This window comes from Streptomyces sp. NPDC059850 (genome assembly GCF_042731515.1).
In the GTDB taxonomy this organism is placed as follows: Bacteria; Actinomycetota; Actinomycetes; order Streptomycetales; family Streptomycetaceae; genus Streptomyces.
Genome location: NZ_JBHWJI010000010.1, coordinates 56,103 through 113,773, shown reverse-complemented (window position 1 = coordinate 113,773; position 57,671 = coordinate 56,103). Strand labels below are relative to the sequence as shown.

The following is a 57,671-nucleotide window of genomic DNA, read 5'->3' as shown; positions in this document are numbered from 1 at the left end:
TGTCGGCCGCCGCCGGGTACGCCCTCGCCAAGTTCCGCTTTCCCGGGCGGGAGGGGATCTTCAACGTCATCCTGGCCGGGGTCCTCATCCCCGGCACCGCGCTGGCCCTCCCCCTCTACCTCCTCTTCAGCCGCATCGGCCTGGCCAACACCTACTGGGCCGTCCTCATCCCCAGCGTGGTCAGCCCCTTCGGGGTGTACCTGTGCCGGATCTACGCGGCGGCCGCCGTGCCCGACTCGCTGATGGAGGCGGCGCGGATCGACGGCGCGGGTGAGGCGCGGATCTTCTCCACGCTGGGGCTGCGGCTGATGACCCCGGCCCTGGTCACCGTCTTCCTGTTCCAGTTCGTGCACATCTGGAACAACTTCTTCCTGCCGCTGGTCATGCTCTCCGACTCCGACCTCTATCCGATCCAGCTCGGCCTGACCTCCTGGACGGGGTACGCGGACCGGCAGCCGGAGCTGTACCAGTACACGGTCGGGGGCGCTTTCCTGTCCGTGCTGCCGCTGATGGTGCTGATGGGCGTCCTCCAGCGGTACTGGCGTACGGGGCTGACGGAGGGGAGCGTGAAGGCATGACGTGGGCGTGACAGTATCGCTGTCATGACTACTCCTGACGGTACGACCGCCACCAACGAAGCCCCCGCCAAGAAGGCCCCCGCCAAGGACCCGTGGGACCTCCCGGACGTCTCCGGCCTGGTCGTCGGCGTGCTCGGCGGCACCGGTGACCAGGGCCGAGGCCTCGCCTACCGGCTGGCCCGGGCCGGTCAGAAGGTGATCATCGGCTCGCGCGCGGCGGAGCGGGCGCAGACCGCGGCCGAGGAGCTGGGCGGCGCGGACCTGGGCATCGAGGGCGCGGACAACGCCGAGTGCTCGCGGCGCAGTGACATCGTGATCGTCGCGGTGCCGTGGGAGGGCCACGGCAAGACGCTGGAGTCGCTGCGGGAGGAGCTGAGCGGCAAGCTCGTCATCGACTGCGTCAACCCGCTGGGCTTCGACAAGAAGGGCGCGTACGCACTCAAGCCGGAGGAGGGCAGCGCCGCCGAGCAGGCCGCGGCCCTGCTCCCGGACTCCCGGGTCACCGCCGCCTTCCACCATCTGTCGGCCGTGCTGCTCCAGGACCCGGAGATCGCGGAGATCGACACGGATGTGATGGTGCTGGGCGAGTCCCGCGCGGACACCGATGTGGTGCAGGCCCTGGCCGCCCGCATCCCCGGTATGCGGGGCGTCTTCGCGGGGCGGCTGCGCAACGCCCACCAGGTCGAGTCCCTGGTGGCCAACCTGATCTCGGTCAACCGCCGCTACAAGGCCCACGCGGGCCTGCGCATCACCGACGTCTGAGGACATCGTCAGGGCGACCCGTACGCCCCGGCGGGGCATGGGCGACAATGTCGGAAGCGCGTCACCCCCGACAGGACCCCACAGGAGCCACCCCCATGCCCCGCCTCGCCGTCTACGCCCTCCTCGTCTGCGCCCTCACCGTCGCGGCGGCCGTCGTCTCGTTCGCGCGGGGCAGCTGGCTCGGCGTCGTCTGGGTGCTGCTCGCCGGGATCTCGTCCAACATGGCCTGGTTCTACGTCCACAGGGCGAAGGCCGAGCGGGAGGCGGAGCGCGAGGCGGCGGGCGCCCCGGGCGCTACGAGCTGATCCCGGGCAACTGCGGCTGGCCCTGCCAGAAGCGGAAGAACTCCTGGCCGAAGTAGGTCTCGAACGGTGTCACCCCGAGCCCCCGCATGATCGCGTCGACCGCGTCGAAGAAGACCTGGTTGACCTCGGGTATCCACAGGATGCCGAAGACCGCGAGCAGCCCGAACGGCGCGTACGGCTCGACCTGCCGCCGGACGCGGTGGGACAGCCACGGCTCGATCACCCCGTACCCGTCCAGCCCCGGAACCGGCAGCGAGTTCAGGATCGCGGCGGTGACCTGGAGCAGCGCCAGGAACGCCAGCGCGAAGCGGAAGACCACCGGTATCTGGTCGGCGGTGCCGAGCCAGAACGGGGCGGTGAGCGCGGCGGCGAACAGCACGTTCGTCAGCGGCCCCGCGGCCGAGATCAGACTGTGCCGCCAGCGGCCCTGGATCCGGTGCCGCTCGATGAAGACCGCCCCGCCCGGCAGCCCGATCCCGCCCATGATCACGAAGATCAGCGGCAGCACGATGCTCAGCGCCACATGCGTGTACTTCAGCGGGTTGAGGGTCAGATAGCCCTTCGCGCCGATCGACAGATCACCGCCGTGCAGCGCGGTGCGGGCGTGCGCGTACTCGTGCAGACACAGCGAGACGACCCAGCCGGAGACCACGAAGAGGAAGACGGCGAAGCCGGGGCTGGCCGAGTAGTCCGTCCACACCGCCCACGCGGACACGAGCATGATCGCGACCAGGCCGAGAAAAACAGGACTGATCCGCCGCTCACGGCGGCTGATGGCGGTGGTCATGCGCGAGGTTTCTCCGTCCGGTACCTGATCATGGTGCGTCGTACGGTGCCCCGCTCGACTCCCGGGAAACGTCGGACAGGGGGCCGGGAGTTCCGGACACCGCGACCGTCCGGTAAGCGGACGGGCACGCTCCGGGAGCGGATGAACGGTGAGGTGTGACCGTCGACAACAATGGGGCCGTGCGCTACGCCATCCTCGGCACCACCCAGGCCCACCACGACGACGGCACCCCCGTCGACCTCGGGGGCGCGCGGCTGCGTGCGCTGCTGACCGCGCTCGCCCTGGCGCCGGGGCGGCTGCGGACGAACGGGGCGCTCATCGCTGAGGTCTGGGACACCGACCCGCCCGCCGACGAGAACGGCGCGCTGCAGGCCCTCGTCGGGCGGCTGCGGCGGGCCGTCGGCAAGGCGGCCATCGCGTCCGGGCCCGGCGGCTACCGGCTGTGCGCCGAGCCCGACGACGTCGATCTGCACCGCTTCGTACGGCTCGCGGAAGAGGGCGCCCGCGCGCTCGCCGACGGCGACCCGGCCAAGGCCGCCGCCCGCTACGACGACGCCCTCGCCCTGTGGCGCGGCCCGGCGCTCACCGACCTGCCCGACGGGATGGCCTCGGCCGCCCGCGCCGAGGCCCAGCGGCTGGACGCGCGGCGCGGCCGGATCGCCGCCGGGCTCGCCCTCGGCGACGCCGCCCGGACCCTGCCCGCGCTCGCCGAGCTGTGCGACGCCCACCCCCTGGACGAGCCGCTGCACGCGCTGCGCATCCGCGCCCTGCGGGACACCGGCCGCCCCGCGGAGGCGCTGGCCGCGTACGAGGCGATCCGGGCGGAGATCGCCGACCGGCTGGGCGCGGACCCGGGCCCCGAGCTGCGCGCCCTGTACGGAGAGCTGCTGACCCCCGAGCGGTCCGAGCAGCCGCAGCAGCCCAAGCCGACCAAGCCGCCCAAGGCCCCGGTGCCGCAGCGGGGCGGGCGCCGCGGTGGCAATCTGCGGGCCCGGCTCACCAGCTTCGTCGGCCGGGAGGCCGACCTCGCGGTGCTGCGCACCGATCTGGCCGCGCACCGGCTGGTCACCCTCCTGGGGCCCGGCGGCGCCGGGAAGACCCGGCTGTCCCAGGAGGCCGCCGAGTCGGTCGCCGACGCCTGGCCGGACGGGGTGTGGCTGGCCGAACTCGCCCCCGTGGACGACCCGAAGACCGTGCCCGAGACGGTGCTGACCGCGCTCGGCGCGCGCGAGACCGTCATCCGGGGCAGCGCCGCCGAGGGGCTGCGCGCCGCCGCCGACCCGGCCGCCCACGATCCGCTCACCCGGCTCGTGGAGCACTGCGAACCGCGCCGGATGCTGATCGTGCTCGACAACTGCGAGCATCTGGTCGAGGCCGCCGCCCGGCTCGCCGACTCCCTGCTGGCCCGCTGCCCCGGCGTCACCGTCCTGGCCACCAGCCGCGAACCGCTCGCCGTCCCGGGCGAGTTGGTGCGCCCGGTGGAGCCGCTGCCGGATCCGGTCGCGCTGCGGCTGTTCCAGGAGCGCGGCGCGGCGGCCCGCCCCGGCTTCCGCACCGACGACGACCCGGCCGCGTGCGCCGAGATCTGCCGCCGCCTCGACGGTCTGCCGCTGGCCGTCGAACTGGCCGCCGCCCGGCTGCGGCTGCTCACACCCCGGCAGATCGCCGACCGCCTCGACGACCGCTTCCGCCTGCTGACCAGCGGCAGCCGTACCGTGCTGCCCCGCCAGCAGACGCTGCGCGCCGTCGTGGACTGGTCCTGGGACCTGCTCGACGCCCGCGAGCGCACCGTCCTCGCCCGCCTCTCGGTCTTCGCGGGCGGCTGCGACCTCCCGGCGGCCGAGGCGGTCTGCGGCGATCCGGGGGACCGGACCCCGGTGGACCCCCGGGACGTGGCCGCGCTGCTCGGCTCCCTGGTCGACCGGTCGCTGGTGGTGGCCGCGCCGGGAGCGGACGGCGCCGACGGCGAGATGCGCTACCGGCTGCTGGAGACCGTCGCCGAGTACGCGGCCGAGCGGCTGGACGAGACGGGGGAGCGGGCGGTGGTCGAACGGCGGCACCTGGTCGCGTACCGGGAGCTGGCCCGTACCGCCGACCCCCTGCTGCGCGGCCGCGAGCAGCGCGTCTGGCTGGCCCGGCTGGAGACCGAGCACGAGAACCTGCGCACCGCGCTGCGCCGGGCCGTCGCGGCGGGCGACGAGCAGGAGGCGCTGTGTCTGGTGCTGTCGCTCGGCTGGTTCTGGAATCTGCGCGGCCACCGCGGCGACGGACGCCACTGGGCGACGGCCGCGGCGCGGCTGGGCCCCAACCCGTTCGCGCCGCCCGTCGCCCCCGCGCCCCCGCTGTACACGAGCTGTACGGCCGCCCCGCCGCCGATGGAGCCCGAGATGCTGGAGGAGGCCCGGCGCGGGGTGCGGCTGTTCGCGCTGGCCAACCTCGAAGGCAACATGAAGGCGATGGACGACGACGAGACCCGGCAGGAGATGCGGGGCATCGCCGCCGCCTACCGCCCGGGGCTGCCGCAGAACTGCCGGGTACCCGGCGTCATGTGGTTCTTCGCGGTGCTGCTGACGGGCGACCTCGCCCTGATGCGGGAGGTCGTGGACCAGGCGGTGCGCACCAGCCGGAAGCTGGGCTACAGCTGGGAGCTGGCCTTCACCCTCCAGATGCGGGCCAAGGTGATGACCCAGCGCACCGGCGGCGATCCCGGGGAGCAGGCGCGCAGGGACGCCGACGAGAGCCTGGAGCTGTTCATCCAGCTCGGGGACGCCTGGGGCGTGGCCGAGGCGCTGTCCGGGCGCGGCGAGACCCTGGAGCTGATCGGCGACGGCCGGGCCGCGGCCGACGACTACCGCGCGGCGATCCGCTACGCCGAGGAGCTGGACGCGCACGCCCAAGTGGTGCTGCTCAGGGCCCGGCTGGCGGGGCTGCACGTCGAGCACGGGGACGAGACGGAAGCGGCGGAGGGCGAGCGGGTCCTGCGCGAGCTGCTGACGGAGTCCGCGCAGGCGGATGCCGAGGCCGCGGCGTACGTCCGGATGCATCTGGCCCACCGGTACGGCGTCACGGGCCGGGTGGCCGAGGCCCGGGAGCTTCTGGCGGTGCTGCACGAGGAGTTCGCCAACCGGGCGCTCGATCTGTTCCAGGGCCTGGTCGAGGGGATGGTGGCCTGGCTGGACCTGATCGACGGACAGCCCGGAGAGGCGCTCACCCGGATCAGGCGGGCGCTCGTGAAGACCAGTGACCTCATGGCCCAGGTGGTCGCCCCGCAGGTGCCGGTGGTCCAGCTGATGACCGCCGCGCGGGTGCTGGCCGCCCTCGGCGGCGCGGAGCGGGCCGCGCTCGCGGCCCGGCTGCTCGGCGCGTACGACGCGCTGCGGCCCGGCATCCAGCGGATCCCCGCCAGCGAGCGGGAGGACCGGGCGGCGGGCGAGGCGGCGGTGCGGGTCTGGCTGGAGGACGGGAGTTACGAGCGGGCGTACGCGGAGGGCGGCGGCCTCACCGTGCAGGAGGCCGCCGCCCTCGTCTGAACCACCGCGTACCGCCGCTCAGGTCTTGGTGCGGAACTTCCGCACCGCCAGCGGCGCCGTGATCACCGTGATGGCCACCGCCCACACCAGGGCGACGGTCACCGGATGGGCGAGCGGGCCGTGGCCGCTGGTGAGCGACCGCGCGGCGTCGGCGAGCTGGGAGAGCGGGTTGTACTTGGTGAAGGTCTGCAGCCAGCCCGGCATGGTGCTGGTCGGCGCGAAGATCGACGAGCCGAACTGCAGCGGCATGATCACCAGGAAGCCGATGCCCTGCACCGCCTGCGGCGTCTTCAGCGACAGCCCCAGCAGCATGAAGATCCAGGTCAGCGAGGACCCGAAGGCCAGGGCCAGGGCCACCGCGAGCGCCAGCTCGGCCGGGCCGGTCTTCAGCTCGAAGCCCATGATGAAGCCCATGATGAGCAGGATGAGGGTGGACACCAGCATCCGCCCGGTCTCCACGATCAGCTTGGCGACCAGCACCGAGGAGCGGGCTATCGGCATCGTGCGGAAGCGGTCCATCACCCCCTTGCGGAAGTCGTCGTTGACGCCCGTGCCGACCGACATCGCGATGTTCAGCCCGCCCATCGCCATCATCCCGGGGATGAAGTAGTTGACGTACTCACCGCGGTCGCCGCCCGATACCGCGCCACCGAAGACGTAGGTGAACAGCAGCGAGAAGACGATCGGCATCATCAGCGCGTCGAACATCGACTCCGGGTCCTGCTTGATCTGCAGGGCGTTACGGCGCACCAGTGCGCCGATGTGCCGGAGATTGGCGCGCAGCCCGATCCGACCCTCGTCGGGCAGGCCTTGGGCGGACGCGGTCATCGTTGCCGCACTCATGCCGCAACCTCCTCAAGGGCCTTGTCGCTGCTGTCGGTCTTGGTGTCCTCGGGGGTCGAGGTCTTCTGGCCGGTGATGGCCAGGAACACCTCGTCCAGGCTGGGCAGATGGGTGTCGATCCCGGCGATCGCGAAGCCGCGCTCGCCGAGCAGCCCGATCACCGCGGTCAGCTGCTCGTCGCTGACGATCGGCACGTTGACCAGGCCCTCTTCCACGTCGGCGGTCGCGCCGCCGACACCGTCGAGCCCGGCCTGCGCTATGGCCCCGACCATCCGGTTCAGCTCACCGGGGTCGGAGGGGCGGATCTGCAGGGTGCGCCCGCCGACCTTGGCCTTCAGCTCGTTCACCCGGCCCTCGGCGATGATCTTGCCGCGGTCGATGACGGTGAGGTCGTGCGCCAGCTGCTCGGCCTCCTCCATGTACTGGGTGGTCAGCAGCACCGTGGAGCCCTCGGCGACCATGCGCTTGACCTCGTCCCACACCTCGTTGCGGGTGCGGGGGTCAAGGCCGGTCGTCGGCTCGTCCAGATAGAGCACCGCGGGCCGCCCGATCATGGAGGCGGCCAGGTCGAGACGGCGCCGCATACCGCCGGAGTAGGTGGCCGCGGCCCGCTTCGCGGCGTCCGTCAGCGAGAACCGCTCCAGCATGGCGTCCGCGCGCGCCCTGGCCTCCTTGCGGGAGAGATCGAGCAGCCGCCCGATCATGTACAGGTTCTCCCAGCCGGAGAGCTTCTCGTCGACCGAGGCGTACTGCCCGGTCAGACCGATCGTGCGGCGCAGCTGCCGGGGCTGCCGCACCACGTCGTACCCCGCCACGACGGCGGTGCCCGCGTCCGGCACCAGCAGGGTGGACAGACAGCGGACGAGGGTGGTCTTCCCGGCGCCGTTGGGGCCGAGCACACCGAGGACGGTGCCTTCCGGCACGTCCAGATCCACCCCGTCGACCGCCTTGGTGTCGCCGAAGTGCTTGACCAGCCCCCGTACTTCGACGGCGTTGCCGTCCCTGATCTTGTGTTCCTGTCGCGTCATGTAGTAAGCGTGACACCCCCCGCCGACAGATCACCGACAAGCAGCAGACAGCCCGCCGACGGGGGACGGTCGGCGGGCTGTCGATGTACCGCGATGGTCTCGGTGTGCCTACTCGGTGCGCCTAGTGGAACGAGTGCTCCTCGGCCGGGTACGCCCCGCCGACGACATCCTCGGCGAACGCGCGCGCCGCGTCGCCCAGTACCTCCCGCATCCGGGCGTACTGCTTGACGAAGCGCGGCACCCGGCCGCCGGTCAGGCCCGCCATGTCCGTCCACACCAGCACCTGGGCGTCGCACCCGGCGCCCGCGCCGATGCCGACCGTCGCGATCTGCAGCGAGCGGGTGACCTCGGCGGCCAGTTCGGCCGGGACCAGCTCCAGGACCACGGCGAAGGCGCCCGCGTCCTGCACGGCCTTGGCGTCGCGCAGCAGCTGCTGCGCGGCCTCCTCGCCGCGGCCCTGCACCGGGTAGCCGCCGTACGCGTTGACGGACTGCGGGGTGAGGCCGATGTGCGCCATGACGGGGATGCCGGACTGGACGAGCAGTTCGATCTGGTGGGCGGAGCGCTCGCCGCCCTCCAGCTTGACCGCGCCCACCCCGGCCTCCTTGACCAGCCGGGTGGCGTTGCGCAGCGCCTGGACCGCGCCCTCCTGGTACGAGCCGAAGGGCAGGTCGCCCACGACGAGGGCGCGCTTGGTGCCGCGTACGACGGCGGCGGACAGCAGGGCGACCTCGTCCATCGTGACGGGCACGGTGGACTCGTAGCCCAGATGGCAGTTGCCCATCGAGTCGCCGACCAGCATGACGGGGATGCCCGCCTCGTCGAAGACGGAGGCGGTCATCGCGTCATAGGCGGTGAGCATGGGCCACTTCTCGCCGCGCTCCTTGGCGGCGGCGATGTCGCGGACGGTGACCCGGCGGGACCCCGTCCCCCCGTACAGCGCCTTCGACGGCCGCTTTTCCGGATTTTGTGGCTTTTGCGCAGGGCTGACGTGCGTCATTACGACGGCTCCTGTTCGTCATCTCGAGGCGCCCTGACGGCGTCCCCGGACCACCCCCATGCTGGCACGCCTCCCGGCGCTCCGAAAGTAGGGACATTCGAGTACGGATGGACATTCGATGGACAAAGGCTCGCAAAGTCTTGCCCATACGAGACGGGACCGTATCGAAACGGTCTTAGCCTGGGCCGCATGGCAGCAGCACCCTCCGCCGAGGCGATCCACCGCAGACGCTGGGCGATCCTGGTCGTCCTCATGGTCAGCGTCCTGGTCGTCGTCCTGGACAACTCGATACTCAACGTGGCGATGAAGACCATCTCCACCCCGGAGCCCACCGGTCTCGGCGCCACCCAGAGCCAGCTGGAGTGGGCCATCAACGCCTACACGCTGGTCTTCGCGGGGCTGCTGTTCACCGCCGGGCTCCTCGGCGACCGGCTCGGCCGCAAGAAGGTGCTGCTCGGCGGCATGGCCGTGTTCGGCATCGGCTCGGTGCTCGCCGCCTTCTCCTCCTCGCCCGGCGAGCTGATCGGCTTCCGGGCGCTGATGGGCCTGGGCGCGGCCTTCGTGATGCCCGCCACCCTGGCCATCCTGGTCAACGTCTTCGAGCGCGACGAGCAGGCGAAGGCCATCGGCATCTGGGTCGCCGCCGTCGGCCTGGCCATCGCCATCGGGCCGATCACCGGTGGTCTGCTGCTGGAACACTTCTGGTGGGGCTCGGTCTTCTTCGTCAACGTCCCCGTCGTGGCCGCCGGGATCACCGCGATGGTGCTGCTCGTCCCCGACTCCCGGGACCCGGCGCCCGGCCGCCTCGACCCGCTGGGCGTGCTGCTGTCCGTCGTGGGCCTGGTGCTGCTGGTGTACGGCATCATCAAGGGCGGCCAGCTCGCCGACTTCACCGACGCCCAGGTGCTGGCCACGATCGGCGCCGGGCTTCTCGTCCTGGGCCTGTTCGTCTGGCACGAGAAGCGCAGCGACCATCCGGCCATCGATGTCAATTACTTCCGGAACCCGGCCTTCTCGGCCGCCATCGCCGCCGTCGCGCTGGTCTTCTTCGCGCTCATGGGCGTGACCTTCTTCATGGTCTTCTACATCCAGAGCGTGCGCGGCTTCAGCGCCCTGGACTCCGGGCTGCTGCTCCTGCCGCTGGCCGCCGCGCAGCTGCTGTTCGCGCCGCGCGCCCGGCTGGTGGTGGAGCGGTTCGGCGCCCGCGTCGTGTGCACGGGCGGGATGCTGCTGGTGGCCGCCACCATGGCCGGGTTCCTGCTGCTGGACACCGATTCGCCGCTGTGGGTGCTGGAGGTGCTGTTCTTCTTCCAGGGCGCGGGGATGGCGCACATCATGCCGCCGGTCACCACCGCGATCATGCAGGCGCTGCCGCGCGAGAAGGCCGGTTCCGGCTCGGCCCTCAACAACACGTTCCGGCAGGTCGGCGGCGCGCTCGGGGTGGCTGTCCTCGGCTCGGTGCTCTCCGCCACGTACCGCGAGGGCATCCAGGGCACCCTCGCCGCCGTCCCCGGTCTTTCCCCCTCCGCACGGCACTCGGCGGGCGAGTCCATCGAGGCCACCGTCGGCCTCGCCGAGCGGCTGGGGCCCGCGGGGCACGCGCTGCTGGGGCCCGCGCACGACTCCTTCGTCCACGCGATGCACCTCACCGCGCTCGGCTCGTCCGGTGTCGCCCTCTTCGGCGCGCTGGTCGTGGCGGCCTTCCTGCCCGGCAAGGACGCGGACGACGGCCCCGGCAGCGGGCAGCCACGGGAGCAGGCCGGGGCGGGGGCCGACCGATGACCGCGCCCCCGGCGCACGGACTCCCGCTGCGCGGGCGGCCGCGCAACGCCGCCACCGACGCCGCGATCATCGAGGCCGTGCTGCGGCTGCTGGAGGAGGGCTCATCCGTCGGCGCGCTGTCTATCGAGGGGATCGCGCGCGCGGCGGGTGTGGGCAAGGCCACCGTCTACCGCCGCTGGTCCGGCAAGGACGCGCTGATGCTGGACGTCCTGCGGTCGCTGGAGGAGCCGGGTCCGGAACCGGCCGGGGTCTCGGTCCGCGACGACCTCGTCACCGTCCTGGAGTTCATGCGGCGGCGCGGGCTGGCCAAGCGCAACTCCCTCGTACTGCGCGGCATCCTGGCCCAGATGCACGCCGACCGGAAGCTGTGGCGGGCGTACGACGAGAACGTCATCGAGGTCCGCCGGGAGCTGCTGCGGTCGGTGCTGCGGCGGGGCGTCGCGAACGGTGAGATCCGGGCGGACACCGATCCCGAGCTGCTGGCCGACCTGTTCACCGGGCCGATGCTGTCGCGCGCGATCCTGCACGAGTGGCGGGAGCTGCCGGAGGGGCTGGCCGAGCGGATCGTGGACACCGTTCTGGAGGGGGTCTCGGCGCGCGGCTGAGAGCGCGTATGCGAGCGTAGGACGGACGGCGCGTCCCGATGCCTTTGTGCCTGTTGCGTCACAACCGCCCCTGGTGCCGCGGGATGCGGAACCTGGGCATACCGGTTGGGCGTCCACCGGGCAGGGACGCCCGGTGGGGGCGTCGGGAATGCCCTGGTCATCGCCTAGGGTCTTGACCGATAGGCGGGCGAGCGGCAAGTGAGGGACGGACAGCGCATGGTGCAGGCGTACACGCGGGAGACCGGACAGTCCGGGGGCGCACCCCAGCCGGCCGGCTCCGGGTTCGGTCGCCTGCGCGACCGGCTCCGGCACAGCCGCGGAATCTGGCGGCGCGGCCTGGTGCTCGCGGCGTTCGCGGTCCTGCTCACGCTGATCATGGTCTTCCACGCCGACATCCCCAACCGCGTCGGCAACCTGGGCAGCCTGCTGGAGACCTTCCTGCCGTGGCTGGGCGTGTTCCTCCCGGTGCTGCTGGTGCTCGGCCTGGTGCGGCGGTCGGCGAGCGCGCTGGTGGCGCTGGTGCTGCCGGTCACCGTCTGGCTGAACCTCTTCGGCGGGCTGATGTTCTCCGACAAGTCCGGCGGCGACGGCGACCTGACCGTCGTCACCCACAACGTCAACGCCGACAACTCCGACCCGGTCGCCACCGCGAAGGACGTGGCCGCCTCGGGCGCCCAGGTGGTGGCGCTGGAGGAGCTGACCGACAGGGCCGTGCCGACGTACCAGAAGGCGCTCGCGGGCGAGTACCGCTACCACGCCGTGCAGGGCACGGTCGGGGTGTGGAGCAAGTACCCGCTGTCCGGGACCAAGCCGGTCGACATCAAGATGGGCTGGACCCGGGCGCTGCGCACCACGGTCACCACGCCGGAGGGCGAGGTCGCCGTGTACGTCGCCCATCTCCCCTCGGTGCGGGTGAAGTTCAACGCGGGCTTCACCGCCGGGCAGCGCGACGCGAGCGCCGAGGCGCTGGGCGAGGCCATCCGTGACGAGCCGCAGGACAAGGTGATCCTGCTCGGCGACCTGAACGGCACGATGAACGACCGTTCGCTGGCCCCGGTCACCTCGCAGATGCGCTCCGCGCAGGGCGCGGCGGGCGACGGCTTCGGCTTCAGCTGGCCCGCCTCGTTCCCGATGGCCCGCATCGACCAGATCATGGTGCGCGGGGTGAGCCCGGTCTCTGCCTGGGCTCTGCAGCAGACGGGCAGCGATCACCTTCCGCTGGCGGCGTCCGTTACCCTCTGAGCCTGCCAATCGAAGATCTAACAAGCTGTTCACCTTGAGGATGGTGCTCCGGAAATAAAGCGCGTGAGAGACTTTGTTCCGGTAGAGAACATACGCGCGATCTCCTCTTCCTCACCGCTTGTGAAAGGTCTCTCATGCCCCTGGCACTGCTCGCCTTGGCGATCTCTGCCTTCGGTATCGGCACCACAGAGTTCGTGATGATGGGCCTGCTGCCCAACGTCGCCGACGATCTGAGCACCTCGGTGCCGACCGCTGGCTATCTCGTCTCCGCCTATGCCATCGGCGTCGTCATCGGCGCCCCGCTGCTCACCGCCCTCGGCGCGCGCATCCCGCGCAAACGCATGCTCGTGCTGCTGATGGGGCTCTTCACGGTCGGCAACCTCGCCTCCGCCCTCGCCCCCTCGTTCGGGCTGCTGCTCGCCGGGCGGGTGCTCGCCGGACTGCCGCACGGCGCGTTCTTCGGCGTCGGCGCGGTGGTCGCCTCCCGGCTGGTGAGCGAGGAGAAGCAGGCCCGCGCGGTCGCCACCATGTTCCTGGGGCTGACGATCGCCAACATCGTCGGCGTGCCGGTGGGCACGGCGCTCGGCCAGGGTCTTGGCTGGCGCGCCACCTTCCTCGTCGTGACCGGCATCGGCCTGGTGGCCATGGCCGCGCTCGCCCGGCTCGTGCCGCAGGTGCCGCGGGACCAGCACGGCGGCCTCGGCCACGAGCTGCGCGCCCTCGGCAACCGTCAGGTGCTGCTCGGGCTGCTCACCGCGGTCTTCGGCTTCGCCGGTGTCTTCGCCGTCTACAGCTACCTGGCCTCGATGGTGACCGAGGTCACCGGCTTCGCCGAGTCCTCCGTCACGATCGTGCTCGCCCTCTTCGGCATCGGCATGACCCTGGGCGCGCTGGTCGCGGGCCCGCTCACCGACCGCGCGCTGCGGCCCACGCTGTACGGGTCTCTGGCGGCGCTGGCCGTGATGCTGGTGGTGTTCAACTTCACCGTGCACATCAAGTGGGCGGCGCTGGTCTCGGTCGTCCTGCTCGGCGCGGTGGGCTTCATGACCACCACCCCGCTGCAGATGCTCGTCATGAACAAGGCGAAGCACGCCCCGACCCTCGCCTCCGCCTCCAACCACTCCGCGTTCAACCTCGCCAACGCGGGCGGCGCCTGGATCGGCGGCGTCGCCATCGCGGCGGGCTGGGGCTGGACGTCCCCGACCCTGGTCGGCGCGGCGCTCGCGGTGGTCGGCCTGGCGATAGCGGTGATCGCGGGGCTGCTGGACCGAGGCTCCTCGGAGAAGTCCCGCGTCGTGGCGGGCAGTGAATCGGTCCCCACGCTGTCCGAGGTGCGCTGACCCTTTCTGTTACGAACGCGCCCCCGCCGCACGGCGGGGGCGCGTCTGTCTACGGCACCGTCAGCACGATCTTCCCCCGGACGCGGCCGGTGGCGCTCAGCTCATGGGCCTTCGCCGCGTCCGCCAGCGGGAACACCTCGTGCAGCGGCACCCGGAACCGGCCCTCTTCGGCCAGCGCCGCCGCCACCGCGAGCCCGTCGTTGCCGGGCGCGTCCCCGCTGCCCGCCCAGGTCAGGTGGACGCCGTGGTCCTGCGCGGCCATGTCGGCCACCGACACCACCCGCCGGGCGTCCCCCGCGATGGCGACGAGGTCCGGCAGCGAGCCCGAGCCCGCCGCGTCCAGCACCGCGTCGACCCCGCCGGGCGCCGCGACCCGGTCCGCGAGCCCGGGGCCGTAGGTGGTGGGCGTCGCCCCGAGCCCGGTGAGGAACGCGTGGTTCGCCTCCCGGGCCGTGCCGATCACGGTGGCCCCGCGGGCGGCCGCGAGCTGGATCGCCGTCGTGCCGACGCCCCCGGCCGCGCCCTCGATCAGCAGCGTCGTGCCCGCCGTGACGCCCAGCAGATTCAGGGCGCGGGTCGCGGTCTCCACATTGGCCGCCGCGCCGCCCGCCTCCTCCCAGCTCAGCGCGTCCGGCTTGGCGGCCCAGGCGGCCAGTACGGCGAACTCGGCCGCCGCGCCCCCGAGCCGGCCGATGTCGACCACCCCGAAGACGGCGTCCCCGACCGCGACGCCCGTCACGCCCTCACCGATCTCGTCCACGACTCCCGCGGCGTCCACCCCGGGGATATGCGGCAGGGCGAGCCCGAGCCGCAGCTCCTCGGGGATCGCCCCGGAGCGCAGCTTGTGGTCCGCCGGGGTGACCCCGACGGTCCGTACGGCGATACGGATCTCACCCGGCCCGGCGTGCGGTTCATCGGCCTCGCCGATGGTGAGGACGTCGGATGGGCCCAGCTCTGAGTACTGAAGCGCAAACATGTGGCTGACGCTAACAGCGAACCGGAACAGGGCGTCCGTTTCGCCTTAAAGTGAGAGACATGATCGACGAACCGTCTCGGAAGCGCACCGACGCCCGCCGCAACCGCGACCGCATCATCGAGGTCGCCGGTGCCACGTTCGCCGCTCAGGGGCTCGATGTGCCGATGCGCGAGATCGCCCGCCGGGCCGGTGTCGGGCCCGCGACGCTCTACCGCCACTTCCCCGCGAAGGGAGACCTGGTCGCCGCGACCTTCGCCGATCAGCTGGACCACTGCGTGGCGACCCTCGACGCCGCCCTCGCCGACCCCGACCCCTGGCGCGGGTTCTGCGTGTTCATCGAGAAGGTGTGCGCGATGCAGGCCGACGACCGGGGCTTCACGGCCGCCTTCCTCGCCACCCTCCCCGGCACGCTGGCCACCGACTTCGAGCGCGTCCGCGACCACCACCTGCGCCGCTTCGCCGAGCTGACGCGGCGCGCCAAGCAGAGCGGACACCTGCGGGCCGACTTCGTACCGGACGACATCAAGCTGCTGATCATGGCCAACGGCGGCATCGGTACGGAGTCTCCAGCCGCCTCCCGCCGCCTGGTGGCCCTCCTGCTCCAGTCCCTGCAAGCCCACCCCACCACCCCGCCAGCCCCTCTGCCACCGCCGGTTCTTCCCCCACCCCGCCCCTTCCCGTAACCAGGAGCTCCGCCCCTGCACCCCGCTCCTCAAGCGCCGGAGGGGCTGGACCCGGCGCACCCGGAGCCGGACCCGAGGACACCGGCGGGTGGCCGCCGACAGCGCGGAGGGGCGGGGTCGCTCCCACCCCCGCCCGACACCCGGCCACCGGGCGGGCCGGAACCGTGCCCGGGGTTGGGACCACCGGCGGGGGGTCGCTACTCGGCGGAGGGGGCGGGGTCGCAGGGGTGGGGTCCTGGACGCTGACGTGTATTTGTGGCGCCGTGGACTTCCGGCCGACCCCACGTTCCCGGGCGGCGGCGCCGTAAATATACGGTCCAGGGCCCTGCCCCGGAGGCGCCGCACCCGGCACCCGCGCACCTCGGCACCCGCGCACCTCGGCACCCGCGCACCCCGGCACCCGCGCACCCCGGCACCCGCGCACCGGGGTCCGGGGCGGAGCCCCGGCGGGGGTCCGGGGGCGGAGCCCCCGGGACATCAGCCCCGTTCGCGCCAGCGGTTGGTGATCGGCAGGCGGCGGTCCTTGCCGAAGCCCTTGGCGGAGATCTTCGTCCCCGGCGGGTACTGGCGGCGCTTGTACTCCGCCGTGTCGACCAGCCGCAGGATCCGCGTCACCAGCTCATCGTCGTAGCCCGCCGCGACGATCTCCTGCCGCCCCTGGTCGCGGTCGACGTACAGCTCCAGGATGCGGTCGAGCACGTCGTAGTCCGGGAGGGAGTCGGTGTCGACCTGGCCCGGCCGCAGCTCCGCGCTCGGCGGCTTGGTGATGGAGTTCTCGGGGATGGGCGGGGTCTGGCCCCGCTCGCCCGCCGCGCGGTTGCGCCACTTCGCCAGCCGGAAGATGGACGTCTTGTAGACGTCCTTGATGGGGCCGTACGCGCCCACGGAGTCCCCGTAGAGCGTCGAATACCCGCACGCCAGCTCGGACTTGTTGCCCGGGGCGAGGACGATGTGGCCCTCCTGGTTGGAGAGCGCCATCAGCATCGTGCCGCGCAGCCGCGACTGCAGGTTCTCCTCGGCGAGCCCGGTCAGGTGCAGCGAGCCCATGTAGGCGTCGAACATCGGGGCGATCGGGACGGTGCGGAAGTTGAGCCCGGTGCGCCGCGCCAGCTCGTCCGCGTCGGCGATCGAGTGCTCGGAGGAGTAGCGGGACGGCATGGCCACGCCGTAGACGTTCTGCGCGCCGACCGCGTCGCACGCGATGGCCGCGACGAGGGCGGAGTCGATGCCGCCGGAGAGCCCGATCAGCACGCTGCGGAATCCGTTCTTCGCGACATAGGCCCGCAGCCCGACCACCAGCGCGGTGTAGATCTCCTCGTCGTCGCCGAGCCGCTCCGCCTCGCCGCCCGCGAGCCCCGGCTCGGGTTCGTAGGCGGGGAGGGGGCCGGCGGAGAGGGTGCGGTGGTCGATGCGCAGCCCGTCGTCCACGACGCCTTCCGGAACGGCGTCCGGGTCGGCGGCGGGCAGGTCGAGGTCGACCACGACGCAGCCCTCGGCGAACTGCGGGGCGCGGGCCACCACTTCGCCGTCGCGGTCGACGATGATCGAGTCGCCGTCGAAGACCAGCTCGTCCTGGCCGCCGATCATCGCCAGGTACGCGGTGGTGCAGCCCGCCTCCTGGGCGCGCTTGCGGACCAGGTCCAGCCGGGTGTCGTCCTTCTCGCGCTCGTACGGCGAGGCGTTGATCGACAGCAGCAGCCCGGCCCCGGCGGAGTGGGCGGCGGGCACCCGGCCGCCGTCCTGCCAGAGGTCCTCGCAGATGGCGAGCGCGACGTCGATGCCGTGGACGCGGACGACGGGCATGGTGTCGCCGGGCACGAAGTACCGGAACTCGTCGAAGACGCCGTAGTTCGGCAGATGGTGCTTGGCGAAGGTGAGCACGACGGAGCCGCGGTGCAGCACGGCGGCGGCGTTCTGCGGGGAGCCGGCGGGCTGGCCGTACCGCCGGGCCCGCTCACTGCGGTCGAGATAGCCGACGATCACCGGCAGCTCGCCCAGACCCTCGGCGTCCAGCCGCTCGGCGAGCGCGCGCAGCGCGGTGCGCGACGCCTCGACGAAGGAGGAGCGCAGGGCCAGATCCTCGACGGGGTACCCGGTCAGCGCCATCTCGGGGAACGCCACCAGATGGGCGCCCTGCTCGGCGGAGTGCCGGGTCCAGTGGACTATCGACTCGGCGTTCCCGGCGAGGTCGCCGACGGTCGAGTCGATCTGGTTCAGAGCGAGGCGAAGTTGAGGCACGGCGCCCAGTGTAATCGTCTGTCTGACGCGATGGCCGGTGCGTGTCCGAGAACACCTCCTGCGGCCGGACCCCGGCCCGAGCCGTCGTTACTTCTGGTAACCGAGGATCGTCATCATCCCCGACTCCGAGTGGTAGACGTTGTGGCAGTGGACCATCCACAGCCCCGGATTGTCCGCGTCGAAGTCGACGCTCACCTTCCGGTGCGGCAGCAGGATCGTGGTGTCCTTGCGCGCCCCGCCGTCCGGCAGCCCGTAGGTGTGGCCGTGCACATGCACCGGATGCCACATCGGGGTGCCGTTGATGAAGGTCAGCCGCACCCGCTCGCCCGCCCGCACCGGATAGCGCTGCGACGGCTCGTACGGCTTGCCGTTGATCGCCCAGTCGAACTTCCGCATCGAGCCGGTGAGCCGCATCCTGATCGTGCGGTCCGGCGGGCGCGACTCCAGCCGAACCGATTCGTCGGCCTTCAGCTGGTCCGCCCAGACCAGCTTGCCGTCCAGCTCCTTGGGGCGCTTGAACTTCTTCGCACCCTTGCCGCTCGTGTGGAGCACGGCCAGCGTGGACCGCTTCTTGCCCTCGGCGAGCGCGGCCAGCGGGAACACCCCGCTCTTCGCGGTGACCAGTACGTCGTACCGCTCGCCCATGCCCAGCAGCAGCGCGTCGGTGGTCTTGTGCCGCACGGGATAGCCGTCGGTGTGGGTGATGGTCATCTTGTGGCCGCCGAGCGCCACCCGGAAGGCGGTGTCGCCGCCCGCGTTGATGATCCGGATCCGGATGCGGTCGCCGCGCTTGGCCCGGAAGACCTGCGGGGAGTCGGGGGTGCGCCCGTTGATGAGGTAGTACGGGTACGTCACGTGGCCCGCGTCGCCGCCCAGCAGCCTGCTCGTGCCGCCGGTCGGCGCGGCGGACGCGGCGGAGCGGGTGGGGGAGGGGGACGGCTTGGCGCCGTGCCGGGCCATCGGCGGCGCGCTGGTCGCCCCCACCGCGCCCACCACACCCACCGCGCCCATCGCACCTGGCGCACCCATCGCACCTGCCGCACTCGCCGCACTTGTCGAGGCCGCCGCACTCGCCGTGCCCGCCGCCGACCCGTGGTCCATTCCGTGGGCCATGGGACGGCCGCCGTTCAGCTGCCGCAGCACCTTGTCCGGGGTCCGGCCGCCCACCCCGTCGAGCCAGTCGTCGAGGACGACGATCCACTCCTTGTCGTACTTCAGCGGCTCCTTCGGGTCCTCGACGATCAGCGGCGCGTACAGCCCCCGGTCGAGCTGGACGCCGGTGTGCGGGTGGACCCAGTACGTGCCCGGGTTGACCGCCGTGAAGCGGTAGTCGAAGGCCTCGCCGGTCTTGAGCGCCGGTTGGGTGATGCCGGGGACGCCGTCCATGTCGTTGCGCAGCCGGATGCCGTGCCAGTGCAGCGTGGTGGGCTGTGGCAGCTGGTTGACGAGGGTGAGGGCGAGGGTCTCGCCCGCGGTGACCCGGAGCGCCTGGCCGGGCACCTGGTCCTCGTACGCCCAGGACTTCACCTTGCGGGCGCCGAGGTCCAGCGTGGTGGCGGTGGCGGTGAGCTGGACGTGCCGGTCCGGTCCAGGGCCACGCCGGTGCTCGCGGTCCTGGACCTCCGGGCCGTGCGGGGAGATGTACTCCGACGGGGGCGCCGCGGCCGGTCCCGCGTTCCCGCCCAGCCCGGAGTTGTCCATTCCGTAGTCGCCGCCCGGGGACGTGCAGGCGCCGAGCAGACTGCCGCTCGCGACGGCGATTCCCGCGCCGAGCACGGCGCGGCGAGAGTGTTCGTGTCGCATGAGCGCTCCGCTCCGGTCTCATCCTCCGATGATCATGATAATGCGACAGCTTACCCCTAAGGGGTATCAAAATGGGTCATTGTGGACCGGAGGTGGGCTTGAGTCGCCCTAGGTCACCCCCGTCCTGCCCCGTCCCGCCGAACGCGCGGGTCCGGGAGCGGGCCGCATGAAAGTACGATGCACCCATCGTGTCGGAGCGCGAGGAGCGGGTCGGGGCGGGTTGGAAACCTCGCCGAAACCCCGCCGCGTGATACTGGGGCTGTCGAGGTGCCCCGCGCCCGTTGAAAGAGCCGTTTGACCTGCAAGGATAGGGGACCATGGATAAGCAGCAGGAGTTCGTGCTCCGTACTCTCGAAGAGCGCGACATCCGGTTCGTGCGGCTGTGGTTCACCGATGTCCTCGGTTTCCTCAAGTCCGTGGCCGTCGCACCCGCCGAGCTGGAGGGCGCCTTCGACGAGGGTATCGGCTTCGACGGCTCCGCGATCGAGGGCTTCGCCCGGGTCTACGAATCCGACATGATCGCCAAGCCGGACCCCGGCACCTTCCAGATCCTGCCCTGGCGCGCCGAGGCCCCCGGGACCGCCCGGATGTTCTGCGACATCCTGATGCCGGACGGCTCCCCCTCCTTCGCCGATCCGCGCTTCGTGCTCAAGCGCATCCTCGCCAAGACCTCCGACCTCGGCTTCACCTTCTACACCCACCCCGAGATCGAGTTCTTCCTGCTCAAGCAGAAGCCGATGGACGGCACCCGCCCGGTGCCCGCCGACTCCTCCGGCTACTTCGACCACACCCCGCAGAACATCGGCATGGACTTCCGCCGCCAGGCGATCACCATGCTCGAATCGATGGGCATCTCGGTCGAGTTCTCCCACCACGAGGGCGCCCCCGGGCAGCAGGAGATCGACCTGCGCTACGCCGACGCGCTCTCCACCGCCGACAACATCATGACCTTCCGCCTGGTCATGAAGCAGGTCGCGCTGGAGCAGGGCGTCCAGGCCACCTTCATGCCGAAGCCGTTCTCCGAGTACCCCGGCTCGGGCATGCACACCCACCTCTCCCTCTTCGAGGGCGACCGCAACGCGTTCTACGAGTCGGGCGCCGAGTTCCAGCTCTCCAAGGTCGGCCGCTCCTTCATCGCCGGGCTGCTCCGTCACGCCGGGGAGATCTCGGCCGTGACCAACCAGTGGGTCAACTCGTACAAGCGCATCTGGGGCGGCTCCCAGCGCACTGCGGGCGCGGGCGGCGAGGCCCCCTCGTACATCTGCTGGGGCCACAACAACCGCTCCGCGCTGGTCCGGGTCCCGCTCTACAAGCCCGGCAAGACCGGCTCCACCCGGGTCGAGGTCCGCTCCCTGGACTCCGGCGCCAACCCGTACCTCTCCTACGCCGTCCTGCTGGCCGCTGGTCTCAAGGGCATCGAGGGCGGCTACGAACTCCCGGCGGGCGCCGACGACGACGTCTGGGCGCTGTCCGACGCCGAGCGCCGCTCGCTCGGCATCGAGCCGCTGCCGCAGAACCTCGGCGAGGCCATCACCCTGATGGAGCGCAGCGAACTGGTCGCCGAGACGCTCGGCGAGCACGTCTTCGACTTCTTCCTGCGCAACAAGAAGCAGGAGTGGGAGGAGTACCGCTCGGAGGTCACCCCCTTCGAGCTGCGCAAGAGCCTGCCGGTGCTGTAGCGGTTCTGTAGCGCGGCGGGCTCAGCGGGTGCGGGGCGGGCCCGTGCTGCCTCGGATGACGAGGGTCGGGTCGAGGACGATGTCGCGGTCCGCGGTGCGGCCCTCGTCGAGGCGTTCGACGGCCGCCCGGACCGCGCGTTCGGCCACCTCGGTGGTGTCCTGGCGCACCGAGGTGAGGTCGATGAAGGAGAGCTGGGCGAGCTGGCTGTCGTCGTAGCCGACGATGGACACGTCCGTCGGCACGGTGAGGCCCGCGCGCAGGAACGTGTTGAGCACGCCGTGGGCGCAGCGGTCGTTGCCCGCGATGACGGCGGTGGGCAGCTCGCCCTGGCGCAGGAGTTCCCGGGCCGCCCGGGCGCCGGACTCCTCGGTGTAGTCGCCGGGGAGGATCCGGATGTGCTCGGCGAGTCCGTGGCGCTCCATGGCGGTGCGGTAGCCGCGCCGCCGTTCGTCGGCGGCGGGCATCGTGCCGCCGTCGATGTGGATGATGGCGCGGTGGCCGAGTTCGGTGAGGTGGTCGACGGCCTGCCGTATCCCCCTGGTGTCGGCGGTCCGTACGACGTCCACTCCGGCGGCCCGTGTGCACGGGCTGATCTCTATCAGGGGCGTGTGGCCCGCGACCCTGGCCAGGTGCTGCGGGCTGGACTCGGCGCCGATGATGATGATGGCTTCGCTGCGCAGGCCGAGCAGTTGCTCCACGGCCTGGCGCTCGTCGCGGGTGGCGACCATGGCACTGAGTGCGAGGTGGTAGCCGTGCTTCTGGGCGGCGGGGTAGAGGGCCTCGACGATGCCGACGTCGTGCGGGTGGCGCATGGTGAACAGCACGCCCAGCTGGCGGCTTCGGTTGCGGCGCAGCAGCTGGGCGGCGGTGTCGGGGCGGTAGCCCAGCTCCTCGGCGGCCTCGAACACGCGCTGGCGGGTGAGGGAACTCGCGCCGGGCTGGTTGCGGAACACCAGGGAAACGAGGGCCTGTGAGACGCCCACGCGCGCCGCGACGTCGGACATGGTCGGGCGTTTCGGGCGTATCGGGGGCGATCCAGGTACGCCCGTCTGGTCGGTGATCCCTGGATCTCGCATGCGTGCCTCCCGCGCTCAGGTATTGACATGCATAACACCGCAGCACATAGTACCGGGAACCTAGTACGTATTAGTAGTACGAACAAGCGCCCGGCTGTGCGTCACACACGACGCGGGGGCGCTGTCGCCGCGGCTGAACCATGCCCGCCCCCAACCCGGCGCCGCCGCACACCACACGGTCGCCTGAGCGCGCTGAACCGGCGTACCCCCGTCGGCGCACGCCGCCCGCCCCTCGCCGGACCGGGGCTGAACTTCCATGAACTTCCACGAACTTCCCCCAGGAACGCTCGAAGAGGAGCCACCGGCATGACCAGGACCAGCCCAAGCCCCGCCTCCCACGGATTGCCGCCGGACGCACCGGGACCCCACTCGCGACGCCTGGGCCTCGTCTCCGTCATCGTGACCTTCGGCGGCCTGCTGTTCGGTTACGACACCGGTGTGATCAACGGTGCTCTTGAACCGCTCACCGCCGATCTCGGTCTGACCGCGTTCACCGAGGGAGTGGTCGTCAGCATCCTGGTCTTCGGCGCCGCCTTCGGCGCCATGATCGGCGGGGCGATGTCCGACCGGTACGGCCGCCGCCACAACATCCTCATGCTGGCCCTGGTGTTCATGGTCGGCACCGTGGGCTGTGTCCTGTCGCCGAACTGGGAGATCCTGGCCCTGTTCCGGTTCATCCTCGGGCTCGCCGTGGGCGGTGCGTCGGCGACGGTTCCCGTCTACCTGGCCGAGATCGCCCCGGTCGAGCGGCGTGGCAGCATCGTCACCCGCAACGAGGTGATGATCGTGAGCGGCCAGTTCGCCGCGTTCGTCATCAACGCGCTCATCTTCAACATCTGGGGCGAGAGCGACGGCGTCTGGCGGATCATGCTGCTGGTCGCCCTGCTGCCCGCGATCGGGCTGTTCATCGGCATGCTGCGGCTGCCGGAGAGTCCGCGCTGGCTGGTCGCCCAGGGCCGGGACGACGAGGCGCTCGCGGTCCTGTCCCAGGTACGCACCGCCGAGCGCGCCCAGGCGGAGATGGCCGAGGTCCACCGGCTCGCCGAGGAGGAGCGGACCGCGAAGACCGCCGGTGCGGTGGACCTCGGGGTGCGCTGGGTCCGCGTGCTCATCCTGATCGGGGCCGCGCTGGGCATCTGTCAGCAGTTCACCGGCATCAACTCCGTCATGTACTACGGCACCCAACTGCTCGGCGACGCCGGGTTCTCGGGCGACTCGGCCATCATCGCGAACACCCTGAACGGCGCGTTCAGCGTCATCGGCATCACCGTGGGCCTGTCGGTCATCAACAAGCTCAAGCGGCGCACCATGCTGCTCGGCGGGTTCGCCCTGACCACGACGTTCCACCTGCTGGTCGGCCTCTCCGCGATGCTGATGCCGGACGGCGCCGCGAAGGCCTGGTTCATCCTCGTGTTCGTCGTGCTCTTCGTCTTCTCCATGCAGGCCACCATCGGGCCGCTGGTCTGGCTCATCCTCTCCGAGATGTTCCCGCTGAAGATCCGCAGCATGGCCATCGGCATCAGCATCTTCGTGCTGTGGATGGCCAACGCCCTGGTGGCGCTCGGCTTCCCGCCCGTCGTCAAGGCCATGGGCATCTCCAACACCTTCCTCGCCTTCGCCGCCTTCGGTGTGCTGGCCCTCGTCTTCATCGGGAAGTGCGTCCCCGAGACCAAGGACCGCTCGCTGGAGGAGCTGGAGGACGACTTCCGCGCGCGCTACTCCTGATCCATCCCCTCGCGAAAGAAGGGTTCACCCACCATGACCGTCATGACCGCCGTCGCCGAGGGCCGCGAAGGAGACCAGGCCCTGGTCGCGGGCATCGCCGAAGCCCGGCTGCTGGGCACCGACCTGGTCGTCGTCAACCTGCGCCTGTCGGCGCTGGACCACACCGGCCTGCCCGACGACCTCACGATCACGCTCGTCGAACGCAGCGGCCCCGGCGACCGGGACCCGGTCGACGCCGTCCTGGACGAGATCGAGGCCCGCCCCGGCATCGACCGCCTCGTCATCGGCATCCGGCGCCGCTCCCCGGTGGGCAAGGCCTTCCTGGGCAGCGTCAGCCAGCGGCTGCTGCTGCAGAGCCCCGTCCCCATCGTCGCGGTCAAGCCCCCGGCCGACCGCTCCCCGTGAGGGGGTGCGGTCGGCTACCGTGAGTGCGGGTGCGGACACGACGGGGGTCGGGGGTACGTGACGGTGGCAGCTGTTCGCGAAGAGGACGCCCTGACGCCCGCGCTGGTACGGATCCGTACCGCGTCCGGGGCTGTCGTCGGCGCCGGATTCCTCGTGGCCGCGGACGTGGTGTGCACCTGCGCCCATGTCGTGGCCCGGGCGCTCGACCTGCCCGAGGTCCCCGTGCGACCCCCGGCCGGTGCGGTGCGGTTGGACTTCCCACTGCTGCGCGATGCGGAAGGGTCCGTACCGGCCGCGCATGCCACCGTCGCGACCTGGCGGTGGGCCGACGACGGTACGGGTGACGTCGCGCTGCTGAGGCTGGACCGCCCGGTGCCCGGCGCCCGCCCGGTCCCGCTGGTGGACGGTACGCAGGTGTGGGGCCACGGCTTCCGCGTACTGGGCTACCCGCGCGGTGCCGAACAGGGCGTATGGGTGGCCGGGACGCTGCGCGGGCCGCAGAGCGCGGGCTGGCTGCAGATGGAAGCGGAGTCGGCGGGCCGCCGCGTCACACCCGGCTTCAGCGGCTCCCCGGTGTGGGACGAGGCGCAGGGCGGCGTCGTCGGCATGACCGTGGCCGTCCAGCGGGGCGACGCCTCGACCACCGCCTACCTCATCCCGTCCGCGTCCCTGGTCGACGAGCGGGTGCTGCGCCCCCGCTGTCCCTTCCGGGGCCTGTCGCAGTTCCGGGAGGAGGACGAGGAGTTCTTCCACGGCCGCGAGGACGACGCCCGCCGCCTGCGCGCCGCCGTCGGCCGCGCCATGCTGACCGTGGTCGTCGGCCCGTCGGGATGCGGTAAGTCGTCCCTGGTCCGGGCCGGCCTGCTCCCCGCGTTACGGGCGGCGGGCACAACGATCTCCGAACTCCGCCCAGTCCCCGGGGCGCGCCCGGTGGATGCCCTCGCCCGCACCGTGATCCCGCTCCTGGAGCCGCACGCGGACGAGGTGGCCCGCCTCCGGATGGCAGCGGAACTGGCCGACCTGCTGCGGGGATCGGCGGCGGATGCCGGTTCCGGTTCCGGGCCGAGTTCCGGCCCCGAACCGGGCGCTGCCCCCGGGCGGGACTCCGGCTCCGGGCTGGCCGCCGCTCCCGGGCTGGGCAGCGGGAATGCGGCGGATGCGGCCCCCGCGCAGGGCGCGGAGCATGCGGCGGTCGCCGATGCTGCGGCGGACGCCGGGCGCGCGGCGGGCGCCGCCCCCGGACCGGGGGCGGATTCTGGGCTGGCCCCCGGCTCCGGGGTGGGTGCCGATCCCGGGATGGGCGGCCATGCGGCGGACGCCTGCGCCGAGCGGGCCGCCGTCCCCGGTCCTGATACCGGTTCCGGGCTGGGTGCCGATCCTGCGCCGGGTGCCGGGCATGCGGCTGGGGTCGATTCTGGGGCGGAAGCCGGATTCGGGGCGGACGCCTGTCCCGAGCGGGCTGCTGTCCCTGGGCCGGGGGCCGGTTCCGGGGCGGACGCTGATCGTGCGCCGGGTGCCGATTCTGCGGCGGGCGCCGTGCCCGAGGTGGGCATCGGGCTTGGCGTGGCCGCCGGGGTGGGGGTGCGCCTCGCCGCTCGGGGTGGGCCGGGTGGGCATGTGCTGTTCGTCGACCAGTTCGAGGAGTACGCCGCGTCCGAACCCGCCGCCGCCCGCGAGCTGTTCGGCCTCCTCATCGCCCTCGGCAGCGAGGCCGGGCCACCGCAGGAGCGGGCCCTGCGCATCGTCGTCACCGCGCGGCCCGAAACCCTCGACACCCTCGTGACCCCGCGTACGGCGGACGTGCTCAGCGATGCCACCCGGTTCGTCGCCCCGCTGTCCTCGGACAACCTGCTCCGGGCGATCACCGCGCCGGTCGACGCCGTCCCCGGGCTGTGGTTCGAGCCGGGGCTGCCCGAGCGGATCGCGGCCGACGCGGCGGAAGAGCCCGGACGGATGCCCCTGGTCGAGTTCGCCCTGACCCGGCTGTGGGAGCGGCGCAGCCGGTCGATGCTCACCCACGCCGCCTACGACGCGCTGGGCGGCGTACCCGGGGCGCTGGTGGGCTACGCCGAAGACGTCTTCCGCGACCAGGTCACCGAGGCCGAGGAGACGACCGCCCGGCGGCTGTTCGCCCAGCTCACCCGTCCCGCCGACGACAGCGGCGGCTTCTCGCGCCTGCCCGCTCGTACGGCCGACCTCGAACCCGACCTGCGCGCCCTCGCGCGAAAGCTCGGCCCCACCAAACTGGTGGTCCACGGCCGGGCGCCCGACGGCGAGGAGATCGTCGACCTGGCCCATGAGGCGCTGACGAGACTCTGGCCAAGGCTCCACCGCTGGCTCGTGGACTCCGAGGAGTTCCGGGCGTGGCAGGAACAGCTCCGCGCTGATCGGCGGCGCTGGCGGGAGCAGGGGAACGAGCCGGGCGGCCTGCTGCGCGGCGGCACCCTGGCCGCCGCCGTCGACCGCCTGGCCCGGCAGCCCGAGGACATCACCCCGGCGGAACGCCAGTACATCGAGGCGAGCCACCGCCACGAGCGGCGCGGCAGACGGCGGTGGCGCATGGTGACCGCCGGGCTCACCGCGCTGGTCCTGGTGGTGGCGGCCCTGTCGTTCGTCACCTGGAGCGGTCAGCAGCGGATCGAACAGCAGCGGCGCACCGAGGCGTCCGGCCTGCTCGCCGAGGCGGCCAACCGCCGCGTCGGCAGCCAGCCCGCCACGTCCCTCCAACTCGCCCTCGCCGCCTGGCGCACCCGTGGCACACCGGAGGCGTCGGCGGCACTGCTGCGCCAGTACGCGCGGGGCCAGCGGCTCACCGGCAGCCACCCCGCCTCGTGGCCGGGCCGCTTCTCGCGCATGACGGCGACGCCGGACGGCCGTACGGTGGTCATCCGCTCCGTCCCGGAGCGCGGCAAGCGCAGCGTCGTCACGGTGGTCACCGGCCTGCTGGAGGGACGCCCCCGCCCGTGGCGGCTGCCGGGCGTCCCGGCCGCCGACGCCAGCGGCGCCATCAGCCCGGACGGCCGCGCCTACGCCATCGGCACGGCGGATGGGGACGTCCGCGTCTGGGATCTGCGGAAGCGCACCGGACCGCGCGTGCTGCGCACCGACGACGAGTCCGGCCTCAAGGTCTTCGCGACCACGCTGGACTTCAGCGGCGACGGCCGACGGTTGCTCAGAACGCTGACGTCGCAGTCCACAGAGGACGTCGGACTCTCGGCGTGGGACGTGCGGACCGGCCGTCGGCTGCCCACCGGACGGGATCTGATATCCGAGGGGTACGGCTCGGACGCCGCTTTCACCACCGATCCTGGAACGGTGGTGTTCACCCGCATCGCGGACCGGCGCCCCCGCCTGCGGGCGGAACTCCATGACCTGCGCACCGGCCGTCTGCTGCGGACCGTGCCCGCACGCGAGGACGTGCACATCAGGGGAGGGGGCGAACTGGTCCAGACGGTCGAGACGAGCGAGGAGCGCCGTTCCCGGGTGCTGAAGGTCGGCCGTACGGCCAGGCACGTGGCGAACGCACCCGCCGGGCCCGGCGTGAAGCCGGACGTCACCGGCGAGTACAGCGTCTCGTCGCAGACCTCCGAGGACGGGTACTTCGCCCAGCTGACGCTGACCGCGCTGCGCACCGGCAGGACGTACGCGGCCAGGGTCCCGGTGTCCTCCACCGTCGACGTGACCACGGATCAGGCCCTCGGCGCCGTGCCGCGTACCGATGGGACGCTGACCGTCTTCGCCGCCGCCGGGGACGCGCTCATCACCGCGCGGGCCGTGCCGTTGACACCGCCCCCGGACGACCCGGGTGTCGACGCGATCAACCTGCGGTGGCAGCCGTCCCCCGACGGCAAGCATGTGGCCAAGGTGTTCGGCGACCGTCTGGAGATCCGCCCCGCCGATGGGGGAGCGAGTAGGACGGTGACCCTGCCCTCGGCGTCCCGCCTGGCGTACGGCTGGGAGCCGCGGTGGGCGGCGGACTCACGGCGGATCATCCTGTGGGGCCGGGGGTCGCACCGCCTCCAGGTGATCTCCACGGACAGCCCCCGCCCCGGCGCCGCGCTGGACCTGGCGGGAGTCCTGCCCGGCGGACCGGCGGGGGAGCTGGAGGCCGTGGAGCCCATGCGCGGAGGCGGAATCGCCGTGCTCACCACGAACGGCACCCTGGTACGGGTCGACACGGCCACCGGGAAGCCGCTGGCCCGGCCGGTGAACGCGGGGCGCCTCTCGCCAGAGGCGGCCTCCGACATGCTCGTGGACTCCGGACAGCTCCGCGCCCGGCCCGGCCACCCCGACCAGCTGGCGGTGGTCACCCGGGACGGAATCCGGGACGGAGAAGTCCAGCTGTGGGACCTGCGCGCGCGCAAGCGTCTCAGGACCCTCTCGGTGGGCCCCGTCGAGGGCGAGTACAGCGATGACAGACCGTGGTCGGGCATCGCCTTCACCCCGGACGGGGAGCGTCTGGCGACGGAGAACACCGACCACTTCGTGCGCATGTGGAACGCCGACCGGGGCACCGCGCTGGACAAGCCCCTGCCGATCGGTGAGGACGACAGGTTGGTGGGCTTCGCCACGCGGGACCGCCTGGTCACCCGGGGCGGGACCGAGGGCCGTTTCACCGTCTGGAACGCCGACACGGGCGGTTCGGTCGCCGAACTGCCCTACCCCGGCGGGATGCGCGCCGTGTCCGTCGGCGGCGGCCGCCTCCGCACCGCGGGCGAGGGCTGGTTCCACACCATGGACCTCGACCCGGGCCGCGCCTTCCGCCGCCTCTGCGCCACCGTGGACCGCGACTTCACCGCCGCCGAGCGCAGGCTGCTGCCGCCCGGTGCTCCGCGCGACGCGCCCTGTTCTGCGGCGGGGCGTCAGTCCTCGTAGTCGTAGAACAGCCGCTCCACCACCGCCCGCGCCCGCCGCGTCGTACGGCGGTAGTCGTCCAGCATCTCGCCCACGTGCCCCGGGCCGTAGCCCAGGTAGCGCCCCACCGCGGCCAGTTCGCGCGAGTCGCTCGGGAACGTGTCGCCCGGGCGGCCGCGGACCAGCATCACGCCGTTACGGACCCGGGTGGCCAGCACCCAGGCCTCGTCCAGGATCTGGGCATCCTCCGTGTCGATCAGCCCGGCCGCGTGCGCCGCCGCCAGGGCGCGGCGGGTGCGGGTCGTACGCAGCCCCGGCTCCGCCCAGCCGTGGCGCATCTGGAGCAGCTGAACCGTCCACTCCACATCGCTGAGCCCGCCACGGCCCAGCTTGGCGTGGGTGGTCGGGTCCGCGCCCCGGGGCAGGCGCTCGGACTCCATCCGGGCCTTGAGGCGGCGGATCTCGCGGATCGCGTCCTCGCCCAGCCCCTCGGCCGGATACCGCAGCGGGTCGATCAGCTCGATGAACCGCGCCCCGAGGCCCGGGTCGCCCGCGACCGGCTCGGCGCGCAGCAGCGCCTGGCTCTCCCAGACCAGCGACCAGCGCCGGTAGTACGCGGCGTACGAGCCGAGGGTGCGCACCAGCGGGCCGGACTTGCCCTCCGGGCGCAGATCGGCGTCGATGAGCAGCGGCGGATCGGCGGTGGGCAGCTGCAGCAGCCGCCGCATCTCGTTGGCCACGGCGAACGCGGCCCGCGAGGCCTCCTGTTCGTCGGCGCCCTCGCGCGGCTCGTGGACGAACAGCACGTCCGCGTCCGAGCCGTAGCTCAGCTCATGGCCGCCGAACCGGCCAAGGCCGATCACCGCGAAGCGGGTCGGCAGCTCGTCGCCCCAGGTGTCCCGGACCGCCGCGCGCAGCGCGCCCGCGATGGTCGCGGCGTTGAGGTCGGAGACGGCATCGCCGACCAGATCGGCCAGCCCCGCCGCGTCCGTCGGCTCCTCGGCCGGTGCCGGATGGCCGGTGGGACGGGCCGGAACGTGCGGCTCCGAGTCGCGCAGCGCGCGCGGCACCTCGGGCGCCTTCGACGGCAGGGCCGTGTGGGGAGCGGCCGTGCCGGGCTCCTCGCCCGGGGGCGGCCAGCTCACGGTGGGCCGTACCGCCCCGTTGGCCAGCCGGGCGCTCTCGATCACGTCCGCCGCCGCCGTACGGAACAGCTCGCGCCGCCGCACCCCGCGCGCCGCCGCCACCGCCTGCTCGGCGCCCTCCGCGCGGCCCACCGCGGCCAGCACCTCCTGCTCCAGATGGTTCCGGCCGCGCGGACGCAGCCCCTCCGGATCGCCCAGCAGGGCGACCGCCTCGGGGGCGCGCAGCAGCAGATCGGGGGCGAGGCGCCCGGCGGAGAGCACCCGCGCCAGGTTCTCCGCGGCCGCGCCCTCGTCCCGCAGCAGCCGCAGATACCAGGGCGTCTTGCCCAGCGCGTCCGAGACCTTACGGAAGCCCAGCAGCCCGGCGTCCGGGTCTGCGGAATCGGCGAACCAGCCCAGCAGCACGGGCAGCAGCGTACGCTGAATGGCTGCTTTCCGGGACACACCGGACGCCAAAGCCTCCAAATGACGTAGGGCGCCGGTCGGATCCGCGTAGCCCAGTGCCTCAAGCCGCTGACCCGCCGCCCGGGAGCTGAGCCGCGCCTCGCCCGGCTCCAGCTGGGCGACCGCGTCCAGTAGCGGCCGGTAGAACAGCTTCTCGTGCAGCCGCCGCACCTCGCGCGCGTACCGCCGCCACGCCGTTCCCAGCTCGGCCACCGGCTCCGTGCGGAAGCTCAGCGAGCGGCCGAGCCGCCGCAGATCCGCCTCGTCCTCCGGCACCAGATGGGTGCGGCGCAGCCGGTACAGCTGGATGCGGTGCTCCATGGAGCGCAGAAAGCGGTACGCCTCGTCCAGCGCGGCCGCGTCCGAGCGCCCCACGTAGCCGCCCGCCGCGAGCGCGGCGAGCGCGTCCAGGGTGGTGCCGCTGCGCAGCGACTCGTCGGACCGTCCGTGCACCAACTGCAGCATCTGCACGGCGAATTCGACGTCCCGCAGGCCGCCTGGGCCCAGCTTCAGCTCCCGGTCGACCTCCGCGACCGGGATGTTCTCGACGACCCGGCGGCGCATCTGCTGCACATCGGGTACGAAGTTCTCGCGCTCGGAGGCCTGCCAGACCAGCGGCGCCACCGCGTCCACGTACGCCTGCCCGAGCGCGCCGTCGCCCGCCACCGGCCGGGCCTTCAGCAGCGCCTGGAACTCCCAGGTCTTGGCCCACCGCTGGTAGTAGGCCAGATGGCTGGAGAGCGTCCGCACCAGCGGCCCGTTGCGCCCCTCCGGCCGGAGATTGGCGTCCACCGGCCAGATCGTGCCCTCGATGGTCACGTCCGAGCAGATCCGCATCAGCCGCGCGGCCAGCCGGGTGGCCGCCTGCACGGACTTGCCCTCCTCCATCCCGTCCACGGCCTCCGCCACGAAGATCACGTCGACGTCCGAGACGTAGTTCAGCTCGCGCCCGCCGCACTTCCCCATCCCGATCACCGCCAAGCGGCACGCCGCGGCGTCCTCGGGCTGCTCCTCGGCCGCGATCTCCAGCGCCGCCCGCAGCGTCGCCGTCGCCAGATCCGCCAGCTCGGCCGCCGCCTGCGTGACATCGGTCGTCCCGCACACATCCCGCGCCGCGATCGCCAGCAGCGCCCGGCGGTACGCGACCCGCAGCGCGTCCGGCCGAGGCATCCCCGCCCCCGGCTCGCCCCAGATCCCCTCGGCCAGCGCCTGCTCGAACTCGGGCGTCGTCGGATGCAGATCCGCCGGTTCGTACGTCACCAGCGACTGCCAGGCCTGCGGATGCCGGGCCAGATGATCACCCAGCGCCTCGGACGCCCCGAGCACCCCCAGCAGCCGGTCCCGCAGCGGCTTGGCGGTGACCAGCGTGTCCAGCAGCGCCTGCCGCGACCCCGCCTCCTCCCCGCCCCCGGCCTCCTCGGGCAGCGCCTCCACCAGCCGCACCAGCCCGCGCAGCGCCAGATCCGGATCGGCGGTCCCCCCGAGCGCGTCCAGCAGCACGGAATCGGCCCGCACCCCCGCCACCTCGGGCGAGTCCAGCAGCCGCTGCGCGGCGGAGGGGTCGGTGAAGCCGTGCCGCAGCAGCCGGGTGAAGGTGCTGCTCCTGCGTCCCTGCGGTACGGCCATGCGCGCCGCCTCCGTCCCGTGTGCTCCGTCCACGCCCTGCCGTGATCAAGGCCCGCGGTCGAGCCTAAGCGACGCGGACCGCGAAGCGGCAGGTCCGGGGAGGTGGGGGCGTGCGCCTGGGCGGGATGGGACATCGCACCACGCGAGAACCGTTTGGCAGCGAGACACGTAGTGGTGTGGAGAGCGCTGGTCTCAGCGGCTCGTCAGAGAACCCAGAAGGAGCAGGTGACGACTGTGTCCGAGTCGGCGGGACAAGAGCAGCAGCCGCAGTCGGCGGGGCAAGACAACCAGCAGTCGGCGGGACAAGGGCAGCAGACGGCTCTTCAGGCACTTGGACAACTGATGGAAAGTCAGGCCCTGGCCCGGAACCCCGTCGGCTCGCACGCCAATTCGCTGCAACCGCCCACGCAGGGGCAGCCCGAAGCGGGGGCCACCCCGGGGCCGCTGCCCAAGAGGGGGCGTCCGCCGAAGCAGCAGAGGCGGCGGTAGAGCCCCAGGATGCAGCTCTCGTAGAGGGAGCGAGCGGCCGCGCGAACGCTGATCACTGAGGCCATCAAGACCCCGCCTTCGGGTGCACGGCGGGAAATAGTCAAAGCAGCGCATTTGTCAATCCGGCCCGAAGAGGTCGAACAGTTCTCCGGGAACGATGGAGTGAAACATGAGTGTTACCTACGACCGCCTGGCGTCTCTGCTCACGACGAAGCTGGGTGTGGCGAGTGAAGAGATTACTCCTGACGCCACCTTTGAAGAACTGGACGTGGACTCGCTGGCGTTGGTGGAATTGACAGATATTCTTGACGCCGAGTTCGGGATAACACTTGATGAAAGCGCGGTTGCGAAAGACTCCAAGCTCAGCGAGGTGGCCTCCCTCATCGAAGCGTACGAAGCGGATCGTTCGTGACTACCACGGTCGCGGTCACGGGACTGGGTCTGATCACTCCGGCCGGCATCGGACGGGAACAGAACTGGGAACGCGTCTGTGATGGCACGGGCCTTGCCGCCGCGGACCCCGAACTCGAGGGTGCCCTGGTGGAGTTCTCCTGCAGGGTGCCGGAGTTCGACGCCGCGGATGCGGTAGGGGCCCGGGAGGTCTGGCGAACGGACCGATTCGTTCAGTTGGCGCTGGTGGCGGCCCAGGAGGCCATCGCTGACGCCGGGTTGGACCCGGGAAGCTGGGACGGCGGCCGCGTAGGCGTTGTGGTCGGCTCCGCCGCGGGTGGGATCTCCACGCTGGAAGCTCAACAGAAACGTTTCCTGGAGCAGGGCGGTAAAGGAGTCTCCGCACTCTTACACCCCATGTCGCTGGTCAATATGGTGTCAGGACGCTTGGCCATCGAGTACGGGGCAACGGGCCCCAATCTGGTGACGGCGACGGCGTGCGCCTCTGGCGCGACGGCCATCGGCGTGGCCAGGGACCTCCTGGCCTCCGGTGCGTGCGATGTCGTTCTCGCCGGCGGCACCGAGGCGGCGGTGACCCCCACGTTCGTCTCGGGGTTCGCGCGCATGGGCGCCCTCTACAGCGGGACACTGCCACCAGATCAGGCCTCCCGCCCCTTCGATACGCGGCGCGACGGCTTCGTGATCGGGGAAGGCGCCGGAATGCTGGTGCTCGAACGCCTTGAAGACGCGCGGAGGCGTAACGCCCGGGTGTGGGCCCGCCTGCTGGGCTACGGCGCCACCTCCGACGCCCATCACGCCACCTCCCCTCACCCTGGCGGCCTGGGAATCGAGGACGCCATGCGTCGCGCCTGCCGTGACGCCGGCGTGTCGCCGGAGCACATCGGGCATGTGAACGCCCACGGGACCTCCACTCCGCTCAACGACGCGGCCGAGGCAGGCGCTATCGACCGCCTCGGTTCACCAGACCTCGCCGTCACGTCGACCAAAGGGGTAACGGGCCATACTCTCGGCGCGGCCGGTGCCATCGAAGCCGCCTACACCGTGCTGAGCCTCGCCCACCAGGTGATCCCCCCCACCGCCAACCTCACCCGAACAGACCCCGAGGTCCGGCTCGATGTGGTGTGCGGTGCGCCGCGCAAGGTGGAACTGGCCCACGCCCTGAGCAACTCGGCAGGGTTCGGCGGGCACAACGTCAGCCTGCTGTTCGGCGCCTGACGATATTCCTCCGTCCATCACCGCAACACAACAATCTCCCCGTGGAGGCATGTCCGTTATGGCGACGGCGCTTGATCAGGAAATCCCAATATCCACCGAAAAAGCGGAGCGCGACGAACTCATCGACCTGGTATTCGACGGCGCCTTCGAGTCCCTTCACCGGCCGGTCCGCGAGGCAGTGGCAGATCCTCTCTTTGACCGGCACGAGGGCCTGACGATGAGCGAACAGGGTCGCCTCGCCTATAAGCGTGTAGCCCTGATTCACCGGCGCGCAGGGAAGGCCGAGGAGATTGTCGCCGACCCGAGGAAACTGTTCGCGATCACCGAATGGTCCTCGTTGATGGACACCACCACGCTGCCCTTGCTGTCCGTGCACTACAACCTGTGCCTGGGTACGATTCTTGACCACGGCCAGGACCGCGACAAGCTCGAAGACTACGTCGAAGAGCTGTCGTCCATGAGCTCGGTGGGAATGTACATGGTCAGCGAAGTCGGATGGGGCAACAACGCGGCCAACCTGCAGACTCAGGCCGTGTACGACGCCGCGACGGACCAGTTCATTCTGAACACACCAGAGCCGCGGGCACAGAAATTCATGGCTTACACCGGCATTCAGGACGTGCCGAAAGTGGCCGTGGTCATGGCCCGGCTGATCGTCCGGGGCACCGACTGCGGGGTTTTCCCCTTCCTGGTCCGGATGTCCGATGAGCACGGCCTGAAGGCCGGGGTGCGGGCAACCGCGCTGCCGGAGAAGCCCGGTTTGGCCCTGGACAATGGCGTCACCTGGTTCGACCACGTCCGCCTGGAGCGGCGCGCCTTTCTCGGAGGAGCAATAGGCAGCATCACCCCCCAAGGCGAGTTCGTCAGCGGCATCCGCAGCCGGCGCCGACGGTTTCTCGCCTCCCTGGAGCGGGTGCACGCCGGCCGGCTCTGCCTGTCCACTGCCCTGGTCTCGGCGGGGCGCGCGAGCACGTACATCGCCGTCAAGTACAGCCTGCGGCGCCACACCTTCGCCCCCGCCCAGCCAGACGTACCGCTGCTGGCCTACCGCAGCCAGCAGACTGCCCTGTTCCGCGCATTGGCCGATGTCTATGCGATGACCTTCCTGATCAATCAGGTCAAGCGGCAACTCGTACGCTCCAGCGACGGTGACACGGAACGACTCATCGCGATCACCAAGGCGTTCACCAGTTGGACCGTGACCGACGTCCTCACTGTCTGCCGTGAACGCATAGGTGCGCAGGGCGTGTTCGCCGCCAATCGCATCGCGGAATACATCTCCATGGCGCAGGGCGTCGTCACGGCCGAAGGCGACAACCTGCCCCTCCTCGCGAAGAGCGCCAACGAACTGCTCGCTCTTGCGGAGCCTTCCGCGAAACCACTTCCGCACCGTGGCAGCCTCACCGACTCGTGGTACCACTGGGATCTGCTGCGCTACCGGGAGAGTGTGGTGGGCTGTGACACCGCCCGTTCCATGCGCCGGTTCATACGCGGAGGCGGCTCCATCTTTGACGCCTGGAACCATCACATCAACGCCGCGCTCGACGTGGGTCAGACACATGGAGCCTCCCTCGCCGTGAAAGCCTTCTCGGAGGCGGTGGCGAGCGCCCGCTCCCCCCGGACCGCACGGGCGCTTCGCCTGCTCGCGTCGATCTACGCGCTGGGGCTCACCCAACGGCACGCGGCCTGGTACATGGCCCACGGCGTCCTGACACCGTCCCAGGCAGGCCGTATCCCCGCCCTGATCGAGAGACTGTGCGCTCTGGTCCTCCCTGACGCGGAGTTCCTGATCGACGGCTTCGCACTGACGGATGAATTCCTTCGCGCCCCGGCTCTCACCTCCGAACTGTCGGCGTACGACGCCCGGCCTCACCACGGCCCCTCCGCGTGACCGCCGCGCCCACTGCCACCATGGAAGAGAAACCCGCGTGACGACATGAGTACCCCGACCTCCCTACGGCCCTTCAGTTTTACGCGGGTGGACCGCATGGGGCCTGCAGCACTACGCCGACTGGTGACCGTGGAACCGGGGATGTGCGGTCCTACGAAGGCATTCGCCGCCTGCGTCGGCGACTGGACCTGGGAATCGGTGAGCGACGCCTGCGGATTCGACGTCTTCAATGCCCGCGACGACCAGGGGAGGCCGACATACCTTTCCTTCTACTACTACCGGATCACCTCCGGAGGCAGCTTTAACCTCAAACAGCTCACTTTTGGTGACCGGCTGGAAGTGCAATCCCAGGTATTCAATACCGGACGCCGGTCCGTCCTCACCGTGCACCGGCTGCGGCGTATCACCGGGCCCGAGGATGACTACGTCATCGCACCTTTCGAGGTGAGCGAGGCGTACACACGGCATCGAGAGGACTGCATCTATGTCGAGAACCTCAACGTGTGGGTCTCTCGCCGCGGAACACAGACGAATGTCGGCCTGGCACATTCTCCGCCGGTCGGGTTCGACAACACCGTCCTCCCCACCCTGCCCGACGCGTACTCGCCACGCTTCCTGTGTAACCAGGCCCGTAGCCAGCACGTCTTCCCCGATCCGGTCACGGACTCCTGGCCACGCCGCGGTCCCGACTTCGCCGTCGAATACCCCATCGACATCACACTCGATGTCAACGGCGCGGGGCTGCTCTATTTCGCATCCTTCTTCTCGATCGCCGAGCACGCTCAGCTGAAGCAGTGGCGCTCCCTCGGCCGGTCGGACCGTGCTTTCCTCGACCGCGTCATCCGTGACGCGCGCATCTGCTATCTCGGCAACGCCGACCTCGACACGACGCTCCGGCTGAGACTGCGCTCCGTTCATCACCCGCAGGATCCGGCAGAGGAGAAAACCGACATCGTCATTGATGACCTCTCCACCGACCGCACCATTGCTGTCGCCGCCTTCCGTTACCGGTCGCGTGCGACCACCCAGGGAGAGTGCGGAACCCGGTCGGTACAGCGGGCGCTACCCGCGCAGGGGGGATGACACCCCCACGAGATGGCCCGCCTGCATGATCGTGACGCACGGCCGGAGCTCCTAGCGTGATGGCCACACCGCGACGGTGGCCCGACCGATACGCAAGGAGCGTACGACTGATGAAGACCAAGCTCACCTCCCGTGTGGCGGCCACGACGCTGGTGACCGCGCTGGCCTGCGTCGGCTTGACCCTGCCCGCTGCCGGCGCGACCGGGCCCTCGGACGGGTCGGCGCGGAGCGCGACGCACAGTACGTCGCACAGCAGGGCGTTGCAGTCACACGTGGACACGATCATGAAGACTGGGACCGTCGCCGTCGTGGCCCGGTCGACCGGCCCGGAAGGCTCCCGGTACGCCACCGGCGGGGTGGCCGACCAGGCCACGGGCGACGCCGCGCGCCCCGGTGACCGTTTCCGTATCGCCAGCGCGAGCAAGACGTTCGTCGCCACGGTGGTGCTGCAACTCGTCGGCGAGGGACGCCTGTCACTGGATGACACCGTGGAGCACTGGCTGCCCGGAGTCGTGTCCGGCAACGGCAACGACGGCAGCACGATCACCGTACGGCAGCTGCTCCAGCACACCAGCGGACTGTTCGACTACGCGGCCGACTTCCCCGAGTTCACCAGCATGGCCGGCTACCAGGCCGACCGCTACACCACCTGGTCCCCGCGGCAACTGGTCGCCATCGCGATGCGGCACGCCCCAGGCTTCGAGCCCGGTGCCGGGTGGTCGTACTCCAACACCAACTACATCCTCGCCGGAATGATCATCGCGAAGGTCACCGGTCACACCTGGGCGCAGGAGGTCACCGCGCGCATCATCCGCCCGCTGGGTCTGCGCGATACCCTCGCCCCGACGACGTACCCGCGGATACCCGGCCGCCACCTGCACGGTTACTCCAACTTCGAGGAGGCGGCGCCGCCGATCGACGTCACCGGGTTCAACCCCTCCGCGGGGGGTGCGGCAGGCGCCGTGATCAGCACGACGGGCGACCTGACCCGCTTCTACCAGGCGCTCCTCGGCGGTCGACTGCTGCGCCCGGCGCAGCTGGTGGCCATGAAGACGACCGTACGGGCCCCGGAGCTCGACCCCGGATGGCCGGGCATTCGCTACGGGCTCGGCCTGATGCAGATTCCGCTTTCCTGCGGCGGCAGCTACTACGGCCACGGGGGTGACCAGCCCGGCTACACCACTCGCGACGGCGTCAGCGGGGACGGCCGCCGGGTCGTGGTCCTGAACGCAACCGGCGACGGCTCGTCCGACTCGTCCAGCCAACAGACCCAGAACGACCTGATCGATGATGAACTCTGCGGGTAAGACCGGACAGCACTCTCGATGTCCACGACATCAGGGTCAACCTCTGGCGTGACCTGAAGCCGGCCTGGCTTTCCCCAGGCCGGCTTTCGCTTGTGCCGTGTAAGCCACTCACGGTTCACAGGACTTCTTCCGCCCTGGAACTGCCCTGGAGCAGCGGTGTGCGCATCAACGAGTACGTACTGCGAGGGAAGGGCGACCTGAAGGACATAGCGCGAGATGAGTTCCAGGGTTCCTACCGGATCTGGAACAACCAGGACTACATCAACCTCATCGAGTGGACGCGCGCCTACAACCTCAAGCACCCGCACGACCCGGTGCAGTTCTTGGGCGACGACATGGGCTACGCCGGGCCGGAGCTGTACCAGCGGGTGAGCGGCTATGTGGCCCAGAGTCTCCCGCGGTTGTCGGAACGTGTGGCCGAGCTCTACCGCGGCCTGCCGCCGACCACCGATGCCGGCACCTACTACACGGAGTACCTTCAGCTACCACTGGCTGAGCGCAAGGAGCGGGCAGAACGGACCCGAGAGGTGTACGAGCTCCTGCGGAAGCAGCGCCCGGAAACATGATGAAGTACCGAGACCAGGCCATGGCCGAGAACGTGGCCTGGCGGCACAGGTACACCGGCGACCGGATCCTGCTGTCGGCGCACAACACCCACGTGTCGTACGACTCGTTCGACGTGCGGTACCCCAAGACTCAAGGCGCCTTCCTGCGCGACGCGCTGGGCAAGGATTACGTCAGCGATATGCGCACTGCCCCCGACTCCGCGCGCACATGGCTGGCCACGTCACGTGTCACCTGGAACATCGGCGCCGGGTGGCCCGACCCCACGGAGTACAGGGCCGCCCTCGGCACGGCACACGACATCCTCATCCACCTGCACGACGTCGAAGCCACCACGTACCTGGGCAACCCCTGATCCTCGGTCTCCAGCACACCGCCCGGGCCAACCACCTTGTGATGCCGCCGCCCGGGCGGTGTCGGCCGTGTGGTCCCGCACCTCGACCACTCACACCCGTTATGGGCGCGTCCTCGCGGCCGGCAGGAGCTTCCGTACCCATGGCCAAGTCACGATCAGGGCGATCACCACGTACACGGTCACCGCGAAGGGCGTGTTGACCAGGCCCGTGAGGCTGCCGTCGCTGATCTGGAGCGCGCGCCGCAGCTGGAGTTCCGCGCCCGGGCCGAGGATGACGCCGATGACGGCGGGCAGGACGGGGAGTCCGTAGCGGCGCATCAGGAGGCCCAGCAGGCCGATGATGAGCAGGATGACCAGGTCCAGCGGTTCGCCGCCGACCGCGTACGCGCCGACCGCCGCGAAGAAGAGGATGCCCGCGTACAGGTAGGGCCGGGGCACCTTCAGCAGCTTGGCCCAGATCGGGGCCAGGGGGAGGTTGAGGACGATCAGCAGGGCCATGGCGATGAAGAGCGAGGCGATCAGGCCCCAGACGAGGTCCGGTTCGCGTTCGAAGAGCAGGGGTCCTGGCTGGATGCCGTACTGCTGGAACGCGGCGAGCATCACCGCGGCGACGGCCGTGGTGGGCAGGCCGAGGGTGAGCATCGAGACGAGCGTGCCCGCGGCGGACGCGGAGGCCGCGGACTCGGGGCCCGCGACGCCCTCGATGGCGCCCTTGCCGAACTCGTCGCGGTGCTTGGAGAGCCGTTTCTCCGTCACATAGGAGAGGAAGGTGGGGATTTCGGCGCCGCCCGCCGGGATCGCGCCGAAGGGGAAGCCGATCGCGGGGCCGCGCAGCCAGGGGCGCCAGGTGCGGCGCAGTTCGGCCTTGCCGAGCCAGGGGCGGCCGACGGGGATGGGCTGGTCGGGGCGGGTGCGCAGATGCATGGCCACCCACAGCGCCTCGCCGATGGCGAAGAGCCCGACCGCGACGATCACGACGTCGATGCCGTCCGCGAGCTGCAGCGAACCGAAGGTGAGCCGCTGCTGTCCGGTGAGCCGGTCCAGGCCGACGAGGCCGAGGGTGAGGCCGATGAGGAGCGAGGCGAAGCCGCGGATGCGGGAGCTGCCGAGGACGGACGTCACGGCGACGAACGCCAGGACCATGATGGCGAAGTAGTCGGGGGCGCCGATGTCGACGGCGAGGTCGGCGACGGTCGGGGCGAGGAAGACCAGCAGGATCGTGCCGATCATGCCGCCCGCGAAGTGCCCGATGGCGGCCGCCGCGAGGGCCTGCGCGCCGCGCCCGGACTTGGCCATCGGATGGCCTTCCATCGCGGCGACCACGGCCGCCGTCTCACCCGGGGTGTTGAGCAGGATGGACGTGGTGGAGCCGCCGAACATGCCGCCGTAGTAGATGCCCGCGAACATGATGAACGCGGCGGTCGGGTCCAGCCCGTACGTGACGGGCAGCAGCAGCGCGACCGCCATCGCCGGGCCGATACCGGGCAGCACGCCGATCGCGGTGCCGAGGAGCACGCCGACCGCCGCCCACAGCAGGTTGATCGGGGAGAGGGCGGTGCCGAAGCCGTCGAGGAGGTGGTTCAGGGAATCCATCGGTCAGAGCACCCCCATCAGCGGGCCGCCGGGCAGCGGCACCGAGAGCAGCCGGTCGAAGACGAAGAACGTGACCACGGACAGCACGGCCGCGATGATCGGATCACGCGAGAAGGAACGGCTGCCCAGCGCGTACGCGGAGCCCCAGAAGAGCAGCGCGCCGGAGATGGGGAAGCCGAGGGGCTGGATGAGGACGGCGTTGCCGAGGAACACCCCGGCCAGCAGGACCACGGTCCGCCAGTCGCCGGGCGCGCTCAGGTCGATGTCCTCGCCGCCCTCCGCCTCGCCGCGCCCGCCGCGCAGGACGTCCACGGCCAGCAGGACGGCGACCAGCAGCAGCCCGGCGCCGACGACGAGGGGCACGGTCTTGGGGCCGACCGGGCCGCGCTGCGCGAAGCCGGTGTCCATGGTGAGGGCGTCGGTGAGGACGAGGACGCCGAGGATCAGCAGCAGCGCGCAGACGCCGAGTTCGGAGCGGCCGCGCAGCCGTTCCGCGAGGCCGGAGGACCCGGCGGCGGCAGTGGGTTCGGGGGTCACAGTCCAAGCTCCTTCAGCACGGTGTCCACGCGCTTGTCCTGCGCGTCCAGGAAGCGCCCGAAGTCCTCGCCCGGCAGATAGGCGTCGGTCCACTGGTTGCGCTTGACGGCGTCCTTCCACTGCTTGGACGCGTGCAGCTTGGCGACCAGGCCGGTGAGCTTCTCGCGTTCGCTGTCGCTCAGACCGGGCGGGGCGACGATGCCGCGCCAGTTGGTGAACGTGACGTCCACCCCGGACTCCTTGAGCGTCGGGGCGTCGAGCCCCTTCGGCCGCTCGGCGCTGGTCACCGCGAGCACCCGCAGATCGCCGGACTTGATCTGGTCGAGGTATTCGCCGATGCCCGAGACGCCGAAGGCGACCTTGCCGCCGAGGACGGAGGCGAGCAGTTCGCCGCCGCCGTCGTAGGCGATGTAGTTGACGGTCTTCGGGGCGATCCCGGCGGCCTTGGCCATGAGCATGGGCGCCAGGTGGTCCGGACCGCCGGGCGAGGAGCCGCCGCCCACCGGGAGCGCGTGGGGCTTCTTGCGCCAGTCCGCGAGGAGCTGGTCGAAGGTCCGGTACTTGGAGTTCTTGGCGACGACCACGATGTCCGGCTCCTCCGTGAGCCGGGCGATGGGCGTGGTGTCGGCGAGCGAGGACGGCGCGTGGTTGGTGTGGACGGCGCCGACGACACCCAGCCCCATCGACATCGCCAGCTTGCCGTTGCCGCGCTCGGCCACGAGCTGGCTCAGCCCCACCGTGCCCCCGGCGCCGGGGAGGTTGAACACCTCGATGTTGTTGCCCAGACCCGCGTCCTCGGCGCTCTTGGCGGCCGTACGGGCGGTGATGTCGTAACCGCCGCCGGGCGTATTGGGCACCATGACGCGCAGACCCGGAATGCGGGTGCCGCCCCCGGAGCCGTCCCCGGAGCTGAGCAGCGGCGGCGCGAGGAGGACGAGCAGGGCCGCCGAGAGTACGGCGAGCGGGGTACGCAGGGCAGGACGCAGCGGCAGGCTCGGACGCTGTCGCACCTGGTGACACCACCTTTCGGGCTTGCGTGTGAGGTGGGCCACATGTTGCCTATGGGTTACCGGGCTGTCTCGCTTCCGGTATTAAGAGACGTTGTGGTCGTTGAGTTCGCGGGGTGATCGCGGGCCTGGACGCCGGAAAGGGGCCGCCCGGTGACGACAGTGCTGGTCGTCGATGACGACTTCATGGTCGCCAAGCTGCACAGCCGCTATGTGGCGGCCACGGAGGGCTTCACGGTCGCCGGGGTCGCGCACACCGGGGCCGAGGCGCTGTGCGCCGCCGAGGAGCTGCGCCCCGACCTCGTCCTCCTCGACATCTATCTGCCGGACATGGACGGCATCAGCGTGCTGCGCGAGCTGCGCGCGAAGGCGGAGGACGGCGGCCACCATGTGGACGCCCTGTTCGTGACCGCCGCCAAGGACGCCCACGTGGTGCGCGAGGCGCTGCGCGCGGGGGCGCTGCACTACCTGATCAAGCCGTTCGACCGGGCCGCGCTCCGGGACCAGCTGCGGCACGCGGCGGCCCTGCGGGCCCGCCTCGACACCCTCGGCGAGGCGCGCCAGGCGGACGTGGACCAGATCTTCGGCGGCCGCCCGCGCGCCTCCCGCGAACTGCCCAAGGGGCTGGCCGCGCACACCGCCGACCTCGTCGAGCGCACCCTTCGGGCCCACGCGGGCGGGCTGTCCGCCGCCGAATGCGCCGAGGCGGGCGCCTTTTCGCGGGTGAGCGCGCGCCGTTATCTGGAGTACTTCGCCGATACCGGACAGGCCGAGGTCACCTTGCGCTACGGCGGCACGGGCCGCCCCGAGCACCGCTACCGCTGGATCGCCTGATGTCCGTACATGGGGTGCGTACGGGCCGGGTATAGCGGGGGAAGGGCGAGCCACGGGGGGCACGATGGGGAGCGGCCTGTACAACCTCAAGAGCGTCATGGACACGCTGGCCCCGGCGCTGCTCGGGATGCCACCGGGCGGCGGGCCATGGGTGAAGCGCACGTTCCCGGCGGGCGAGCCCGTCGTGGAGGTAACCGGCGGCCGGGCCACCGGCAAGACGGCGCTGCTGGACGCCCTGTACGACGGCTATCACGCCTGGGTGCCCACGGCCCGGGTGGACCTGGCGGAGGCCCCGTACTCGGCGGACGACCAGGGCGACCGCGCCCGGCTGGACACCGCGCACGCGTCGCCGGTGACCAATCTGCTCTTCACCGTCTCCCATCAGCTCGGCTACGAACGCGACGGCAACAAGCGCACCCTGACCTTCCCCCGGCTCGCGCCCGCGCTGCTGGTGATCACCGCGTGGCGGCCCGAGGCGCGGGAACGGCACGAGGGCGAGGTGGCGCCCGCCGATCTGGTCGCGGCGGAGGAGGAGTTGGGGCGCATCCTCGCGCAGCGCGACCCCGACCCGCAGGCCCGCAAGGTCGTCGTCGGCCGGTGGCTGAACGCGCTGGGCGGGGTCGTGGCCGGGCTGCTGCCCGGGGTGCCCGGGCTCCAGGAGGTGCTGAGCGCCGCCACCGACACCCTGCTCGCGCGGAGCGACGACGGCCGGGACGGCTCGTCGTGGTGGCGCGCCCATCTGGACCGTATCGACGGCGACGCGGTGCAGCGGCTGTTCGCGCTGGTACGGAAGTTCCGCCGGGGCGGAGCGGACCGCGCCGAGGTGGAGGCCGACCTGATCGCCGCCCTGCTGGCGGACATCAACGGCGCGTACGGCGCCTGGGCGCGCAGGACCCAGCATCCGTCCCTGATCCTGCTGGACAACGTGGACGAGGCGCTGCGCGCGCGCTTCCTCGACCCGTTCGTCGCCCGGTACGCACGCGACAGCCGGGAGTGGCGCAAGCGCGGGCGCGTCATGCTGCCCGTCGTCTTCGCGACCTCGCTCGGGGACGGCGCCGAGCCCAAAGCGCTCACCACCGACGCGCCCCCGTGGACGAAGCCGGAGCGGTGCCCGCCGGGCGTGTGGCTGCTGCGGCTGGGCATCCCCAAGGTCGGCGACGCGGAGATCCGTTCGATGCTCGACGAGGCCGGGGCCGACGCCGGTACCGGGGCCGACGCCGCGTACCCGCCGTCGCTGCCCACCGTCATCGCCCGGCTGAGCGGCGGGCGGACGGGCGACGCCCTGCTGCTCGCCGGGGCCGCGGCGGCGCGGCTGCGCGAGCCGGGCCCCTTCGTACTGGACGAACTCCTGTCGCTTCCGGCGCCCGGCTCGGCCGAACCCGTGGGCGCGCGGCTCTTGGCGCGGTTGCTGCCCGACCCGGACGTACGGGAGGAGGTGCTGCGGCTCGCGCCCGCGCTGGACGGGGCGGCGGCGGCGCGGCTGCTCCGGGCCGACCGGGCCGCGCTGCCCGGCCTCAGCCCCGAGCTGCGCGTCAGACGGCTGCGGGACGCCACCCTGGAGCGGCCGCACTGGGACCACCGGCCCTGGCCACCGGAGAGACCCGGGCAGCCGCCGCTGATCACCGACCGGGCGCTGCGCGCGCTGCTGCTGCAGGCTTTAAGAACCGGGGCCGACGAGGCGCGCTGGACCCGTCTGCACGCCCTGTCGGCCGCCCGCTACAACGACGGCGATATACGGACCGACGACTCGGACCGGCACGACCGGCGCTATCTGCACCACGCGCTCGCCCAGGGCCGCATCGACACCCTGGTGGTGCGGGCGCTGCACTACCGGTATCTGCATCGCACCCCCGCCGAGTGGCTGGGCGACCTCAACCTCATCGCGGCCGCGCCCCCGGGGTGGGCCGGTTTCGCCCCCGAGGACCCGCCCGCCCGTGAGGCCCTGCCCGCCTGCGCGTCCTGCGGGCCCGGCGCCGATCGGCGCGTCCACGCCGCGATCCGGCTGCTGCTGGCCACCGTATGGCGGCTGTCCGCGCCGACGGCCCCGGTGCCGCCGAGCCACCGGGACGCCGACCTGGTGCACCTGCGGACCGCGCTGGAAGCGCTGTGCTCCGACTACGGCAACAGCCCGCGCCGCGAGCGGGCGTACAACGCGTATGTCGACGCCATCGCGGACGGCGGCTGGATCGACGCCCTGGTCAGCGGGGTGCAGGCCCCTGATCTTCCAGTCAAGGGGAGTAGCCGATGACCCGTCCCTTCCTCCGTCCCTTCCGCGCCATCCGGAACTGGCACTCCGCCCTTCCGCCGATCCGCCGGGTCCTGAACTGGCTCCTGGTGGGGCTGGTCGCGGGCGTGCTCGTGGCGGTGGGCATCGTCACGCTGACGCCCGACCGCTCGTGCGGCGCCGGGGTCGACAAGCGCGCGGGCGACAAGGAGTGCACGGGCGTCACCGACGGCGGCCACGCCTTCATGGCCGAACTGGGCCCGGTGTCGGACCGCATCAAGGCGGAGAACACGAAGGTCACCAAGAGCGGCAAGGCGTACGCGACCATCGCCCTGATGATCCCCATGACGTTCAGGAAGGACGACGTGGCGGAGCGGGCCCAGGTGGTCCGGGAGGTCCAGGGCGCCTATCTCGCGCAGTACCGGGCCAACCACGAGAGCGGCGACGAACCGGCGATCCGGCTGGTGCTCGCCAACCCCGGCCGCGACATGACCCGCTGGAAGGAGGTGTCGGACCAGCTGGCCGGGATGGCGCAGTCGGGGAAGGACCGGCTGCGCGCGGTGTTCGGGTTCAACCTCAGCGTCACCCGCACCGAGCAGACCATCGCGTATCTGACCAGGGAGAAGGGGATAGCGGTGGTGGGCGGTCCGATCACCGCGGACGACCTGGGCAACGACCGTGAGAACCCCCGCAGATACCCGGGCCTGGCGAAGATCGTGCCGTCCAACCGTGACCAGGCGCGGGCGCTCACCCACCATCTGAAGGTGAAGCCGCGCGACACCTTCCTGGTCGAGGACACCCACGCGGACGACCTCTACGCGCGGTCGCTGCGCGCCGCCTTCCGCGCGGAGACGAACGGAACGCCGTATTCCGAGCAGTACGACTCGTCGACGGCCATCCCGAACGACTTCGTCCAGATGGTCAACAACCTCTGTGACTCCCGGGCCACCACGGTCTACTTCTCCGGCCGCCCGCCCGCACTCGCCCAGCTGATCAGGGCGCTGGGCAAGCGGGGCTGCGCGGACCAGCGCTACCGGGTGGTCACGGTCTCGGGCGCGTCGACGCTGGCGTACGACCCCACGATGGACTGGGACGCCTTCTCGTACGGCGCCGGGCTGTCCGTCGAGTACGCGACCATCACCCACGAGAGCGCCTGGACCAGCGGGAACCCGCCAGCGACGGGCGGTTCGGCCGCCGACTTCCGGGCGCTCAGCAGGCTCGTCGGCGGCGGGAAGTCTTCCGCGGTCGGCGACATCGGCCCGACCGGGCTCGCCGACGGCCGGACGATCACCACCTACGACTCCGCGACGACGGCCATCGCGGGCATCCGCAACCGGACCACCACCAAGGGGCAGGTGCCGGAGCTGGACTCCATCGCGGCGGCGTGGCCACGGCTGCACGGGGACCAGATGGTGCGCGGGGCCAGCGGCTGGATCTGCCTCAACGGCTACGGGACGCCGTACGACAAGGCGGTGGCCATCGTGAAGCTCTCGCCCAGGAAGGACCGGCACATCGAGTTCGAGAAGCTGGCCTGGCCGGACGGCCGCCCGCCCTCCGAGCAGTGCACGGCCGCACCGGACTGAGCCCAGAGGTATTAAGGCGCGCGCAGATAGTTGTAGACCGTGGCGCGGGAGACGCCGAGCAGTTCGGTGACCACCTGCACCGAGTGCTTGACCTGGAGGAAGCCACGGGTCTGGAGGGAGCGGACGAGTTCCTTCTTGGCGGCGGAGCCCAGGCCCCGGGGGGTGTGGCCGCGCGCGGCGGCGAACTCCTCCACGACAGCGCGCAGCTCGGTGACGGTACGGGCCCGCAGGGTCTCGATGAGGGGCTGTTCCTGATCGTCGGTGCGGACGAGGTTGTTGAGGCTGCGGGCGACGCTGGCGAAGAGGGAGACGTCCAGGTTGAGGCAGATGGCGGCGACGTACGTGCCCGCGCTGTTCTTGATGCCGATGGACGTGCTCTTGGCCGGGCGGCCGTCCGGGAAGCGGTTGGAGTAGTTCTGGACGATGCCGGGGAAGCCGGGGTCCTCGATGCGGGCGAGGCCGAGTTCGGTGGCCGGATCGCCGACCGATCGGCCGGAGAGATTGGACTCGATGGCGCGGATGGCCTGGTCGGGCTGGCGCAGATCGTGCAGCACCACCTCGCACAGCCCGGGGAACATCCGGCCGATGGCGGTGACGATCTTCTCGGCCTCGCGCAGCAGCAGTTCGTCCTCGGCGCTGTCGCGCGGCTCGTCCTCCCCGGCCGTTCCGGTCATCGTGGGTCCTCCGGCGTGTCCTCCGGCGTGAACAGGGCGCCCATCGCCGTCGCCGCCTTCAGCCCCGAACCGGTCAGCAGGACGGCCGTCGTCTCCCCGGGGCGGATCGCGCCACGGGCCCGGAAGACGTCGATCGCCGCAGCGGCGGTCGCGCTGGTCGGCTCGGCGTACAGCCCCATCGCGGCCAGCCTGCGCACCGCCGCGACGATGGCGTCCTCGGGGATGGCGGCCATGTCGCCGCCCGAGCGGCGGACCGCGCTCACCACCTCCGGCAGCCGGACGGGCTCCCGGATGGCCGTGCCCTCGGCGATGGTGGGGGAGAAGGCGGGGGCGGCCGTCGCACCGCGGAACGCGGCGTGGATGGGGGCGCAGCGGGCGGGCTGGGCGACCAGCAGCCGGGGGCGGCGGGCGATCTGGCCCGCGCTCAGCAGCTCACCGAAGCCGAGGTCGCAGCCGAGCGCGGTGGATCCGGCACCGGCCACCGTCACCACGGCGTCGGGTGCGGTGAAGCCGAGGTCTTCCCACAGCTCGTACGCGAGGGTCTTGGTGCCCTGGAGGAAGAAGGGGTGCCAGTTGTGGCTGGCGTAGTACGTGGCGGCCGACTGGCGCAGCGCCTCGGCGGCGGTGGCGTCCCGGTCGCCGGGGATCAGCTGGACGTCGGCGCCGTACGCCCTGGCCTGCAGGACCTTGGCCGGTGACGTCGACTCCGGGGCGAGGATCCGGGCCTTGATCCCGGCGGCGGCGCAGTACGCGGCGACGGAGGCGCCGCCGTTGCCGGAGCTGTCCTCGATGACCTCGCGGATGCCGCGCTGGGCCAGCAGGGAGATCATCACGCTGGTGCCACGGTCCTTGAAGCTGCCGGTGGGGCTGAACCACTCCAGCTTGAAGTGCACCCGACCCTCGCCCCAGTCCTTCTCGACCAGCGGCGTGCATCCTTCACCCAAGGACACCGGGGCGTCGATGCGCACCGGGAGGGCCGCTCGGTAGCGCCACAGCGACCGGGCCCCGGTGTCCACCTGCCCGGGGGTGATGCCGGGCAGCGCGGAGACGGTGAGCGGTGCGCCGTCGTCGCCGCACCAGCGCGGCTCGTCGATCGGATACGAGGCGCCGGAGCGCTCGTCGACGTAATGTGGTTCGGCTCGCACCTTGGACATTCTGTGCAGTTGTGAATCGGCGGTCAAGGTCCCTGAAGGCGACTCAAGTCGGATTCAAGGTATGTTCAAGCAGGTGTGACAGGGGTCAAGCAGGCGCGACAGGGGCGAACAGCCGTTCCAGCACCACCGCGACCCCGTCCTCGTCATTGCGCGGCGCCACCTCGTCGGCCAGCGCGATCAGGTCCGGGTGGGCGTTGCCCATCGCGACCCCGTATCCGGCCCAGTCCAGCAGCGGGATGTCGTTCGGCATGTCGCCGAAGGCGATCGTGTCGGCGGGGGCGAACCCCATCCGCTCGGCGGCGAGACCCAGCCCCACCGCCTTGGAGACGCCCTCGGGCAGCACCTCGATCATGCCCTTCTCCGAGAGCGTCACCGACACCTCGCCCGCGCCCGCCCAGGCCGCCGCAGCCGCTACAGCGTCGTCCGCCACCTCCCGGTGACGCATCAGCACCTTCTCGATCGGCTCCGCCCACAGCGCCTCCCGGCCGACGATCGCGTGCCAGCCGGGCCGCCGCCGCAGCTCGGCGAACCCGGGCGTGACCACGAAGCGGTTCTCCGGCGCGGCGGTCACCACGGCCAGCTCCAGCGGGCCCGCGCCCAGCGCCTGCTCGGTGCGCTCCACCACCGACCGGGCCAGGTCGCGGTCGAGCGCGGCCGAGAGCAGCAGCCGGTCCGCGGTCGCGTCGTACAGCTGCGCGCCCTGTCCGCACACCGCGAGCCCCCGGTAGCCGATCGCCACCAGGAACTCCCGGCAGGACGCGGCCGCGCGCCCCGTGACCACCAGATGCCGCGCCCCGGCGCGGGACGCGGCGGCCAGCGCCGCACGGGTGCGCGGCGAGACCGTCAGATCGCCGCGCAGCAGGGTGCCGTCGAGGTCGGTGGCCACCAGCCGGAAGGGCGGACCCGCGGACCGGGGGCGGGGGAGAAGGGCTCCGGGGGCAGGAGCGGCAGGAGCGGCAGGAGCGGCAGGAGCGGCAGAAGTGGCAGCTGTGGCTTCGGGGATGTACACGGTGCATCAGAATGGCGGGTCGGCCGGGGTCGATCAAACCGTGCAGGCAGGCGCCGAAAGCTAGGCCGGGCGCAGCTCGCCCTCGCGCTCGGGCGCCCGCCGCCGCCCGGCCACCTGCTTCGGCAGCCGGTACGGCAGCGCCCCGTACCAGGCGTACGACAGTGCGATGCCGACGGACAGGCAGATGACGCCGCCGACCGCGTCCATCCAGAAGTGGTTGGCCGTCGCGACGATCACCAGCAGCGTCGCCGTCGGGTACAGCAGCCCCAGGACCCGCACCCACACCGGGCGGGCCAGCGTGGCGATGGTCAGGCCGCACCACAGCGACCAGCCGATGTGCATCGAGGGCATCGCCGCGTACTGGTTGGACATGTTGGCCAGGTTCCCCGAGGCCATCGAGCCCCAGGTGTGGTGCACCACGACCGTGTCGATGAAGTGCCCGCCGTGCATGAGCCGGGGCGGGGCCAGCGGGAAGAAGTAGTAGCCGAGCAGGGCCACGCCGGTGGTCGCGAAGAGGGCCAGCCGGATGGCGGCGTAGCGGCCCGGATGCCAGTGGTAGAGCCACACCAGCACGCTGAGCGTCACGATGAAGTGGAGGGTGGCGTAGTAGTAGTTCATGCCGACGATCAACCAGCTGACCGAGTCGCTCGCATGGTTGACGCCGCGTTCGAAGGCCATCCCGAGCCGGTGCTCCCAGTCCCAGACCCAGCCCGCGTTGCGCAGCGCCTCGGCGCGCTGCTCGGGGACGGCATTGCGGATCAGGGAGTACGTCCAGTAGCTGACCGCGAGCAGGACGATCTCGAACCAGAGCCGGGGCCGCCGCGGCGTCCGCAGCCGGTCCATCGAGGTCCGAGAAGTCGCTTCACCCATAGGGCAACAGTCTGCCAGAGATGTCCGATACGGGGTGTGGTTATGTCCCGTTACGGACGGGCGCCGTGCGCCGAGGCGGTGGACCCGCGGACCACCAGCTCGGGCAGGAAGACGAACTCGCTGGGCGGCGCCGGAGTGCCCCCGATCTCCTCCAGCAGCGCCCGCACCGCCGCCTGCCCCATCGACTGCACCGGTTTGCGGATGGTGGTCAGCGGCGGGTCGGTGAAGGCGATCAGCGGGGAGTCGTCGAAGCCGACCACCGAGACGTCCTGAGGGACCCGCAGCTCCCGGCGACGGGCCGCGCGTATGGCCCCGAGTGCCATCATGTCGCTCGCGCACACCACCGCCGTACAGCCCCGGTCGATCAGCGCGCCCGCCGCCGCCTGACCGCCCTCCAGGGTGTACAGCGAATGCTGGATCAGCTCCTCGGAGTCCTCGGGCGCCACCCCCAGCCGGTCCCGCATCGCGTGTTGGAAGCCCTCGATCTTCCGCAGCACGGGGACGAACCGCCTGGGCCCGAGCGCCAGCCCGATCCGGGTGTGCCCGAGGGACACCAGATGGGTGACGGCCAGCAGCATCGCCGCCCGGTCGTCGGGGGAGATGAACGGCGCCCGCACCTTCGGCGAGAAGCCGTCCACCAGCACGAACGGCACGCCCTGGCCGCGCAGCTGGTCATAGCGCTGCATATCGGCGGAGGTGTCCGCGTGCAGCCCCGAGACGAAGATGATCCCGGCCACGCCCCGGTCCACCAGCATCTCGGTCAGCTCGTCCTCGGTCGAACCGCCGGGGGTCTGGGTGGCCAGCACCGGGGTGTAGCCCTGCCGGGTCAGCGCTTGCCCGATCACCTGGGCGAGCGCGGGGAATATGGGGTTCTCCAGCTCGGGCGTGATCAGTCCCACCAGCCCGGCGCTGCGCTGCCGCAGCCGCACCGGCCGCTCGTAGCCGAGGACGTCCAGGGCGGCGAGGACGGACTCGCGGGTGGCCGACGCCACCCCCGGCCTGCCGTTGAGGACGCGGCTGACGGTGGCTTCGCTGACCCCCGCCTGGGCTGCGATGTCGGCAAGCCGTGCGGTCATGGACCGGGACCTTACCGGTCGCATGTCAGATTGCCCACCACGCGCAGGATTCGGCCGGAATGCGCACCGTACCGGCGTCGTACGCCAGCGGCGCGGAGGACAGCAGCGCACGCCCCGGGACCGGCAGCCGGACCTCCTCGCCGAGGGTGTTGAGCGTGCAGACGAGGCCCGGACGGGACAGCGCGAGCACCCCCGCCGGGGCGTCCAGCCAGCTCATCGGGCCGTCGCCCAGGCCCGGCCGCTCCCGGCGCAGCGCGAGCGCGGCGCGGTACAGCTCCAGCGTGGAGTCCGGGTCGCCGGTCTGCGCCTCCACGGAACTGTCCGCCCAGCCCTCGGGCTGCGGCAGCCAGCTGTCGCCCGCCCCGAACCCGTACGAGGGGCCCGAACGCGACCAGGGCAGCGGCACCCGGCAGCCGTCGCGGCGGCCCTCCTGACCGTCCTGGCCGTCCTGTCCGTCGGCGGAGGTACGGAAGAACGCCGGGTCCTGGCGGGCCTCGTCCGGCAGGTCGACGACCTCGGGAAGGCCCAGCTCCTCGCCCTGGTACAGATACGCGGATCCCGGCAGCGCCAGGGTGAGCAGCGCCGCCGCCCGGGCCCGTCGCAGCCCCTGCCCGGGGCTCTCGGCGGCGTACCGGGTGGTGTGCCGGACGACATCGTGGTTGGAGAGCACCCAGGTGGTGGGGGCGCCGACCGAGGCGGTGGCGGCCAGCGACTCGTCGATCACCTCGCGCATCGCGGCCGCGTCCCACGGGCACTTGAGGAACTGGAAGTTGAACGCCTGGTGCAGCTCGTCCGGGCGGACGTACAGGGCGAGCCGCTCGGCGCTGGGCGCCCAGGCCTCGGCGACCCCGATCCGCGCCCCCGGGTAGGAGTCCAGCAACCGCCGCCAGCCTCGGTGGATCTCGTGCACCCCGTCCTGGTCGAAGAACGGCAGCACCTGCGAGCCGATCAGCTTGGCCTGTTCGGTGCGGCCGATGTCGGGCAGCCCCGGGGCCTTGACCATGCCGTGTGCGACATCGATACGGAATCCGTCCACGCCCAGGTCCAGCCAGAAGCGCAGCACCGAGTCGAACTCCTCGCGGACCTCCGGGCAGTCCCAGTTGAGGTCGGGCTGCTCGGGCGCGAACAGGTGGAGATACCACTCGCCCGGGGTGCCGTCCGGGCCGGTGGTGCGCGTCCAGGCGGGGCCGCCGAAGACGGACTCCCAGTCGTTCGGCGGCAGTTCACCGCCGGTGCCCCGGCCGGGACGGAAGTGGTACCGCTCGCGGGCCGCCCCCCGAGGCCGGTCCGCGAGCGCGCTGATGAACCACGGATGGCGGTCCGAGGTGTGGTTCGGGACGACGTCGACGATCACCCGCAGCCCCAGCTCATGGGCGGTGCGCACCAGGTCGTCGGCGTCCTGGAGGGTGCCGAAGAGCGGATCGACGGCCCGGTAGTCCGCGACGTCGTAGCCGCCGTCGGCCTGCGGCGAGGCGTAGAACGGGGTCAGCCAGACGGCGTCCACTCCGAGCCGGGCGAGGTGCGGCAGCCGCTCGCGCGCGCCGCGCAGATCCCCGACGCCGTCGCCGTCGCTGTCGGCGAAGGACCGGACGTACACCTGGTAGATGACGGCGTCCCGCCACCAGCCGGGCCCCTCGGGGGAGCGGGCCGGCTCGGCTTGGAGGTCGGCCTGGAGGGAGGTCGTGAGCTCCTGGGTCATGCCGGGAACGTAACAGCTCTGCAATGTCTTGCGGAAGAGCTTGCAGGGGCGAGTGGCGCGCAACGGCGCACTACGCGGCCTTGTGGCGCTCCTGTCAAGCGCCTGGGCGGCTACCACGGGGACACGCTGGGGTAACGATCGGGTCCGCTTGCAGAAAGTCGCCGCAAGATATTTCCGGCGGTCTTCCCGGGACCCCGTGGCGCTGTTACGTTCCTCCGCAATCCGGCGCCGCGCTGGTGCGGCGAGCCGGCTCGGGGAGGGGTACAGATGCGACATGGCATGGCGGCCACCGCGCTCATCGCGGCCATCACGCTCACGGCGACCGCGTGCGGCGGCGGCACCGACGGCGGCGGAAAGGGATCCGACGGCAAGATCTCCGGCACCGTCACCTACTGGGACACCTCGAACGAGGCCGAGAAGGGCACGTACGAGCAGCTCGCCCTCGGCTTCCAGAAGAAGTACCCCGGGGTGAAGGTGAACTACGTCAACGTCCCCTTCGGCGAGGCGCTGGCCAAGTTCAAGAACGCCGCCGGATCCGGCGGCTCCGGCGCCCCCGATGTGCTGCGCGCCGAGGTGGCCTGGACCCAGGACCTCGCCAACATCGGCTATCTCGCCAAGCTGGACGGCACCACCGCCCTCGCCGACCAGTCCGACTATCTGCCCAAGGCGGCGGCCGGGACCAAGTTCAAGGGCGCGACGTACGGCGTACCGCAGGTCATCGACACCCTCGGCCTCTTCTACAACAAGAAGATGCTGAAGGAGGCCGGGGTGGCGCCGCCCACCAGCTGGGCCGGGCTGAAGGCCGCCGCCAAGAAGATCAAGCAGAAGACCGGCAAGACCGGGCTCTATCTGCGCGGCGACGACGCCTACTGGTACCTGCCCTTCCTCTACGGCGAGGGCGGCGATCTGCTCGACACCGGAAAGAAGCGGATCACCGTCGACGACGCCCCCGGCGTCAAGGCGTTCGCCGCCGCCCGCGACCTGGTCGCCTCGGGAGCCGCGGAGACCGACGCCACCGACGGCTGGGACACCATGCAGCACGCCATCAAGAACGGCGACGTGGCGATGACGCTCAACGGGCCGTGGGCGATCGAGGACACCCTCGCGGGCAAGGCCTTCGCTGATAAATCCAACCCCGGCACGTCCAACCTCGGCGTGGTCCCGGTCCCGGCGGGCGGCGGCGGCCAGGGCGCGCCGCAGGGCGGCCACAACCTCACCGTCTACGCGGGCTCGGGGAACCTCGACGCCTCGTACGCCTTCGCCCGCTACATGAGTTCGGCCGAGGTGCAGGCGAAGACCACCGAGAAGCTGAGCCTGCTGCCCACCCGCGCCTCCGTCTACCGGAACGAGGCGGTCGCGGCCAACCCCAACGTGAAGTTCTTCAAGGCCGCCGTCGACAAGGCCGTCGAGCGCCCGTGGATCCCCGAGGGCAACAGCCTCTTCCAGGCGGTCCTGGTCCAGTTCCCGAACGTCCTCGGCGGCAGAACGTCGCCGAAGGAGGCCGCCACGGCGGTCGGGGAGGCGTACCGGAAGCTCCTCAAGGGCGACTGGAAGTAGGGCCGGTGACGATGACCGCCGACACCGGCCGGATCCGCACCGCGCTCGCCCGCCACTGGTACGCCTGGGCCATGGTCGCGCCCGTCGTGATCGTCCTCGGCCTGATCATCGGCTATCCGCTGGGCCGCGGCCTCTACCTCTCGCTCACCGACGCCGACGAGACCAACGTCGAGCGCACCATCGGGATCAACCACCTCCCCGCCACCTACCGCTTCACCGGCCTCGACAACCTCACCGCGGTCCTGACGGACGACGTCTTCCTGGACCGGCTCCTGTGGACGGTGACCTGGACCGTCTCCTGCGTCGCCATCAGCTTCGCGCTCGGCCTCGGCCTCGCCGTCCTGCTGAACCGCCGGTTCGCCGGGCGCGCCGTCTACCGCTCGCTGCTGATCCTGCCGTGGGCGGTGCCCGCGTTCGTCTCCGTCTTCGCGTGGCGGCTGCTCTACAACGAGCGGAACGGCATCCTCAACAAGCTGCTCGACGGCGGCGGCATCGACGCCGTGCCCTGGCTGAACGACCCCACCCTGGCCAAGGTCTCGGTGATCGCCGTCAACGTCTGGATCGGCGTGCCGTTCATGCTGGTCGCCCTGCTCGGCGGGCTCCAGTCCATCCCCGGCGAGCGGTACGAGGCCGCCGAGATGGACGGCGCGAGCCCCTGGCAGCGGTTCCGCCACATCACCCTGCCCGGGCTGCGGCCGGTCTCCTCCACCGTGGTCCTGCTCTCCACCATCTGGACCTTCAACATGTTCCCGGTGATCTACCTGCTGACCCGGGGCGGCCCGGGTGACACCACGGAGATCCTGGTGACGTACGCGTACCGGATCTCCTTCGTCAACAGTCCGCGCGACTACGCGGGCGCCTCCGCCTGGGGCGTCCTCATCCTGCTCATCCTCCTGCTCTTCGCGGTGGTCTACCGCCGCGCCCTCCGCAAGCAGGGAGAGGTGTGACAGCCATGCGCGACCGTCAACGCGGCCCGCTCGCCTCGATCGGGCTGCACACGACCCTGATCCTCGCCTCGGCCGTCGCGGTGTTCCCGCCGCTGTGGCTGCTGATGACCTCGTTCAAGCCCAAGGGCGAGGCGTTCAGTGCCGATGTGATCAAGGACCCCACGCTGGGGAACTACGGCCATGTGCTGGGCGATACGGAGTTCCTGACCTGGTTCGGCAACTCGCTGCTGGTGGTCGGCTGCACGACCGTGCTGGGCGTGTTCATCGCGGCCACCACCGGCTACGCCGTCAGCCGCTTCCGCTTCCCCGGCATGCGGCCGCTGATGTGGCTGCTGCTGATCACCCAGATGTTCCCGGTGGCGATCCTCATCGTGCCGCTCTACACGATCATGTCGACGCTCGGCTGGCTCAATCAGCCGGTCTCGCTCATCGTCACCTATCTGACGGTGGCCGTGCCGTTCTGCGCCTGGATGATGAAGGGCTACTTCGACACCATCCCGGCCGAGATCGACGAGTCGGGGCGGGTCGACGGGCTCACCCCCTTCGGCGCGTTCTGGCGGCTGGTCGTCCCGCTCGCCAAGCCGGGCATCGCGGTCACCGCCTTCTACACCTTCATCACCGCCTGGGCCGAAGTCGCCTACGCGTCCGCGTTCATGACCGGCGAGGAGAACCTGACCCTCGCCGCGGGGCTGCAGACCTTCGTCAACCAGTACACCTCCGACTGGGGCTCGATGACGGCCGCCGCCGTCATGATCGCCGTCCCGGCGGCGCTGGTGTTCGCCTGGGTGCAGCGCCATCTGGTCGCGGGGCTCACGGCGGGTGCGACCAAGTCCTGACAGAACTCTCCCCCCACGGAGTAACGATGACCGGCAGCCGCATTTCCCTCGCCACCGTGCTCGCCCTCGCGGCGGCGCTCGTCGCCCTGCCCCCGCGGACCGCACAGGCGACACCGCCCGGAACCAAGGACGTCACCGCCGAACTCTTCGAGTGGTCGTACGCCTCCGTCGCCAAGGAGTGCACCAGCACCCTGGGCCCCGCCGGATACGGCTATGTCGAGGTGTCCCCGGCCACCGAGCACATCCAGGGCGGCCAGTGGTGGACGTCCTACCAGCCCGTCAGCTACAAGATCGCCGGG

Annotated in this window: 45 protein-coding genes (2 of these 45 cut by a window edge); 27 read left to right on the top strand and 18 right to left on the bottom strand. The window is 71.5% G+C overall.

Translation table 11 applies throughout. From position 1 onward, the window contains the following. From ACFV9T_RS10755 to ACFV9T_RS10745, 3 genes are all read left to right on the top strand, one after another. Window positions 1–578 carry the 3' portion of a carbohydrate ABC transporter permease gene (locus tag ACFV9T_RS10755; protein ID WP_385438575.1) on the top strand. The gene continues 322 nt to the left of window position 1, outside the view, so the window shows 578 of its 900 coding nt (coding positions 323–900); its start codon lies beyond the left edge, outside the window; it ends in the stop codon at window positions 576–578. 24 nt (window positions 579–602) lie between these two features. After that, window positions 603–1,340, top strand: coding sequence for an NADPH-dependent F420 reductase (npdG, locus tag ACFV9T_RS10750; RefSeq protein WP_385438383.1), 738 nt, complete (start codon window positions 603–605; stop codon window positions 1,338–1,340). Window positions 1,341–1,435: 95 nt separating this feature from the next. Continuing rightward, on the top strand, window positions 1,436–1,645 hold the full coding sequence (locus tag ACFV9T_RS10745; RefSeq protein WP_385438382.1) for a hypothetical protein: 210 nt from the start codon (window positions 1,436–1,438) through the stop codon (window positions 1,643–1,645). Here ACFV9T_RS10745 and ACFV9T_RS10740 read toward each other — a convergent pair. Then, on the bottom strand, window positions 1,635–2,432 hold the full coding sequence (locus ACFV9T_RS10740; protein ID WP_385438380.1) for a site-2 protease family protein: 798 nt from the start codon (window positions 2,430–2,432) through the stop codon (window positions 1,635–1,637). The two genes, ACFV9T_RS10745 and ACFV9T_RS10740, sit on opposite strands and share 11 nt — an antisense overlap. A 179-nt stretch (window positions 2,433–2,611) precedes the next feature. On the opposite strand from ACFV9T_RS10740, the gene ACFV9T_RS10735 reads away from it, so the two are divergent. After that, complete coding sequence (locus ACFV9T_RS10735) at window positions 2,612–5,962, top strand: ATP-binding protein (protein ID WP_385438572.1); 3,351 nt, start codon at window positions 2,612–2,614, stop codon at window positions 5,960–5,962. 18 nt (window positions 5,963–5,980) lie between these two features. Here ACFV9T_RS10735 and ACFV9T_RS10730 read toward each other — a convergent pair whose 3' ends face one another. The 3 genes from ACFV9T_RS10730 to panB form a co-directional block, all read right to left on the bottom strand. Further along, on the bottom strand, window positions 5,981–6,805 hold the full coding sequence (locus ACFV9T_RS10730) for an ABC transporter permease (RefSeq protein ID WP_385438378.1): 825 nt from the start codon (window positions 6,803–6,805) through the stop codon (window positions 5,981–5,983). Beyond that, window positions 6,802–7,833: an ATP-binding cassette domain-containing protein gene (locus ACFV9T_RS10725; RefSeq protein WP_385438376.1), complete on the bottom strand. Its 1,032-nt coding sequence runs from the start codon at window positions 7,831–7,833 to the stop codon at window positions 6,802–6,804. The genes ACFV9T_RS10730 and ACFV9T_RS10725 overlap by 4 nt, the downstream gene beginning before the upstream one ends. 121 nt (window positions 7,834–7,954) lie before the next feature. Then, window positions 7,955–8,833: a 3-methyl-2-oxobutanoate hydroxymethyltransferase gene (gene panB / locus ACFV9T_RS10720; RefSeq protein WP_385438373.1), complete on the bottom strand. Its 879-nt coding sequence runs from the start codon at window positions 8,831–8,833 to the stop codon at window positions 7,955–7,957. A gap of 189 nt (window positions 8,834–9,022) precedes the next feature. Between panB and ACFV9T_RS10715 the strand changes: the two genes are divergently transcribed. The 4 genes from ACFV9T_RS10715 to ACFV9T_RS10700 all read left to right on the top strand — a co-directional run bounded on the left by ACFV9T_RS10715 (window position 9,023) and on the right by ACFV9T_RS10700 (window position 13,802). After that, a complete protein-coding gene (locus ACFV9T_RS10715) occupies window positions 9,023–10,615 on the top strand; it encodes an MFS transporter (RefSeq protein WP_385438370.1) in 1,593 nt (530 codons plus the stop codon). Next, window positions 10,612–11,220 carry a TetR/AcrR family transcriptional regulator gene (locus ACFV9T_RS10710; protein ID WP_385438367.1) on the top strand — a complete coding sequence of 203 codons (609 nt, stop codon included), beginning with the start codon at window positions 10,612–10,614 and terminating at the stop codon, window positions 11,218–11,220. The genes ACFV9T_RS10715 and ACFV9T_RS10710 overlap by 4 nt, the downstream gene beginning before the upstream one ends. Window positions 11,221–11,436: 216 nt before the next feature. Beyond that, complete coding sequence (locus tag ACFV9T_RS10705; protein WP_385438366.1) at window positions 11,437–12,462, top strand: endonuclease/exonuclease/phosphatase family protein; 1,026 nt, start codon at window positions 11,437–11,439, stop codon at window positions 12,460–12,462. A gap of 134 nt (window positions 12,463–12,596) precedes the next feature. Further along, complete coding sequence (locus tag ACFV9T_RS10700; protein WP_385438364.1) at window positions 12,597–13,802, top strand: MFS transporter; 1,206 nt, start codon at window positions 12,597–12,599, stop codon at window positions 13,800–13,802. Between the two features lie 49 nt (window positions 13,803–13,851). Here ACFV9T_RS10700 and ACFV9T_RS10695 read toward each other — a convergent pair whose 3' ends face one another. Then, on the bottom strand, window positions 13,852–14,778 hold the full coding sequence (locus ACFV9T_RS10695) for an NADP-dependent oxidoreductase (protein ID WP_385438362.1): 927 nt from the start codon (window positions 14,776–14,778) through the stop codon (window positions 13,852–13,854). 59 nt (window positions 14,779–14,837) lie between these two features. Here ACFV9T_RS10695 and ACFV9T_RS10690 point away from each other — a divergent pair, with 59 nt between their 5' ends. Beyond that, window positions 14,838–15,461 carry a TetR/AcrR family transcriptional regulator gene (locus ACFV9T_RS10690; RefSeq protein WP_385438360.1) on the top strand — a complete coding sequence of 208 codons (624 nt, stop codon included), beginning with the start codon at window positions 14,838–14,840 and terminating at the stop codon, window positions 15,459–15,461. Between the two features lie 477 nt (window positions 15,462–15,938). On the opposite strand, the gene ACFV9T_RS10685 is transcribed toward ACFV9T_RS10690, so the two are convergent. Together ACFV9T_RS10685 and ACFV9T_RS10680 are read right to left on the bottom strand one after the other, a co-directional pair. Next, window positions 15,939–17,699 (bottom strand): NAD+ synthase, encoded by a 1,761-nt coding sequence (locus ACFV9T_RS10685; RefSeq protein ID WP_385438359.1) that lies wholly within the window; start codon window positions 17,697–17,699, stop codon window positions 15,939–15,941. A gap of 87 nt (window positions 17,700–17,786) precedes the next feature. Beyond that, the gene (locus ACFV9T_RS10680) at window positions 17,787–19,502 is read right to left on the bottom strand and encodes a multicopper oxidase family protein (protein ID WP_385438357.1); all 1,716 of its coding nucleotides are present in this window, start codon (window positions 19,500–19,502) and stop codon (window positions 17,787–17,789) included. A 317-nt stretch (window positions 19,503–19,819) separates the two neighbouring features. Here ACFV9T_RS10680 and ACFV9T_RS10675 point away from each other — a divergent pair, with 317 nt between their 5' ends. Next, window positions 19,820–21,181: a glutamine synthetase family protein gene (locus tag ACFV9T_RS10675; protein WP_385438356.1), complete on the top strand. Its 1,362-nt coding sequence runs from the start codon at window positions 19,820–19,822 to the stop codon at window positions 21,179–21,181. Window positions 21,182–21,202: 21 nt separating this feature from the next. On the opposite strand, the gene ACFV9T_RS10670 is transcribed toward ACFV9T_RS10675, so the two are convergent. Beyond that, window positions 21,203–22,186, bottom strand: coding sequence for a LacI family DNA-binding transcriptional regulator (locus ACFV9T_RS10670; protein ID WP_385438354.1), 984 nt, complete (start codon window positions 22,184–22,186; stop codon window positions 21,203–21,205). Window positions 22,187–22,564: 378 nt separating this feature from the next. Here ACFV9T_RS10670 and ACFV9T_RS10665 point away from each other — a divergent pair, with 378 nt between their 5' ends. The 3 genes from ACFV9T_RS10665 to ACFV9T_RS10655 all read left to right on the top strand — a co-directional run bounded on the left by ACFV9T_RS10665 (window position 22,565) and on the right by ACFV9T_RS10655 (window position 29,263). Then, on the top strand, window positions 22,565–23,983 hold the full coding sequence (locus ACFV9T_RS10665; RefSeq protein WP_385438351.1) for a sugar porter family MFS transporter: 1,419 nt from the start codon (window positions 22,565–22,567) through the stop codon (window positions 23,981–23,983). Window positions 23,984–24,016: 33 nt separating this feature from the next. Continuing rightward, window positions 24,017–24,388, top strand: coding sequence for a universal stress protein (locus ACFV9T_RS10660; RefSeq protein WP_385438349.1), 372 nt, complete (start codon window positions 24,017–24,019; stop codon window positions 24,386–24,388). A gap of 63 nt (window positions 24,389–24,451) precedes the next feature. Further along, window positions 24,452–29,263: a trypsin-like serine protease gene (locus ACFV9T_RS10655; RefSeq protein WP_385438347.1), complete on the top strand. Its 4,812-nt coding sequence runs from the start codon at window positions 24,452–24,454 to the stop codon at window positions 29,261–29,263. On the opposite strand, the gene ACFV9T_RS10650 is transcribed toward ACFV9T_RS10655, so the two are convergent. Next, entirely contained in the window at window positions 29,251–32,457 is a 3,207-nt protein-coding gene (locus ACFV9T_RS10650) for a bifunctional [glutamine synthetase] adenylyltransferase/[glutamine synthetase]-adenylyl-L-tyrosine phosphorylase (protein WP_385438344.1), read from the bottom strand. The two genes, ACFV9T_RS10655 and ACFV9T_RS10650, sit on opposite strands and share 13 nt — an antisense overlap. Window positions 32,458–33,115: 658 nt before the next feature. Here ACFV9T_RS10650 and ACFV9T_RS10645 point away from each other — a divergent pair. From ACFV9T_RS10645 to ACFV9T_RS10615, 7 genes are all read left to right on the top strand, one after another. Next, window positions 33,116–33,358: an acyl carrier protein gene (locus ACFV9T_RS10645; RefSeq protein ID WP_385438342.1), complete on the top strand. Its 243-nt coding sequence runs from the start codon at window positions 33,116–33,118 to the stop codon at window positions 33,356–33,358. Further along, window positions 33,355–34,572, top strand: coding sequence for a beta-ketoacyl-[acyl-carrier-protein] synthase family protein (locus tag ACFV9T_RS10640; RefSeq protein ID WP_385438339.1), 1,218 nt, complete (start codon window positions 33,355–33,357; stop codon window positions 34,570–34,572). Before ACFV9T_RS10645 ends, ACFV9T_RS10640 begins: the two co-directional genes overlap by 4 nt. 58 nt (window positions 34,573–34,630) lie before the next feature. After that, a complete protein-coding gene (locus tag ACFV9T_RS10635; RefSeq protein ID WP_385438337.1) occupies window positions 34,631–36,463 on the top strand; it encodes an acyl-CoA dehydrogenase in 1,833 nt (610 codons plus the stop codon). Window positions 36,464–36,586: 123 nt separating this feature from the next. Further along, a complete protein-coding gene (locus ACFV9T_RS10630) occupies window positions 36,587–37,546 on the top strand; it encodes an LnmK family bifunctional acyltransferase/decarboxylase (RefSeq protein ID WP_385438335.1) in 960 nt (319 codons plus the stop codon). A gap of 110 nt (window positions 37,547–37,656) precedes the next feature. Then, complete coding sequence (locus tag ACFV9T_RS10625) at window positions 37,657–38,853, top strand: serine hydrolase domain-containing protein (protein WP_385438333.1); 1,197 nt, start codon at window positions 37,657–37,659, stop codon at window positions 38,851–38,853. Window positions 38,854–38,945: 92 nt separating this feature from the next. After that, complete coding sequence (locus ACFV9T_RS10620) at window positions 38,946–39,419, top strand: erythromycin esterase family protein (protein ID WP_385438331.1); 474 nt, start codon at window positions 38,946–38,948, stop codon at window positions 39,417–39,419. Next, on the top strand, window positions 39,416–39,772 hold the full coding sequence (locus tag ACFV9T_RS10615; RefSeq protein ID WP_385438330.1) for an erythromycin esterase family protein: 357 nt from the start codon (window positions 39,416–39,418) through the stop codon (window positions 39,770–39,772). Before ACFV9T_RS10620 ends, ACFV9T_RS10615 begins: the two co-directional genes overlap by 4 nt. Window positions 39,773–39,871: 99 nt before the next feature. Here ACFV9T_RS10615 and ACFV9T_RS10610 read toward each other — a convergent pair whose 3' ends face one another. Genes ACFV9T_RS10610 through ACFV9T_RS10600 form a run of 3 tightly spaced genes read right to left on the bottom strand, consistent with a single transcriptional unit; the run spans window position 39,872 to window position 42,876 of the window. Further along, window positions 39,872–41,365, bottom strand: coding sequence for a tripartite tricarboxylate transporter permease (locus ACFV9T_RS10610; RefSeq protein ID WP_385438328.1), 1,494 nt, complete (start codon window positions 41,363–41,365; stop codon window positions 39,872–39,874). A 3-nt stretch (window positions 41,366–41,368) separates the two neighbouring features. Further along, window positions 41,369–41,902, bottom strand: a complete 534-nt coding sequence (locus ACFV9T_RS10605) for a tripartite tricarboxylate transporter TctB family protein (RefSeq protein WP_385438326.1) — start codon at window positions 41,900–41,902, stop codon at window positions 41,369–41,371. Next, window positions 41,899–42,876: a Bug family tripartite tricarboxylate transporter substrate binding protein gene (locus ACFV9T_RS10600; protein ID WP_385438570.1), complete on the bottom strand. Its 978-nt coding sequence runs from the start codon at window positions 42,874–42,876 to the stop codon at window positions 41,899–41,901. Before ACFV9T_RS10600 ends, ACFV9T_RS10605 begins: the two co-directional genes overlap by 4 nt. Before the next feature lie 186 nt (window positions 42,877–43,062). Between ACFV9T_RS10600 and ACFV9T_RS10595 the strand changes: the two genes are divergently transcribed. The 3 genes from ACFV9T_RS10595 to ACFV9T_RS10585 all read left to right on the top strand — a co-directional run bounded on the left by ACFV9T_RS10595 (window position 43,063) and on the right by ACFV9T_RS10585 (window position 47,550). Then, complete coding sequence (locus tag ACFV9T_RS10595) at window positions 43,063–43,743, top strand: response regulator (protein ID WP_385438324.1); 681 nt, start codon at window positions 43,063–43,065, stop codon at window positions 43,741–43,743. 64 nt (window positions 43,744–43,807) lie between these two features. Further along, window positions 43,808–45,991 (top strand): hypothetical protein, encoded by a 2,184-nt coding sequence (locus tag ACFV9T_RS10590; RefSeq protein WP_385438322.1) that lies wholly within the window; start codon window positions 43,808–43,810, stop codon window positions 45,989–45,991. Then, entirely contained in the window at window positions 45,988–47,550 is a 1,563-nt protein-coding gene (locus tag ACFV9T_RS10585) for a hypothetical protein (RefSeq protein WP_385438321.1), read from the top strand. The genes ACFV9T_RS10590 and ACFV9T_RS10585 overlap by 4 nt, the downstream gene beginning before the upstream one ends. Window positions 47,551–47,561: 11 nt before the next feature. Here the strand turns inward: ACFV9T_RS10585 and ACFV9T_RS10580 are convergent, their stop codons facing one another. From ACFV9T_RS10580 to ACFV9T_RS10555, 6 genes are all read right to left on the bottom strand, one after another. After that, window positions 47,562–48,224, bottom strand: coding sequence for a transcriptional regulator (locus tag ACFV9T_RS10580; protein WP_385438318.1), 663 nt, complete (start codon window positions 48,222–48,224; stop codon window positions 47,562–47,564). Beyond that, complete coding sequence (locus ACFV9T_RS10575) at window positions 48,221–49,369, bottom strand: pyridoxal-phosphate dependent enzyme (RefSeq protein ID WP_385438317.1); 1,149 nt, start codon at window positions 49,367–49,369, stop codon at window positions 48,221–48,223. Before ACFV9T_RS10575 ends, ACFV9T_RS10580 begins: the two co-directional genes overlap by 4 nt. 94 nt (window positions 49,370–49,463) lie before the next feature. Then, the gene (locus tag ACFV9T_RS10570) at window positions 49,464–50,267 is read right to left on the bottom strand and encodes an HAD family hydrolase (RefSeq protein WP_385438567.1); all 804 of its coding nucleotides are present in this window, start codon (window positions 50,265–50,267) and stop codon (window positions 49,464–49,466) included. 180 nt (window positions 50,268–50,447) lie between these two features. After that, complete coding sequence (locus ACFV9T_RS10565; protein ID WP_385438314.1) at window positions 50,448–51,257, bottom strand: phosphatase PAP2 family protein; 810 nt, start codon at window positions 51,255–51,257, stop codon at window positions 50,448–50,450. Window positions 51,258–51,307: 50 nt separating this feature from the next. After that, window positions 51,308–52,333, bottom strand: a complete 1,026-nt coding sequence (locus ACFV9T_RS10560) for a LacI family DNA-binding transcriptional regulator (protein WP_385438312.1) — start codon at window positions 52,331–52,333, stop codon at window positions 51,308–51,310. 25 nt (window positions 52,334–52,358) lie between these two features. Further along, window positions 52,359–54,032 (bottom strand): glycoside hydrolase family 13 protein, encoded by a 1,674-nt coding sequence (locus tag ACFV9T_RS10555; RefSeq protein ID WP_385438310.1) that lies wholly within the window; start codon window positions 54,030–54,032, stop codon window positions 52,359–52,361. A gap of 267 nt (window positions 54,033–54,299) precedes the next feature. Between ACFV9T_RS10555 and ACFV9T_RS10550 the strand changes: the two genes are divergently transcribed. The 4 genes in view from ACFV9T_RS10550 to ACFV9T_RS10535 are tightly spaced (at most 26 nt apart) and all read left to right on the top strand, a layout consistent with a single transcriptional unit that may run on beyond the window. Beyond that, a complete protein-coding gene (locus tag ACFV9T_RS10550; protein ID WP_385438308.1) occupies window positions 54,300–55,589 on the top strand; it encodes an extracellular solute-binding protein in 1,290 nt (429 codons plus the stop codon). 11 nt (window positions 55,590–55,600) lie between these two features. Continuing rightward, a complete protein-coding gene (locus tag ACFV9T_RS10545) occupies window positions 55,601–56,536 on the top strand; it encodes a carbohydrate ABC transporter permease (RefSeq protein WP_385438566.1) in 936 nt (311 codons plus the stop codon). A 5-nt stretch (window positions 56,537–56,541) separates the two neighbouring features. After that, complete coding sequence (locus ACFV9T_RS10540) at window positions 56,542–57,372, top strand: sugar ABC transporter permease (RefSeq protein WP_385438306.1); 831 nt, start codon at window positions 56,542–56,544, stop codon at window positions 57,370–57,372. A gap of 26 nt (window positions 57,373–57,398) precedes the next feature. Then, on the top strand, window positions 57,399–57,671 hold the 5' end (the start) of the coding sequence (locus tag ACFV9T_RS10535) for an alpha-amylase family protein (protein ID WP_385438303.1). It continues 1,125 nt past the right edge of the window; the window shows 273 of its 1,398 coding nt (coding positions 1–273); its start codon is at window positions 57,399–57,401; its stop codon lies beyond the right edge, outside the window.

Bases quoted from the DNA above. Each gene is read 5' to 3' on its own strand.
- npdG (WP_385438383.1), top strand. From the start codon at position 603: ATGACTACTCCTGACGGTACGACCGCCACCAACGAAGCCCCCGCCAAG.
- ACFV9T_RS10745 (WP_385438382.1), top strand. From the start codon at position 1,436: ATGCCCCGCCTCGCCGTCTACGCCCTCCTCGTCTGCGCCCTCACCGTC.
- ACFV9T_RS10740 (WP_385438380.1), bottom strand. From the start codon at position 2,432: ATGACCACCGCCATCAGCCGCCGTGAGCGGCGGATCAGTCCTGTTTTT.
- ACFV9T_RS10730 (WP_385438378.1), bottom strand. From the start codon at position 6,805: ATGAGTGCGGCAACGATGACCGCGTCCGCCCAAGGCCTGCCCGACGAG.
- ACFV9T_RS10725 (WP_385438376.1), bottom strand. From the start codon at position 7,833: ATGACGCGACAGGAACACAAGATCAGGGACGGCAACGCCGTCGAAGTA.
- panB (WP_385438373.1), bottom strand. From the start codon at position 8,833: ATGACGCACGTCAGCCCTGCGCAAAAGCCACAAAATCCGGAAAAGCGG.
- ACFV9T_RS10715 (WP_385438370.1), top strand. From the start codon at position 9,023: ATGGCAGCAGCACCCTCCGCCGAGGCGATCCACCGCAGACGCTGGGCG.
- ACFV9T_RS10710 (WP_385438367.1), top strand. From the start codon at position 10,612: ATGACCGCGCCCCCGGCGCACGGACTCCCGCTGCGCGGGCGGCCGCGC.
- ACFV9T_RS10705 (WP_385438366.1), top strand. From the start codon at position 11,437: ATGGTGCAGGCGTACACGCGGGAGACCGGACAGTCCGGGGGCGCACCC.
- ACFV9T_RS10700 (WP_385438364.1), top strand. From the start codon at position 12,597: ATGCCCCTGGCACTGCTCGCCTTGGCGATCTCTGCCTTCGGTATCGGC.
- ACFV9T_RS10695 (WP_385438362.1), bottom strand. From the start codon at position 14,778: ATGTTTGCGCTTCAGTACTCAGAGCTGGGCCCATCCGACGTCCTCACC.
- ACFV9T_RS10690 (WP_385438360.1), top strand. From the start codon at position 14,838: ATGATCGACGAACCGTCTCGGAAGCGCACCGACGCCCGCCGCAACCGC.
- ACFV9T_RS10680 (WP_385438357.1), bottom strand. From the start codon at position 19,502: ATGCGACACGAACACTCTCGCCGCGCCGTGCTCGGCGCGGGAATCGCC.
- ACFV9T_RS10675 (WP_385438356.1), top strand. From the start codon at position 19,820: ATGGATAAGCAGCAGGAGTTCGTGCTCCGTACTCTCGAAGAGCGCGAC.
- ACFV9T_RS10670 (WP_385438354.1), bottom strand. From the start codon at position 22,186: ATGTCCGACGTCGCGGCGCGCGTGGGCGTCTCACAGGCCCTCGTTTCC.
- ACFV9T_RS10665 (WP_385438351.1), top strand. From the start codon at position 22,565: ATGACCAGGACCAGCCCAAGCCCCGCCTCCCACGGATTGCCGCCGGAC.
- ACFV9T_RS10660 (WP_385438349.1), top strand. From the start codon at position 24,017: ATGACCGTCATGACCGCCGTCGCCGAGGGCCGCGAAGGAGACCAGGCC.
- ACFV9T_RS10650 (WP_385438344.1), bottom strand. From the start codon at position 32,457: ATGGCCGTACCGCAGGGACGCAGGAGCAGCACCTTCACCCGGCTGCTG.
- ACFV9T_RS10645 (WP_385438342.1), top strand. From the start codon at position 33,116: ATGAGTGTTACCTACGACCGCCTGGCGTCTCTGCTCACGACGAAGCTG.
- ACFV9T_RS10635 (WP_385438337.1), top strand. From the start codon at position 34,631: ATGGCGACGGCGCTTGATCAGGAAATCCCAATATCCACCGAAAAAGCG.
- ACFV9T_RS10625 (WP_385438333.1), top strand. From the start codon at position 37,657: ATGAAGACCAAGCTCACCTCCCGTGTGGCGGCCACGACGCTGGTGACC.
- ACFV9T_RS10615 (WP_385438330.1), top strand. From the start codon at position 39,416: ATGATGAAGTACCGAGACCAGGCCATGGCCGAGAACGTGGCCTGGCGG.
- ACFV9T_RS10610 (WP_385438328.1), bottom strand. From the start codon at position 41,365: ATGGATTCCCTGAACCACCTCCTCGACGGCTTCGGCACCGCCCTCTCC.
- ACFV9T_RS10590 (WP_385438322.1), top strand. From the start codon at position 43,808: ATGGGGAGCGGCCTGTACAACCTCAAGAGCGTCATGGACACGCTGGCC.
- ACFV9T_RS10585 (WP_385438321.1), top strand. From the start codon at position 45,988: ATGACCCGTCCCTTCCTCCGTCCCTTCCGCGCCATCCGGAACTGGCAC.
- ACFV9T_RS10580 (WP_385438318.1), bottom strand. From the start codon at position 48,224: ATGACCGGAACGGCCGGGGAGGACGAGCCGCGCGACAGCGCCGAGGAC.
- ACFV9T_RS10565 (WP_385438314.1), bottom strand. From the start codon at position 51,257: ATGGGTGAAGCGACTTCTCGGACCTCGATGGACCGGCTGCGGACGCCG.
- ACFV9T_RS10560 (WP_385438312.1), bottom strand. From the start codon at position 52,333: ATGACCGCACGGCTTGCCGACATCGCAGCCCAGGCGGGGGTCAGCGAA.
- ACFV9T_RS10555 (WP_385438310.1), bottom strand. From the start codon at position 54,032: ATGACCCAGGAGCTCACGACCTCCCTCCAGGCCGACCTCCAAGCCGAG.
- ACFV9T_RS10550 (WP_385438308.1), top strand. From the start codon at position 54,300: ATGCGACATGGCATGGCGGCCACCGCGCTCATCGCGGCCATCACGCTC.
- ACFV9T_RS10545 (WP_385438566.1), top strand. From the start codon at position 55,601: ATGACCGCCGACACCGGCCGGATCCGCACCGCGCTCGCCCGCCACTGG.
- ACFV9T_RS10540 (WP_385438306.1), top strand. From the start codon at position 56,542: ATGCGCGACCGTCAACGCGGCCCGCTCGCCTCGATCGGGCTGCACACG.